This is a genomic window from Nocardia sp. BMG51109 (assembly GCF_000526215.1).
Taxonomy (GTDB): domain Bacteria; phylum Actinomycetota; class Actinomycetes; order Mycobacteriales; family Mycobacteriaceae; genus Nocardia.
The window spans coordinates 5744512-5802182 of sequence record NZ_JAFQ01000004.1 but is presented as its reverse complement, the minus strand read 5'-3'; the positions used below and the strand labels follow the sequence as shown (position 1 = coordinate 5802182).

Here is a 57671-nt window from a genome sequence, read left to right as displayed (position 1 = left end):
CGGATGCCGCCCGGCGACATTCCGTAGCGGGTGCCGTCGGCGAGCACGACCTCTTGCCCACCATCGGCCAACTTCCAATACTCCGTACCATCCGCATCGATACGCAACCGGTCGCCATCCGGCGTGGAATGGTATTCGTGATCGGGAGCGCCCGGGTCGTACCGGTATTCGATGCCGTCGACGGGGTCGGGATACCTGCCGTTGCTGTTCCACGGATTCTCCAACAGCACCCGCACCGGATCACCGTGCGCGTCACGCTCGAGGCCCACGACCGAATACGAATGTCCGCCCACCAGGCCCGGCACCGCGGTCGTATTTTCCCGTCCCACGCCGAATCGGTTCGTCGACAACGTAACCACGGTGTCGTGCCGCATCGCGTAGTCGATGCGATGCGCGAGCCAGCGTGCGACGTGCTCGTACCGCTGCGGCATCACCCGCTGCTCGACCTCGCCCTCCTCCAGGCTCCGGAAGTAGTCGGTCAGATGCTGCTTCTCGGTATCCCAGCGCCCGGGGAAACGCTGGTCGAGGTAACCCCGGAACCCGTCGGGAGAACCGAAGTCCCGGTGCTGCTTGAAGTGGTCCCAGGCCCTGTCCCGGGTCGATCGATCCGTCGCGTACCGCCGCTCCAGATGCTGCCGGGTGGACGTGCGCAGCTGATCTCGCTGCTCCCGCCAATGGTCGTAGGTATCGGCCACGGCGCGAGCGAATTCCGGGTCACCACCGACCAATTCATGCATTGTGTCGGCATCGAACCGGAGCGGATGCAACCAGCCGGTATCCCCGACGGCGCGGACCGGCTGCTGGAACCAGCCGTCGCCGGACTGCTGGAAACCCTTACCCAGGTGTTCCGCGGCGACGGACGCCTTGCCCCCACGGATTCGGTGGTACCCGTCGCCCTCGCCGAAACGCTGGGCGTAGGCCTTCTCGATCATCGAGGCCCACAACGGCTCTCCGGGGTTGTGGCGCACGAAATGCCCGGTCTCGCTGCCCGGCGACACATAGATCTGTTTTTCGACGCGGACCCACTCGGGCTTGCCGTCGACGAAGAACCGGACAGCGGCAGTACCGTCACCGTGGTCGTGCACGATCTCGCGAAGCGCATCCGGATCGTGCGCCGCGAGATTCTTCAGGTTGACGAGCAGATAGCAGTCGCCCGCCTTGCCCTGGCGAACGTCCTGCGGTGCCGGGCCGTCCGGACCGAACAGCGGATCCCGGTGCCTGTCGGCAAGATCGAGCGGGCGCGACAAGACGTCATCCGGATCGGCGACCCGAACCCAGTCGAAGTCCAGACCGCCCAGACGCGGGTGCTTGATCCACTTCGACCCCCCGCCCGCGCTCGTCGCGATCATCGTGGATCCGCCCCGCATCCGCATCGGGACGGTGTTGTTCTGGTTGTCGATGCCGAGAATCCGGACCTCGCCGTGCGGCACGTCCCAGCTCAGCCTGCCGGTACCGCCGGTGTTGCCCGGCGGGTGATAGGTGAAGTCACGGACCAGATCGGCCGCCACGTACCTGCTCTGACCGGACCCCTGCGGGATCTCGTAGTAGTCGCGCCCGTCGTTCCCCGCGACCAATGTCGCGGGCACCGGGCTGCCCGGGTCGGTCGGCAGCCGAACCGGCTCATCGTTGCGGTCGTAGAGGATGAGCGTATCGACGCCGCCGTCCCGAGTGCGCGGCACCTGGACCGACACCGGCACCACCGGCACCCGCCGCGCCCGCTCGTCCGGCGAAAGATTGTGCAGCAGTTCGCTGTCCGGCAGGGTCGGCCGCTCCAGCCCGGGCTGGTCGAAACGAGGACGAGCGACAACCGTCGTCCCCTCGAGATCGGTACCCAGCTTCTCCAGCAGATCGGCACCGAAATACGTGTCACCGTCCTCCGGCTCGAACCACCGGTTCCCGTCCCCGGCGTCACCGGTGGAACGGTCGGGCCGCGGGCCGCCCACCGGCGGATCCGAGGATGTCGGCTGCGTCGACGCGGGCGGATCGGCCGACGCCGGGCCGTACAGTCCGTGCGCACCGGCACCGGTCACATGGAGTCCACCGCGCACGAACTTCGGTAGATGACGCAGGTCCACCGCGAGGAGTCCGCCGCGCGGTGGCACGGTCGCGTCGCGTCCGTCGTCGACCCGCTGCGGATCCGGGACCCAACCGGGACCGCCGGGACCCTTCCGCAGCTTGGCGCCATCGGCCATCGTCCAATACTCGGTACCACCGGAATCCCTGCGATACCGCGAGCCGTCCGGGGATGTCCGGACCTCGGTGCCGTCCGGGTCCTTCCGATAACGGGTGCCGTCGGGAAGCATCCCGTACCGAGTGCCGTCCGGAAGCTGTACCCCCTGCTTCCCCTCCGCGGACCACCAGTACCGGTTGCCGTCCTCATCGACACGGAACCGGCCACCATCCCGCGACGGCCGGTACTCGTCACGGGAAACCGCATCGTAGCGGTACTCGATACCGTCGACGGGCCGAGGGTACGCACCGTTGTGATTCCACGGATTGTCCAGCACCATCGCCACCGGATCACCCGAGCTGTCCCGCTCGATACCCACGACGGAATATCCGTGCCCGCCCACCAGGCCCGGAACGGCCTTCACATTCTCCCGGCCACTGCCGAACGGGCTCGTCCCCAGCGAGACCGAACTGCCGTGCCGCAGAGCGTAATCGATGCGATTACCGACCCAGCGCGAGACGGTGTCGTATCTCTGCCCGAGCACTCGCTGCTCGATCGGACCGGCCCAGGTGCTCGAATAATATTCGGCCAGCCGATCCTTCTCGTCCTTCCAGAAGTTGTTCTCCGGTGTGCCGGGTAGCTTCGCGTCGAGATACCGGATGAAACCGGATTTCGAGGTGACGTTCTTGTACTGCTTCGACGACGCGATGAAGTCATCGGCGGTTTCGGACGCCGCGCGAGCGAACTCGATGTCCCCACCGACCAATTCATGCAGTGTATCGGTATCGAACCGGAGCGGATGTATGAAGTAGGAGTCCCCGACGGCACGCACCGGCTGCTGAAACCAGCCCTCGTCGGATTCGTAGAATCCCTTACCCACGCGCTCCCCGGCGATGTACGAGAGACCGCCCCGGATTCGCGTATACCCTTCGTCGCCGCCGAAACGCTGCGCGTACGCCTTCTCCACCATCGTCGGCCACAACGGCTGCCCCGGCTCGTGGTGCACGAAGAACCCGGTTTCACTGTCCGGCGGCACATAGACCTGCTTCTCGACACGCTCCCAGGTGTACCGACCGTCGGCGAAGAACCGCACGCCGACCGTACCGTCCCCGTAATCGTGCAGGATCTCATCGAGCGCATCCGGGTTGTGCTCCGCGAGATTCCTCAGCTCGGTCAGCAGATAACAGTCGCCCGCCTTGCCCTGACGAACGTCCTGCGGCTCGGGGCCATGCGGGCCGAACAACGGATCGCCATGCCTGTCGGCGAGAACCGGTCCGGCCAGCACGTCGTTCGGGTCCGGAATCCGATACCATTCGGCGTTCTCGTGCTTGATCCATTTCTCCCCCTTCCCCGCGGCCATCCCGACCATCGTCGCCCCCCGGTTCAGGTGCAGGACGGTCGGGTTCTTCCGGCTGTCGAAGCCGGTGAACCGAACCTGGCCGCGGGGCACGTCCCAGCTCAGCCTCCCGAAACTACTCATCGGGGCCAGCGGTTGAAAGGTGAAATCCCCGACCAGCTCGGTCGGGAAGTATTGTTTCGGGTCGGACCCGCGGATCTCGTAGCAGTCGCGCCCATCCCTCGTGACGTGCCGCACGGTCATCGACCCCGCGGTCGGCAGTTGATGACCCGCGCCCTTGTGGTCGACCAGGATGACCGTATCGCCGCCGGCGGTCCGAGTGTCCGGCACGCCCATCGCCACCGGGACGGCCGGCAACTGCCGCGTCTTGTCCTCTTCCGAAAGGTTGTGCCGCAATTCGGCTTCCGAAAGCGGCGCTACTTCCGGGGGCTCCGCGAAACGGGTCCGGACAGGAGGGACCGTACCGTCGAGATCGGTACCCAGCTTCTCCAGTAGATCGGCACCGAAATACGTGTCGCCGTCCTCGGGCTCGAATACCGAATCCCGCCGGGACTCCCCCGGGTCGAACGGCTTGTCCGGTGCCGGGGCCTCCGAGTCCTGTTGCCGCGGACCGACATTCGATGTGCGCGGGAGGTTCGCCTCGGGCGCGTGGGGAGTCGGCGGGGTCGGACCGGGCGGCTGGAGCGCCGGACCGTAGAGCCCGCGCCCACCGGGGCCGCCCACCTTGATGACGCCGAATTTCGGGAGATGGCGCAGGTCCACGGCGACGACTCCACCGCGCGGCGGAATGGTCATATCCCTCGGATCATCGACTCGCTGAGGGTCCGGGACGACGTTCGGATCGTGGGGATCCTTGCGCCATCTGCTGCCGTCCGCCGCCGTCCGGTACTCGGTACCGTCGGGACCTATCCGGAGACGACGGCCGTCCGGGTAGGCCCGGAACTCGGTGCCGTCGGGGTCGTTCCGATACCGGGTGCCGCTCGGGAACATGCGGTAGCGCGTACCGTCCGGCAGTCGGAGATCTTCCATACCATCGCGGTACCGCCGATACCGGGTGCCGTCCGCCTCGGTCCGGGACCGGCCGCCCTGCCGGTACTCGTATTCGTGGGCGGGAGCACCCGGGTCGTAACGGTATTCGATGCCCGGGACGGGCGTCGGATACTTGCCGTTCTCGTTCCACGGGTTCTCCAGCAGGACCCGCACCGGATTGCCGTCGGTGTCACGCTCGACGCCCACGACCGAATACTCGTGCGTGCCCACCAGGCCCGGCACCGCGAACGGATCCTCCGCTCCCCGGCCGAACAGGCGCGTCGACATCGTGAACACGCTGCCGCGCCGCAGCGCGTAGTCGATACGATCCGCGAACCAGCGCGAGGCGTGCTCGTACTGCCGTGGCAGCACCCGGTTCTCGGCCGGGCCGTCCGACAGACTCCGGAAATAGTCGGTCAGGTTCTGCTTCTCGGTATCCCAGCGCCCGGGGAAGCGGTCGTCGAGATAGCTGCGGAATCCAGTGGGCGTCAGGAGATCCTGACTCTGCATGAAGTGGTTGAATGCCTGGTTCCAGGCCACCGGATCGTTCGGGTGCTGCTGACTCAACTGCTGCGCGATGGCTTGTCGCACCCGATTCACCTGCTGCAACCAATGGTCGTAGGTGTCGGCCGCTTGCCGGGCGAAATCGAGGTCGCCACCGATCAATTCGTGCATCGTATCGGCATCGAACCGGAGCGGATGCAGGAAATCGAGGTCGGCGACGGTGCGAACCGGCTGCTGAAACCCGCCGTCGCCGGACTGGTGGAAATCCTTACCCAGGTACTCCGTGGCGACCCAGGAACGACCGCCGATTCCGATTTTGTAGTACCCCTCGCCCGCACCGAAGCGCTGCGCATAGGCCTTCTCGATCATCGACGCCCACAACGGCTCCCCCGGCTCGTGACGCACGTAGTGACCGGTCCGGCTGCCCGGCGACACATAGATCTGCTTCTCGACGCGCACCCACTCGTACCTGGGGCGGACATCGGGATCAGCCTCGCGGTCGACCATGAACCGGACACTCACGGTGCCGTCCCGATGGTCGTGCACGATCTCGCGGATCGCGTCCGGATTGTGGGTCGCGAGACTCTTCAGATCGGCGAGCAGATAGCAGTCACCCGCCTTGCCCTGGCGAACCTCCTCCGGCCGCGGCCCCGCGGGACCGAACAACGGATCCTGATGCCTGTCGGCGAGATCGGGCAGGCGCGGTAGCACGTCGCCGGGATCGGCGACCCAGACCCAGGCCGGAGGCTGACCCCCCACATACGGGTACTTGATCCACTTCCCTCCACTCGTCTTCCCCGCGACGATCGTGGACCCGCCCAACAGGTGTATCGCGGTGGGAACGTTGTTCATGTCGACGCCGAGGAAACCGATCCTGCCGTTCGGGACGTTCCAGCTCAGCGTGCCGGTGTTGGGGTTCGGACTTCCGGGGTTCGGATGATAGGTGAAGTCGGGGACCAGATCGGCGGACACGGTGACGTACTGCCCGGACGGCTGCTGGATCGCGTAGTGGGCGCGGCCGTCGTATCCGGTGAACAGCATCGCGGGACTGCCGTTCGATGTGCTCGGCAGCTGCACCGCCAGGCCGCTGTGATCGACCAGGATCAGCGTATCGCCGCCGGGCTGCCGAGTCGGCGGCACCTCGACCGACACCGGCAGCACCGGCAGCTGCTGCGCCCGATCCTGCGGCGAAAGATTGTGCAGCAGTTGGTTTTCCTGCAGATTCGGCGGGGCCAGCCCCCGCTCGTCGAAGTGGGGGCGGCCGACGGTCGTGCTGCCACCGAGGTCGGTCCCCAGCTGTTCGAGCAGATCGGCGCCGAAATACGTGTCGCCATCCATCGGTTCGAAGGGCGAATCCCGCTGCGGCCCTTCCGGTTCGAAGAGCCCGCCCAGTACTCGATCCTCCGGGCCGTCGAGCAACGGCTGATTCCGGTCGGTGCCTCGCGGGTCGCCGGAACCGTCGAACCGCGATGTGCGCGGGAGGTCCGCCGGCGGGTGCGGGGCCGGCGGTGCCGACGCGGCCGGGGTGGTCGCCGGGCCGTAGAGTCCGTGCGCACCGGCGCCGCTCACATCGAAGCCGCGGAACTTCGGCAGGTGGCGCAGATCCACCGCGACGACTCCGCCGCGCGGCGGAATGGTCATATCCTTCGGATCGTCGACTCGCTGAGGGTCCGGGACGAGGGTGGTATCGGTGCGGCCCTTGATCCATTGGCTACCGTCGGCCAGCGTCCAGTACTCGGTGCCACCGGAATCCCGGTGCAGGCGACGGCCGTCCGGGAAGGCCCGGTACTCGCTGCCGTCGGGGTTCCTCCGGTACCGAGTGCCGTTCGGGTCCATGCGGTAGCGGGTACCGTCCGGCAGCCCCACCTGTTGCAGGCCGTCGGGAGACCGGAAATACCGGGTTCCGTCCGGATCGACGCGGTACCGGCCGCCGCGCTCCGGCGTCCGGTACTCGTGCTCGGGACCGCCCGGGTCGTAACGGTATTCGATACCGGAGATGGGATCGGGATAGGTGCCGTTGTCGCTCCACGGATTTTCCAGCAGCACCCGCACCGGATCGCCGTGGCCGTCGCGCTCGATGCCCACGACCGAATACGCGTGCGTGCCCACCAGACCCGGAACCGCGAACGGGTCTTCCCGCCCCCGGCCGAATCGGTTCGTCCACAGGGAGACCACGGTGCCGCGCCGCAGCGCGTAGTCGATGCGGTCCGCGACCCAGTGCGAGATGTGCTCGTATTGCCGCGGCAGCACCCGGTTCTCGACCGGGCCGCTCGACAGGGTTCGGACGTAGTCGGTCAGGTGCTGTTTCTCGGCGTCCCAGCGCCCGGGGAAGCGCTGGTCGAGATAGCCGCGGAACCCGTCGGGCGAGGCGAGGTCCCGGTTCCGCATGAAGTGGTCCCAGGCCCGGTCGTGGGCCTGGAGATCCCACGGGTGCTGCTGGTCGATGTGCTGCTTGGTGGTCGTCCGCAGCTGATCTCGCTGCTGCTCCCAGTGGTCGTAGCTATCGGCCACAGCGCGGGCGAATTCGCCGTCACCACCGGTCAGTTCGTGCATCATATCGGCATCCAGCCGCAGCGGATGCAAGAACTCCCGGTCCGAGACGGCGCGAACCGGCTGCTGAATCCCGTCGTCGCCCGACTGGTAGAAACCCTTACCCAGGCGCTCCGCGGCCACCGACGGATCGCCGCCCAGGCCGATCAGGTGGTAGCCGTCACCCTTACCGAAATGCTGTGCGTAGGCCTTCTCGATCATCGACGCCCACAACGGATCTCCGGGCTTGTGTAGCACGAAGTGACCGGTATCGCTGTCCGGCGACACATAGATCTGCTTCTCGACGCGCACCCACTCGGGCTTGCCGTCGGCGAAGAACCGGACACTCACGGTGCCGTCACCGTGGTCGTGCACGATCTCCCGGATCGCGTCCGGGTTGTGGGTGGCGAGATTCTGCATGTCGGTGAGCAGATAACAATCGCCCGCCCTGCCCTGGCGAACCTCCCCCGGCTTCGGGCCGCCGGGACCGAACAGCAGATCCTGGTGTCTGCCGACGAGATCGGGCAGCCGCGTCAGCACATTCTCCGGATCGGCGACCCGGACCCACTCGAAGGTGCGATTGTTCACATGCGGGTACTTGATCCACTTCGCTCCCCCGCCCGCGCCCTTCGCGACCATCACCGACCCGCCCTGCAGGTCCATGACCTTGGGATTGTTCTGCTCGTCGAGGCCGAGGAACCGGACCTTGCCGCGCGTCAGGTCCCAGCTCAGCCTTCCGACGCCGCCGTGGGGGTCCGAGTTGTTGGGGTCCGGGTGATACGTGAAATCGTGGACCAGATCGGCCGGCACGTAGGCGTACTGCCCGTAGGACTGCTCGATCGCGTAGTGGTCGCGCCCGTCGTGGCCCGGGACGAATATCGCGCGCCTGCTCGACACGAGCGGCAGGGGCACCGGCTGACCGTTGCGGTCGACCAGGATCAGCGTATCGCCGCCGCCGGCGTCCCGCGTGTCCGGCACCTGCACCGACACCGGCACAACCGGCAGGTGCTGCGCCCGGTCCTGCTGCGAAAGATTGTGCAGCAGTTGACTTTCCGTCAGACTCGGCCGTTCCAGCCCGGGCTGGTCGAAATGCGTCCGGCCGACGGTGGTGCTGCCGTCGAGATCGGTAGCCAACTTCTCCAGCAGATCGGCACCGAAATACGTGTCGCCGTCCTCGGGCTCGAGCACCGAATCCTGCCGCGGGCTTCCCAGGTCCGCCGGGCCGTCTACCGGAGTTCGCGGAACGCCGGCAACGTCCTGCGCGGGCGGAGCCGACGAGATCGGCGGTGCCGAGGTGGCCGGATCGCCCACCGACGGCCCGTACAGGCCGTGCGCGGCCGCGCCGAACACGCTGATCTGGCGGAATTTCGGCAGGTGCCTGAGTTCCACCGCCAGGACTCCGCCGCGCGGCGGAACCGTCCTGTCCCGCGGATCGTCGACTCGCCCGGGGTCGGGGACCCGATCGGCATCGGCCGGGCCCTTGCGCCAGGTGCTGCCGTCGTCCATCGTCCAGTACTCGGTGCCCTCGCGATCCACGCGGACGCGCCCGCCGTCCGGGAACGCCCGGAACTCGGTGCCGTCCGGATCCGTCCGGTACCGCACGCCGTCCGGACCCATTCCGTAGCGCGTGCCGTCGGGCAGCCGGAGCTGTTGCCCGCCGTCGGCGAACCTCCGGTATTCGGTACCGTCCGCGTCGGTACGAAACCGGCTGCCGTCCCCGTCGACTCGGTATTCGTGGTCGGAACCGCCCGGGTCGTACCGGTATTCGATGCCGTCGACAGGCCGGGGATACTTTCCGTTGTCGTTCCACGGGTTCTCCAGCACGACACGTACCGGATCGCCGTGGCTGTCACGCTCCACGCCCACGACCGAATACCCGTGTCCCCCCACCAAACCCGGCACGGCGGTCGTGTTCTCCGGCCCACCGAAAAGGTCCCCGAATCGGTTCGTCGACAACGTGATCGAGCCGCCGCGCTGCAGCGCATAGTCGATACGATCGGTGAGCCAGCGCGAGACGTGCTCGTATCGGGGCGGCATCACCCGCTGCTCGACCTCACCCGCCTGGAGGCTACGGAAATAATCGACCAGATTATCCTTCTCGGATTCCCAGCGACCGGGAAAACGCTGATCGAGATAGCCGCGGAACCCCTCGGGCGAGGCGAGATCCTCATGCTCGCCGAGACGCCTTCGTTCCTGGAAGCTGTTCTCTCGCAGCTGATCTCGCTGCTGCTCCCAGTGAGCGTAGGTATCGGCCACGCTGCGCGCGAAATCGGGGTCACCACCGGTCAACTCGTGCACTGTGTCGGCATCGAACCGGAGCGGATGCAACCAGCCGGTATCCCCGACGGCGCGGACCGGCTGCTGATACCAACCGTCGCCGGGCTGTTGAAATCCTCTGCCCAGGTGTTCCGCGGTGGTGGCCGGCCAGCCGCCCCCGGAAATCGAGACATACCCGTCGCCCGCACCGAAGCGCTGGGCGTAGGCCTTCTCGATCATCGACGGCCACAACGGCTCTCCCGATTCGTGGCGCACGAAATACCCGGTCCGGCTGCCCGGGGAAACATAGATCTGTTTCTCGACACGAACCCACTCGGGTTTACCATCGGCGAAAAACCGCACGCTGACGGTACCGTCACCGTGGTCGTGCACGATCTCCCGGATCGCACCGGGATTATGAGTCGCGAGATTCTTCAACTCCACGAGCAGATAACAATCGCCTGCCTGGCCCTGGCGAACCTCCTCCGGCTTCGGGCCGGCCGGGCCGAACAACGGGTCCCGATGCCTGTCGGCGAGATCGAGCATGCCGAATACGTTGTTCGGATCGGCGATCCGAACCCACTCGGAGTTCAGGCCGCCCCGGAGAGAGGGCTTGAACCACATCTCCCCTTGTCCCCCGCTCCTCGCGACCAGCGTGGACAGGTTCAATATCGGCACGGACTTGCGATAGTTCCGGTCGTCGATGGTGAGAACCCGAGTCTCGCCGAGCATCCTGTTCCAGCGCAGGGTCCCGAGACCACCGCTGTGGGCCGGCGGTTGATAGGTGAAATCCCAGGCCAGTTCGGTCGGCACGTAGCTGTACCGACCGTACGACTGCGGGATCATGTAGTACTCGTGCCCGTCGTCACCGGTCACGAGCATCGTCGGGGTCTGCGAGACAACCGGCAGTCGGAGCAGATGGCCGTCGCGGTCGAGGAGGACGAGCGTCTGTCGCCCGTCATTCTGCAGTGTTTGCGGCGCCCGCACCGCAACCGGGACAACCGGTACCCGCTGTGCCCGCTCCTCCGGCGAAAGATTGTGCAGCAGCTCGCTTTCCGGCAGAGTGGGCCGCTCCAGCCCGGGCTGGTCGAAACGAGGACGAGCGACAACCGTCGTCCCCTCGAGATCGGTGCCCAGCTTCTCGAGCAGATCGGCGCCGAAATAGGTATCGCCGTCGGCGGGCTCGAACCACGAATTCTCCCGGGACCGTTCCGAGCCGAACGGCTTGTCCGGCGCAGCGTCGGTCACGTCCGGCAGGCGCGGAGCCGACGGTGCCGGCAGCGCCGGCGCGGCCAGGCCGTCCGGCCCGTAAAGGCCGTGCGCGCCGGGACCGGTCACGCCGAAGCCGTTGAACTTCGGGAGATGACGCAGATCCACCGCGATGATCCCGCCGCGCGGCGGTACGGTCATATCTCTCGGGCCCTCGACCCGATCGGGATCCGGGACGAGATCGACATCGTTGGGGCCCTTGCGGAATTTGCTCCCGTCGGCCATCTTCCAGAACTGCGTGCCGTCGGGGTTGATCCGATAGCGGGCGCCGTCCGGCATGATGTTGTAGCTGGTGCCGTCGGGAAGCCGGACCTGCTGCCGGCCGCCGCGGAACTGCCGGTATTCGATGCCGTCCGCATCGACACGGAGCCGGGCACCGCCCAGCAGGGTCGTCCGGTACTCGTGTTCCGGACCGCCCGGGTCGTAACGATATTCGATGCCGGGGATGGGCTCGGGAAAGTTGCCGTTGTCGTCCCACGGGTTCTCCAGCAGCATCCGCGCCGGATTGCCGTCGGCGTCACGCTCGATCCCCACGACCGAATACGCGTGCTTACCCAGCAGACCCGGCACCGCGAGCGGATCCACCCGGCCCTGGCCGAAGCCGTGGGTCCCCATCGTGACCACACTGCCGCGCTGCAGCGCATAGTCGACACGTTCACCGAACCACCGCGAAATATGCTCATACCCCTGCGGCACCACCCGGTTCTCGACTCGGCCGGCCGACAGATCCCGGAAATAGTCGACCAAACGCTGCTTCTCGGCATACCAGTTCCCGGGGAGACGCCGATCGAGATAATCACGGAAACCGGCGGGCGACCTCAGGTCCTGATTCCGCAAGAAGTGAGCCCACGCCTGACTCCGGGCCGCTCGATCCGTCGGATACTGCTGCTTCAACTGCCGCCAGGTGGACTCGTTCAGCTGTTTTCCCTGCTGCCACCAGTCGTCGTAGGTATCGGCCACCCGGCGCGCGAAATCGGCATCGCCACCGGTCAATTCGTGCATCGTCTCGGCATCCAGCCGCAGCGGATGCAGGAACTCACCGTCCGAGACGGCGCGAACCGGCTGACGTATCCCGCCCTCGCCCGATTGATGGAAGCCCTTGCCCAGGTGTTCCGCGGCGAAGACCGGATTCGAGAGCGACGGATCGCCGCTGTCGATCCTGTGGTATCCGTCGCCTCCGCCGAAACGGTGCGCGTAGGCCTTCTCGATCATCGACGCCCACAACGGCCCGCCGGGTTCGTGGTGCACGAAGTGCCCGGTATCGCTGTCCGGCGACACATAGATCTGCTTCTCGACACGCACCCACTCGGGCTTCTTGGCACCCGCCGGACCGCTCTCGTCATCGACGTAGAACCGCACACTCACGGTCCCGTCACCGTGATCGTGCACGATCTCCCGAATCGCGTCCGGATTATGCGTCGCGAGATTCTTCAGATCGGCCAGCAGATAACAATCACCCACCCGGCCCTGAACGACGTCTTCCGGCCTCGGACCCGCGGGGCCGAACAACGGATCCCGATGCCGATCGGCCAGATCGGGCAGCCGCGACAGCACATTCCCCGGATCGGCGACCCGAACCCATTCGGAGGCCCGGTTGTTCGCCTGCGGACGCTTGATCCATGTCGACCCCCCCTCGGCGCTCTTGGCGACCGCCGTGGATTCGCTCTCCAGATGAATTCCGGCCCGGGCGTCGACGCCGAGAAACCGCACGCCACCGCGCGGCACGTTCCAGCTCAGCCTGCCGACACCGGTGTCGGGATTCGGTTGAAAGGTGAAATCATCGACCAGGTCGGCAGGTACGTAGTCGTATTCGCCATACGGCTGCTCGATCGCGTAGTGGTCACGCCCGTTGTGCCCGGGCACGAAGATCGCGCGGATGCTCGAGGTGGCCGGCAGCCGGAGCACCTGACCGGTGTGGTCGACGAGGACGAGCGTGTCGCCGCCGGCGTCGCGGGTGCTCGGCACCCGAACCGGAACCGGGACCACCGGCATCCGCTGGTCCCGGTCCTGCGGTGAAAGATTGTGCAGCAACTCCTCTTCCGGCAGGGTCGGCCGCTCCAGCCCCGGCTGGTCGAGAGGCGCACGCGCGGGGACGGTGCTGCCGCCGAGATCGGTGTCCAGCTTCTCGAGCAGATCGGCGCCGAAATAGGTGTCGCCGTCGTCCGGCTCGAACCACGGATCCCGCCGGGACTCCTCCGGCTCGACGGGCCCGTCCGATCCGCGGTCGCCCGGATCGCCGGAGGTTCCGAGCACACCCGGCACGGGCGGAGCCGAGGAGGTCGGCGCGGTCGCCCCGGCCGGCTCGGGAGCCGGGCCGTAGAGTCCGTGCCCGCCGGGACCGCTCACGGCGAAGCCTGCGAATTTCGGCAGATGGCGCAGATCCACCGCCACGACCCCGCCGCGCGGCGGAATGGTCATATCCTTCGGATCGTCCACTCTCCCGGGATCTTCGGTGAGCCCGGTGTCGGCCGGCCCCTTGATCCAGGTGCTGCCGTCGGGCTTCGTCCAGTACTCGGTGCCGTCGGGATCCTTGCGCAGACGACCGCCGTCCTGGAAGACCCGGAACTCCGTGCCGTCGGGGTCGTTCCGGTACCGGGTGCCACTCGGGAACATGCGGTAGCGCGTCCCGTCCGGCAACCGAAGGTCCTCCATGCCGTCGCGGTATCGCCGAAAGCGGGTGCCGTCGGGTTCGGTACGGGACCGGCCGCCCTGCCGGTACTGGTACTCGTGTTCGGGAGCGCCCGGGTCGTACCGATATTCGATGCCGTCGACGGGTTGGGGATAGCGGCCGTTGCTGTTCCACGGGTTCTCCAACAGGATCCGCACGGGATTGCCGTCGGTGTCCCGCTCGATACCCAGGATCGAATACTCGTGCCCGCCCACCAGGCCCGGCACCGCGGACGTGCTCTCGACCGTGTCACCGAAATGCTCCGTGCCCATCGTCACCAGGCTGCCCCGCTGCAGCGCATAATCGACACGATCGCCGAACCAGCGCGAAATATGCTCGTACTGCTGTGGCAGCACCCGGTTCTCGACCGGACCGTCCGCGAAATTTCGGAAATAGTCGATCAGGTTCTGCTTTTCGGCATCCCAGCGCCCGGGGAAACGAAAATCCAGATACTCGCGCAGGCCGTTCGACGATTCGAGATCATGAAACTGCTGGAACTCCGCCCACTGCTGATCCCACGCCGCCTGATCGGTCGGATGATCGGTATCCAATTTCTGCCGGACCAGCGTTCGCAGCACATCTCGGTGGCGCCGCCAGTCGTCGTAGGAATCGGCCACGGTGCGCGCGAACTCGAAGTCACCACCGGCCAATTCGTGCAGCGTGTCGGTGTCGAACCGGAGCGGATGGACCGGGTTGACACCGGACATGGCGCGCACCGGCTGCTGGAACCAGCCGTCTCCGGACTGCTGGAAACCCTTACCCAGAAATCTCGCGGCATCGGTCGCGCTGCCGCCCTTGCCGATCCCGAGGTAACCGTCGCCCTCGCCGAACCGCTGCGCGTACGCCTTCTCGATCATCGACGCCCACAGCGGGTCGCCCGGTTCGTGATGCACGAAATGCCCGGTCTCACTGCCCGGCGTCACATAGATCTGCTTTTCGACACGCACCCATTCGAGCTTCTTGGCGCCGGCCGGCCCGTTCTCGTCGTCGACGTGGAACCGGACACTCACGGTACCGTCGCCGTGGTCGTGCACGATCTCGCGAATCGCCTCCGGATTGTGCGCGGCGAGATTCTTCAGATCGGCCAGCAGATAACAGTCGCCCGCCCGCCCCTGCCGAACCTCCTCCGGCTTCGGCCCCGCGGGACCGAACAGCGGGTCCTGATGCCTGTCGGCCACAGTGGGCAACGGCGCCAGCACGTCACCCGGATCGGCGACCCGGACCCACTCGAAGCTCCGATTGTTCACATGCGGATGCTTGACCCACTTCGATCCCCCACCCGCGGTCTTCGCGACCATCGTGGACTCGCCCCGCAGATGCAGTGTGGTGGAGTTGTTCTGGGCGTCGACACCGAGAAACCGAGCCCCGCCGCGCGGCACGTCCCAGCTCAGCCTGCCGACACCGCCATTGTTGGCCGGCGGGTGAAAGGTGAAGTCGTGGGCCAGATCGGTCGGCACGTAGCTGTACCGACCATACGAGTGGTCGATCACGTAATAGTCGCGCCCGTCATTCTCCGAAACGAGAATCGCGGGGCTTTGTGAGACGGCCGGCAACCGGACCACCTGACCGTTGTGGTCGACCAGCAGGAGCGTATCCCCGTCGGCAGCACGAGTCTGCGCCACCTCGACCGAAACCGGGACCATCGGCATTTCCCGTTCCCGATCCTGCGGTGACAGGTTGTGCAGCAGTTCGCTTTCCCGCAGCGGCGAGGGAGTCGAGCCGGGCCGGTCGAAGTTCGGCCGGCGGATCGGGGTGGTTTGGTCGAGTTCGGTCCCCAGCTTCTCGAGCAGGTCGGCACCGAAAACGGTGTCATCGTCGGCGGGTTCGTCCTCCGGATCCTGCCGGGACTCGCCCGGTTCCCGCTGCGGACCACCGGCCGGTGGGTTGTCGCCCGAGGCATGGTTGCCGGAGGCGGTCGGCACATGCTCCGGTGGGTAGGGGGTCGGGGGGGTGGGAGCCGGTGGGTTCGGCAGGGGCGACGCGGCCGGCTGGGTCGACGGGCCGTACAGTCCGTGCCCGCCGGCGCCGCTCAGGCCGAGACTGTTGAATTTCGGGAGATGGCTGAGATCCACCGCGACGATGCCACCGCGGTGCGGAATGGTCGTGGTGAAGGGGGTGTCGACACGATGGGGATCCGGGACATATTTCGAATCGGTGGGGTCCCAGCGCCATTTGCGGCCGTCGGGGGCCGTCCTGTACTCGGTGCCGTCGGGGTTCACCCGGTAGCGGGTGCCGTCCGGCATCATTCCGATGCGCGTACCGAGCGGGAGTTTGATCCCTTGCCCGCCGTCGTCGAACCGCCAGTATTCGATGCCGTCCGCACCGGCGCGGAACCGGGCGCCGTTCCCGGCCGGCTGGTATTCATGGTCGAAACCGCCCGGGTCGTAACGGTATTCGATGCCGGGGACGGGTTTCGGATAGCTGCCGTTGGTGTTCCACGGGTTCTCCAGCAGCACTCGCACCGGATTGCCGTCGGCGTCGCGCTCGACGCCCAAGACCGAATACGCGTGCGTACCCACGAGACCCGGAACCGCGGTCGTATTTTCCCGTCCGTCGCCGAATTTGTCCGTCCCCAGCGAGAGCACGGTGCCGCGCTGCAGCGCGTAGTCGAGGCGCTCTCCCAGCCAGCGCGAGATGTGCTCGTACCGCTGCGGCAGCACCCGCTGCTCGACCGGGCCGTCCGACAGGCTGCGGACGTAGTCGGTCAACTCCTGCTTCTCGGCATCCCAGCGACCGGGGAACTCCTGGTCGAGATATCTGCGGAACCCGTCGGGCGAGCCGAGGTCCTCGGTCTTCAGATACTGTTGCCAGGCCCGATCCGCCGCCATCGGGTCGGTCGGGTTCATCATCCGAATCAGCTGCCAGTTGGCCGTTCGCTGCGCATCGCGTAGCTGCGCCCACTTGTCGTAGGTATCGGCCACGGTGCGCGCGAATTCGAAGTCGCCACCGGCCAATTCGTGCAGCGTATCGACATCGAGCCGCAGCGGGTGCACCATGTCGGTGTCCTGGAGGACACGCACCGGCTGCCGGAACCCGCCGTCGCCGGACTCGTAGAAGCCCTTACCGAGATGCCCCGCGGCGTCGGCCGCGAAGCCACCCTCGCCGATTCCGTGGTAGCCGTCGCCTTTGCCGAACCGCTGCGCGTACGCCTTCTCGATCATCGACGCCCACAACGGCCCACCGGGCTGATGAAACACGAAATGCCCGGTCGCGCTGCCCGGAGACACGTATATCTGTTTCTCGACACGCACCCATTCGAGCTTCTTGGCGCCCGCCGGCCCGTTCTCGTCGTCGACCTGGAACCGGACACTCACGGTACCGTCGCCGTGGTCGTGCACGATCTCGCGAATCGCCTCCGGATTATGCGTGGCGAGATCCTTCAGGTCGGCGAGCAGATAGCAGTCGCCCGCCTTGCCTTGGACAACGTCCTCCGGCTTCGGGCCGGCGGGACCGAACAACGGATCCTGTTGCCTGTCCGCGAGTTCGGGCAACCGCGGCAGCACATCACCCGGATCGGCGACCCGGACCCATTCGGCGTTATGCCCCTCCACGTGCGGGAATTTGATCCACTTCGATCCCCCGCCCGCGCTTTTCGCGACCACGGGCGACTCGCCCGGAAACTGGAGTACGGCGGATTTGTTCTGGGCGTCGGTGCCGGCGAACCGGATGTTGCCGCCCGGCATATTCCAGCTCAGCTTGCCGCCGCTCTTGAACAGATGCGGCTTGTAGGTGAAACCGGAGGTCAATTCGGTGGGCACAGTGGTGTACTGCCCCTTCGACTGCTCGATCGCGAAGTAGTTCCGTCCGTCCTTCCCCTTGAATGTCTTCGCGTGGCTGTTCGAGCTGCTGCTCGGCAGGCGATATACCCGGCCGGTGCGGTCGACGAAGATGAGCTCCTCGGCTCCGGACTGCTGCTTGGTCGGCGGCGTCTTGACCGAGACCGGGAGGATCGGCATCCGCTGTTCCCGATCCTGCGGCGAAAGGTTGTGCAGCCGTTCGCTGTCCGGCAGCGGGGACGGTGTCAACCCGGGCTGGTCGAAGTTCGGGCGGCCGACAACGGTGGTTCCGCCGAGATCGACCCCCAGCTTGTCGAGCAGATCGGCGCCGAAATACGTGTCACCGTCGGCGGGTTCGATGTCCGGATCCTGCCGGGACTCGCTCGGCTCGAAAAGCCCGCCCAGAACGTGATCCTCGGGACCGTCCAGCAACGGCCCGTTGTCGAGCCCCGAGTCCTCGCGGGAGCCTTCCGGCTCGAAAAGCTTGTCCAGGACATAATCCTCGGGACCCTCGAGCGGCGGGCGATTCTGGTCCCCCTGGCCGGCGGTGGAGTCGGGCACCGGCCGACTGTGACCGGCGCTCACCGGATTCGATGCCACCTCGTGCGAGGCGTCCGGGTTCGGACGGCTGCGCGTGGATTGGCCGGTGGAGCCCGGGTTCGGGCGTCCGTCGCCGTCCGTCTCGGGCGAGCGGACCGGTCCGATGGTCGACGCGCGGCCGGTATTCGGCGAGTGGGAGGGGGAACCCGGGCCCTGCTGTGTTCCCGCCGCGGGGGATACCGGCGGTCCCGATCGGCCGGAACCCTCCGGGAGCCCGGCCGGGCCCTGTGGTGTCGTGTTCGGCGGCCGATCGTGCGAGCCGTTCCGGCCGTCGTTCGTATAGGACTGCGCCCCAGGGAAGTTCGCCGTCCTATCCGATCTCGACGAGTTCGGATCGAAGTCCGACGAGGCCGTGCGCAGGCCGGCGCCGCCCTCCTGTGCCGGCGGCGGCGCGCCGCGATAGTTCGACGAACCGTTCGTGCCCTGCGGTGTCGTGCTCGCCGCCTGCACCGGCGGCTGCTCGTGGAAACCGTTCCGGCCGTAGGTGTTGTCGGACTGCGCCGCGGGGACGTCGGCCTGGCTCTCGGGCTCTCCCTCCGATACCGGCGGCGGAACCGACTTCTCGCCGGAACCCCCGTCGAGCGCGGGCGGCCGCATGGCGAGGCTGCTGTAGTACCCCGCGACCCCGTGCACGCCACCGGTCAGACCACCACCCAGACCGCCGAGAATCATGGCCGGGGTGAACTCCCAGTCGCCGGTGATGACGCCGTTGGCCACGAAGCCGACGCCCGCGCCCACCACACCCGCGGCGATACCGGAGCCGATGCCGATGGTGCTGGCCTTCCACACCGACATCCCGTTCTTGCCGAACCACTTGGCCAGGTTGTTGCTGAGCACCGAAGCCACCGGCGCCGCAACGAGTCCCGAGACACCGGAGACGGTCCCGGCGATCGCGATCTGCTTCAGGTCGAAGTCGTCCTTGTGCCCCTCGGCGACCTGGATGCCCTGCACGCCCAGCTCGACCGCGGCGCCGATCCCGGCCTCCTGCAAGCCTTGCACCAGTGCCAGCCGCCACATCGGTATGGTCGACAGCTTCTGGGCGCGCGCCGCCAGATGCCGCAGCAGCGCCTGCCCGATGCTCCGCGTGATGCCCGCGGAGGCGGCCTCGATCGCCGGAATCGCCGCGGCGCCGAACAATGTCGACAGCGCATAGGCGATCTCGGCGGCCGTGATGGCCAGCGTGATGATGATCTGCAGCTTCGCCGCTTCCACCTGGGCGCCACAGTTTTTCACCATGTCGCCGAGGCTCGCGATGTTGTCGGCGAGCTTATCGATCGACTGATCCCCGGTGAAGAACTTGTCGAACTGCGTCCGCATCTCCTGCGCGCCGTCGCTGGAGAAGTTGTCGACCGCGGTGTTGCAGGCGGTGTGCAAATCTTCGACGATGCCGTGCAGGTCCTCGGCAGCGCGCTGCCAGTCCTCGGCGAGGGCGAACAGGAGGTCCTCGTCGCCCTCGGGCCATTCCGAACCGGCCAGATACGACAGCCAGCGCAGTCCCTCGGGCATCTCCAGGGTCATGGTCTAAACTCCACGGGCCGACGACGGTTCGCGGTAGCGAACGGATGTCATTCTTCGTCGGAGAGGACGGACCGCCGGGGTCCGTCGCCGGCGTCCCGCTTGCGGTCCGCGGGCGGATCGAACGAGGCCCGTTGCGGCTCGGGGACTTTCGCGTGGAGATCGGGCAGGTCCGGTACGAGGTCGGACAGGTTCGGCAGCCCCTTGCGGGTGGCCTGAATCGGCTCGAACAGCTTGGCGGCCTTCCGGGCGACCTCCTCGGCGGCCCCCTGCGCGGCCGCCGTGACCGCCACGGCGATCTCGTCGTAGTCCAAATCGTCGATGTCGTCGGAGAATACGGTCTCGATCAGCACGCCGTCGGCGTTCACCGTGGCCCGCACCCGGCCGTCCTCCGTGGCGGCGGTGGCGGTGAGTTCCGTACGCCGCCGGTGCGCCTGGGCGATCGCCCGGATATGCGTGTCCACAGTGTCCAGCAACTCGGCCATATCAGCCTTGGCACGGTCGTTGTTCACCTGGAATTCTCCTGAGGAAACCACACATTCACACCTTGATACCCGAATCCGACGGCTACCCGAATCGACTCTACCGGATCAATGTGGCAAGGGCAGGGCAAACTTCCGGCGCCTCGGCGACGTCATGTTTTCTTCATTGTTCCGAGACTGCCACTCCGGAATGGGCGACTCACTCCCCCTGCTCGTAGCGCTGGGCGAGCACCCGGCGGAGCGCCTTGCCGGAGGGCAGCCGCGGAATCTCCGGGACGAACATCACCCGGCGCGGCCGCTTGTAGGTTGCCAGCCGCTCGGCGACCAGCGCGATCAACTCGTCGGCGGTGACCGATGCGCCCGCCACCACGGCGGCGACGATCGCTTCCCCGTCGGCCGGGTCGGCAACCCCGAACACGGCACAGTCGACCACGTCCGGGTGCCCGTGCAGCACGCCCTCGATCTCCGCCGGAGCCACCGGGAATCCCCGGACCTTGATCATCTCCTTGGCCCGGTCGGTCAGCCGGATCCAGCCGTCGTCGTCGATGCTGCCGACGTCGCCGGTGCGGAACCAGCCGTCGTCGAACGCCGCGGCGGTCGCGTCCTCCGGAATGTACCCGGCCAGCAGCGAGTCCGACCGCGCCTCGATCTCCCCGATCTCGCTGGGCCCCAGCGGTTCTCCGGTCTGTAGCGAGACCACCCGCAGCGTCACGCCGGGTGCCGCCCGGCCCACGCTGTCCAGCCGCGCCCCGTCGAGGGGGTTGCAGGCGATGACGGGAAGTTCGGTGGCGCCGTAGGCGGGCAGCCACCCGACACCGGTGCGGCGCGTGACGGTCTCGGCCACGCTGGGTGTCACCGGGGTCGCGCCCCACATGATGTAGCGCAGCGAGGACAGGTCGTAGCTCTCCAGCTCCGGATGCGAGGCGATGGCCAGCGCGATCGGCGCGACCGCCATCTCGACGGTGATCCCGTCCCGCTCGATGCAGCCCAGCATGCGCTCGAGATCGAACCGGCGATGCAGCCGCATCCAGGCGCCGGTGTCCAGCACGGTGACGATGTTGAGCAGGCCGAGGATGTGCGACGGCGGCGTGACGATCTGCAACCGGTCGTAGGAGGTCAGCGCCAGCACCTGCCGCCACTGCCGCACCGCCGTGCGGAACGAGGCATGCGTGTGCCGGACCGCTTTCGGTAAACCTGTCGTGCCCGAACTGAAGACGAGCACGGCGTCGGAATCCGGGTCGGGCGAGGGTGGTTCCGGTCGCCGCATCGGGGTGATCGGCTCGTCCAGATGGCGCATCGGCAGCAGCTCGGCCAGGACCGAATGGTCGCCGACGCCGATCACCGGCCGTGCCAGCCGCAGCGCCGGTTCCACCTCGGCCCGCTTCCACGCCGGGCTGATCAGCACCACCGCGGCGCCCAGCCGCCACACCGCCAGCACCGCGACCACGAACTCCGGCCGGTTCGACGACATCAGCGCCACCCGATCCCCCACCCGCACACCGCGTCCGGCCAGTTCCTCGGCCAGACCGCAGGCGAGCTCCCCGAGATCGCCCGGCGTGTACCGGGTGTCTTCGAAGGCGAGCACGACGGGCTCGGTCCGCGCGGTGGTCACACTGAGAATATAGTTCTCCAAATACCAGAATGCCAGTTCACAACCGAGGGTCCGGAGCACCCGTTCGGCGCGTGCACAGATCAGGAGATAATTCTCGCGGAGTTCGAACCGCCGTACCGAAAGGTGAACTCCGCCATCGTCTTCTCGACCTCGCGGCGTACCGGTTCGTGCAGCAGATCGTGTCCGGCGTCCTCGAACACCCGCAGCTCGACGCCGGGGTTGCGCGACGCCCACTCGCGGACCGGATCGATCGGCGTGAGCCGATCGTCCTCGCCGTGCAGCAGCAGCGTGGGCACCGGCGGTGCGGGCGCCCGCAGCAACGAATCCCGGGACGGGGTTCCGGTCAGCGCGACCGCGCACACCGGGCCGTCGCCTTGTCCGGATGTGCGCATCATCAGCAGTGCCACCGCGGCCCCCAGCGAATGGCCGGCCAGGACCAGGGGAACGCCCGGCCTGCTCGCGTGCGCCAGCCCGATCAGGATTTCCGCGTTGGCGGCGAGGTCCGGGAGCGGCGGCGAGGAATCCGGCTCCCCCTCGCTCAGTCCGTGGCCGAGGTGATCGAGCGCCCACACCTCGATGCCGTGCAGGCCCATGGCCCGGCCGAACCGGTGGTAGTCGGCGCTGCTCTGCCCGCGTCCGTGCAGAAACACCAGGACGGCGCGAATCCCGCCGTCCACCCGCCACATTCGATAGTTGACACGGCCGCCGACGCCGTCGTAGAACACCCGCACCTCCTTCCCCGGCACGCTACCGATCGGCTCGCAGCCGGGGACGGCCCGGTCGAACGCGCCGATATCGAGGCCGCGATCGCCGCGCTTGCGCTCGAAACACCAGGCGAGGACGATATCGCACGGGCGGCCGCGCGCCTGGCGGCCGGCCGCTCGCGCACCCCTCCGACGCCTGATCACCCCGATCCACAGAACCGGAGACCGATGGCCCTACCCGCCCTGCTCGCCAGAATCGTCGACTGGCTGCGCGCCGGATATCCGCACGGCGTGCCCGATACCGACTACATCCCCCTCGTGGCGCTGCTGGCCCGGCGCCTCACCGAGGAGGAGGTCCGCGATATCGCCGAGGCGCTGGTCCAGCAGGGCACCCTGCCCGCCGACAAGGCCGATGTGGGTGTGATCATCACCAGACTCACCGACGCCATGCCCCGCGAGTCCGATCTCGCCCGGGTCCGGGAGCACCTCGTGGCGGGCGGCTGGCCGGTAGACGACGCCTGGCCCGGCCTCGGCGAGCAGCCGTGAGCGGCACGGCACCCGGCGTTGCGACCGAAACGCCCCCGGCATCATGGGCTCGAGGCGCATAATGGCATGTGGAAAGCGGGGCTCGAACCGCGTGTGGGAGGACAGTCGGAGCATGGTGGCGCATCACCGCGCCGGGCCATCGCCGAGCTGACCCGAGGGGGCTGCGAAGGCTCACTCCGGCAGCTGGGCCGGCGGGAGGGATGGGCCTGGTGAGTCACGACGTGAACCGTCTCGGTGGGCCGCGACATCGCAACGCGGCGCTCCGTTCCGAGCTGACCCCCACCACCTCGCGCGGCCGGCTGACCGACCTCCTCCGGTCCGCCGTCGCCGAGATCGACGGTCTCGTCATCTTTGTCTCCGCCGCCGGGATCGCGATGGCGGCGTTGTTGAAAAAGGAGGCCGCATTTCAGATCCCCGCTCTGGTGGCGATCAGTGTGGCGGTCGGTATCCGTGTCTTCAGGATCAAGTATCAAGCCAACGACATCGCCGATGCGGTCGTGGCCGAATCACGCCTGACCCACCAACGACTCGACGCCGTAGAGACCGCGTTGCGGTCGAACAACCTGCATGAGGCAGAAATATGCGACCGCACCGGGTTCTACCGGCACATGCTGTCCGCGCTCAGAGCGACATCGCGGAGCGCCGACCTGACGCAACTCGATTCTCAGCCACCCCAGCATTACGGAACGCCGGAGATGGTCGAATATTTCGACACGCAGACGGCGTTGGCTCGGGCAAATACCGGCATCAAGTTCCGCAGGATAGTGGCGATACCTACGCTGGAGAAGCTGGAGTGGGTGGTGAGCTTCCTGGATCAGGTCCGGTACTGCACGAACTTCCAGGTCGGTGTCGTCGATCTCGTGGAAACGGAGAAGCTCCCGCCTCCACTCAGCCTGCAGATATTCGACCGTCAGGAAATCTGTCTCGTCGATCCCACGTTCGGATACATGCTCCCCGAGGATCAGCGCCACATGCTCTGGATGAAGGGAAATGCCGCGGCCGAGGTGTTCTCCACCTACTATGACACCCTGTGGTACTCGAGTTCCAGGCTCAAGGAAGGAAATATCATCCACTGGGACGAACTGGAGAAGCGAGCGCAGGAGCTCACGACCCGGTTCCCGGAGAAGAAGTCGTACGGAAAGAATATCCAGGCAAAAATAAAGCGACTGTCCGGAAAGGCCAAGTGACGGACATGAACGTCGCCACCGCGCTACTACGCCGACTCCGGGCGATCGGAATCGAACATATATTCGGAATAGTCGGCCGCGAGGCCAGCGCGATCTCGTTCAACGAGATACCTGATATACATTTCGTTCTCACCCGGCACGAATTCACCGCCGGCGTCGCGGCATGTTCGATGTCGAGGTTCACCGGAACTCCGCAGGTGAGCTTTGCGACAATCGGCCCGGGAGCGGCAAACCTCATGACCGCCGTCGCCACGGCAACCCTGGATCGATATCCTCTCATCGCGATTGTGGCACACCATGAAACATATGAAATAGCGCACAACAATGCCCATCAATGTATCGACTCCGTATCGATGGCGAAGCCGATTTCGAAGTACGCTCATCTGGTCACCGGCCCGGACGACTTGTTCACAAGTCTCGACCGTGCCCTGAACATAGCGCAGACCCCGCCCGCGGGCCCGGCATTTCTCGCCGTACCGATCGATATACTGGCGGCACCGGCTCGCGCCCGGATGGCCTACGAGAAACCGAGTTCCGCACCTGTCGCACCGTCATCCGCGACCGTCGACGGTCCACCGTCTCCGGACCTGAGAAAAATCGTCGCCGCACTTCGGAGCTGTAGCAACCCGATTATTGCCGTCGGAGATGCCGCTCTGAAGTCGGGCCTCACGCCGGACATCGTTCGCATGGCGGAGCGTTCGAACATCCCGGTCGTGACTACATACGCCGCCAAAGGGGCCCTACCGGGAGAACATCCTCTCGACTACGGCGCGATCACTCCCTATATGGACTCGATCCTGGAGTTCCCGGCTCTGGACACCCTCTTCGAACCCATCGACTTCGTGCTGCTGATCTGTTATGACCCGGCCGAGCACCTCTATCCGCGGCTGTGGACGAGAGGCAGGCAGAAGACTGTCGCCCGACTGTCCGACCACAAGGACGACTCCGGCCTCTCGGTCTTCGACATCGATGCCGTCCATCCCTTGCGAGAGGCGATCGACTTCATCGCCGGGAATTCGGCCGGGACCAGGCGCGAGCCCCACTCCATCGACAAACTCCGCGACCGAATCGACGAGCTTTTCAACGACTCCGAAGAATTGCCGATCGGTGTCAAGCCGACCCAGGTGCTGCGAACCCTTCACGAGCATCTGGAAGGATTCATCCTGGCCAGCGACGTCGGATTACACCGGCACGTCTCCGCGCTCTTCTTCAAGGCGAGCAGGCCACTCGACTTCGTCACCTCGGCCGGGCTCTCGTCGTTCGGCACGGGCATGGGCCTCGGCATCGGCGCCAAACTGGCCAACCCGGACAGGCCGGTCGTGATAATCGCAGGCGACGGTGGCTTCCATTCGGTCTCGGGAGATCTCGAAACGGTCGTGCGGCTCGGCCTCGACGTGCTGATCATCATCATGAACAACTCCGCGAGCAGCCTGATCCAACGCTACGAATCGCTCGGAAACCGGCCGGAAAACCCGGGAATCACCACATTCGGTACCGTCGACTTCGCGGCCCTGGCGCAGGCCAACGGATGCCGGGGATTACGTGCGGAATCTCTCGCAGAACTGCGCGAATCGATCGCCATCGGCACACGTTCACCGGGGCCTACATTGGTGGACGTCAGAATAGAATACCCGGATCTCTATATGAACGGGTACTCGACCAACTATCATACCCGGCAGGCGCAATGAAGATAGTCGAGCGCTCCTCCGGCAGTGTCGAGAAACTTGTCGAGTGCTTGCTCTCATCGGGGCTCGTGTACGGCGATTCACCGGTATTCTCATCGCTCGTCTCGCCCTGCTCTGTCATCCTCACGGAGCACGAGTTGAGCGATATCGACCGTGACCTGCATGCGATGTGGCAGCTCTATACGACGTGTACATACCTGTACCGGGCCGCACTCGCCGGAGAGGCGCCGGCGTGGGTCGCGCAACTTGCGGAACAAGGTCTGTCGAACGCAGAGGTCTCGGCACACCGGATAACCGCTGCCGCCGGTCTCGAACCGCGGATGTGCAGGCTCGATTACATTGCCATGGACGGTCGGCGTCAGATCGCCGAGATTCAATGGAAATCAGGAGGCCCCGGGTTGTTCCTGGGGTTCTCCGACGTGTGCCGGAAGACGGTGCCGATAGCCGGAACCGCCCCCACCAGCAGCCCGATCGACGACTTCGCCGAGGTCATCCGTGACCGACACCGATCCCGGCAGGGCGTCCTCGCCTTGAATGCGGTACGAGGCACGTGGATGCGGAGCGAAAAATACCTGGAGCGAGAGCTGGCCCGCCGAAACGTAGACTATCGCGCAGTCGATCGTTCGGATATCGGGAGTCGAATAGAATCGAAGACGGGAAGGCTGAGCTATCGAGACTCATCCGGCAACCGGCCGGTCGACTTCATTCACGGCCAGGGATTCAGCAGTATGATTTCCGACGAGCTGCTACTCGCCGCCGCCCGAGCGGGCACCGGGGACGACATGTGGATCGAGACGCCGTTGAACTACATATATCGGCAGAAATGGGTACTCGCGCTGCCGTTCATGGACTCTTTCCGAGGACACTTCGACGACCGCATTCGGCAGATTGTCGTTCCTACCGCGCTGATCGCCGGCCCGATTCTCCGACTGGAGACGCTCGTCCCGCACCTGGAACATCCGTTACGTGAGGTGTTGCTCGATCCCGTCGAACCGGAGGCGTTTATTTCGCTTCCCGAGTCGCTGCGCAGGAGTATCGTCTTCAAATGCGGCTCCGGGGTAGGGCCCTATTACAGCGACAGCAAGGGAGTCTTCCGGCTCGGGGGATCGAGGTCCTCGGCAAGGAAAGTTCTCACTTTCATCATCGATAGAATAATGACGTCCGGTGAGCCATGGATTGCCCAGGTCTTCGTCAACGAGAAACACCGGGTTCCGATGTGTACGCCGACCAGGATCGGCGACATATCCCAGTACGCCGCCCACGGCCGGTTCATGGTATACGGAATGCGGCTTCACAACAATAACCCGAGAGTGATGTGCACGCTCGCGAATTTCAGCACGAATTGGAAGGTGACCGGACGTTCCACCACGACCGGTCGGCAGGGCCGTATCGACGGCGCGTCGTTCACGGATATCAGGGTCGATGCCGGCCGCGGGCCGGGGAGTCGAGCTGCCGCTTCGGTCGGCGACGATGTGTGGCCGGGGCTCGGCCGGGAGCCGTAAGACGGTCTATTCCGGACGCAAGCCGGCCAGAACGATCGGGAGCAGATAATTCGGCGCGCCGCGCAGCCGTGCCCGTCGTTCCGCAGCCGCGGCACCGACGAGGAGATCCTGCACATCGGCGGCATCGAGATCAGACCGCACGGCCCCCGCGCTCTGCGCGCGTCGTAGCAGCGTGCCGAACTCCCGCCGGAACGAGTCCCGGATCTTCTCGGTCGCAACCATATCCGAGCCCTGATCCGACTCCAGCGCTTCGCACAGCGCCTGGTTGAGTGCGACCTCGCCGACCAACCGGGCGAAGTAGTCCAGGAACGCCGCACCCGGTTCGGCATCGGCCGACGCCAGTGTCCGAGCCTGCTCGACGAACTGCTCGAGCCGCCCGAGCAGCACCGCCTCCAGCAGCGCGTCCCGGGTGGGGAAATGCCGGTAGACGGTGCCGACCCCCACCCCGGCGCGCCGCGCGATCTCGTCGAACGACACCGCCATCCCCTCGGCGGACAGCATCTCCCCGGCCGTGGCCAGGACCAGCTCACGATTGCGGCGCGCATCCGCACGCAGGGGTTTGACCGCCTTGTCGACCACGGCACGATGCTACCGCCCACGGTTGCCAAACGGAGAATTCTCTCCGTATAGTCACAAACGGAGACAGTTCTCCGCTTAAATTCGAGGCCCGGCGTCGGGCCCGATCGAGGAGGTATCGCGGTGGATCAGGTGGTTTTCGTCGTCGGCGCGACCGGACAGCAGGGTGGGGCGGTCGCGGCCCGGCTACTCGCGGACGGCCAGCGCGTGCGCGCGCTGACCCGCGACCCGGACAGCCCCCAGTCTCGGGCACTGGCGGCAGCGGGCGCGGAGGTCGTCGCCGGATCGCTGGAGGACGCCGCGGCGATCGACCGGTACGTGGCCGGTGCCTACGGGGTGTTCCATGTCCATCCGGGGCCGCTGGCACCCGGCCGGGACGAAGCGCACGCCGGCCGGACCGTCACCGATTCCGCGGTGAAACACGGTGTGGCGCATCTGGTCTACAGCTCGGGCCTCGGCGCCGATCGGGGCGGGCAGGAAGCCAAGTGGGAGGTCGAGCAGTACATCGCCGCCTCGGGCATCTCGGCCACGATCCTGCGGCCGAGCTCGTTCATGGAGAACCTCGTCACCCAGTCGGCCACGGTCGGAGTCCGCGACGGCGCGCTGCGCACCGCCGCCGCCCCGCACGTGCGCCAGCAGTTCATCGCGCTGGACGACATCGCCGCCTTCGCGGCGCTGGCCCTGGCCGACCCCGACGAATATCGCGGCAGGACACTCGAACTCGCCGGCGAAGCCCTCACCCCACCCGAGGTCGCCGCCGAGATCACCGCCGCCGTCGGTCACCCGGTCCCCTACCTCCAACGCCCGATCGAGGAACTGCGCCGCATCAGCGAACGCTTCGCCCAGGGCTACGAGCGGATCAACAGCGGCGACGGCAGCATCCCCGAGGTCGACATCACCGAACTCCGCGCCCTGCACCCGGGGCTGATGAACTTTCGCACCTGGCTCGAAAGGACAGGGGCACAGCAACTTCAACCGCTGTTGGAGCAGAGTGCTCGATTGCCGTGACGGCACTCGTCACCTATCCGATGCAGTATCGGGCTGCACGGACAGGGTCGGTCAGGTTCCACAGAAATGCGAAGCCCTCCAGGAACGCGAAATATCTTGGGGCTTCGGGTAGAACCGACCGAAAGCCGACTCGCCCGTCCCGAAATAACGGCACACCTGATAACTACCGAGATATGCCCGGAGACTCGAGTATTGAATGGGGTGGGCGGCGATGTCAATGACGTTTGCATCGATACGATGCCGGACGTCGTGGATGTCGTCGCCGACCCGAACCTATCGCCACATCGGAGATTCCAGGTAGCTCGGCTCCCCCGTCCGTGGTAGTATCGAATGCATGTTCGGGGGGACGGAAGTTATTGGTACACATCAGGACTCACGCGATCCTGATGGTTCCGAGCACCGTCTCGATGCTCTCGAATTCGCGCGCCGGGCCGAGAATGTTGCTTGTTATCACAAGATTCTGGCGGCGCTGGATCTTTGGGAATCCCGGATGGTCGCCGCGGCGGATGCGGGGGCCGATGCCGTCTTGGCGGGAAATGATGCACTATCGGAGATTTCCGCTCGGCTGCGTTGCACTCATACGGCCGCGCGGGGCTTGGTGGAGGCCGGTTCACTGCTGTTGCGGATGCCGGCCCTCGCCGACAGTGTCGCCCACGGGGCTGTCGATTACGGCAACCTGCGCATGCTCACCGCGGTTATCGGGGATGACGCCTCCATCGCTACCCTGGCCGTTCTCGACGAGCAGATTGCCCGTGCCGCCATCGAACTCACGCCCGCGAAACTGCGCGCACAGATCCGACGTGCACACCGCCGGAGCTGACCCTGCCGGTGTACCGACATTTTCGACCGTCGATGCCGTATCCCGGCTCCTGGGTTGGGGCGAGCGCATCGTTCACGAGCAAGTTTCCGGCGCCGGAGCGCACGCTACCGGTGCAGATCCCACTGACCTCGCCGGTGTTCGATCGGTTTCGACCGTAGCTGCGGCGCCGTTCGGCGGCCGGGTCAGGGCCGAATCGGTCGGCGGCTCGGTGCTGCCCGTTCACGCGGAACGGGTGGTGGTCATTCGCGGCACGGTGGACTCACCGATCCGCCACCGGGGGCACTGACATACCGTCCGAGCGCCGATGTCGCGGCACACGTGCGTGCCCAGCATCCGACCTGCACGTTCCCCGGGTGCTCGGTCGCCTCACGACGATGCGAACTCGACCATGTGGTCGCCTTCGACCACGAGAATCCCGCTCGCGGCGGCTGGACGATACCGGGCAACCTGCACCCGCTGTGCAAACGTCACCACGACCTCAAATCACACCGCTACTGGAACTGCACGGCGCTGCCCGGCGGCGCGCAGCACTGGCGGCACCACACCGGCATCGAGCGAATAACCGTGTCCGACACCGGTCTTCCGGTCATAGCCGAGCCGCCGATGCCCGAGCAACCGACGACCGGCATACAGCCGCCCTCGGATGCGCCCACCGCCGAGGAGAGCGTCAACCTGCTCTACGAGGAAACCTGGTGGGAGCGCCACATGTCCACGACCGACCGTCCCGGCAACGACCCGTACCTGCTGGCGCACTATCGCCGGCACCAAGCCATCACCCGCTGCCGCATCGCACGGCAACCAGCACCGTTCTGAGCCCCGCCGACATTGCGTCCCATGTGCCAACATGCACGGCTACACCCACAGCCTCCCCCGCCGACCGCGTGACGACGACGCCAACCGACCGGGCACACCGTCGAACGGTCCGGCATCAACCTCGCTCACCCGCCGTTCATTGCCGCACGAGCCGAACCAGCGGGTACACCCGGTCGGACTTGTTCTGGTACTTGGCGTAGCGGGGCTGGGCCTTGGTGATACGGCTCCAGGCCGCCGTGCGGTCGGGTCCCTCGAGAAGGCGGGGGGTTACCGGAACCGCGTCGTGACCGTGGAGTTCGATCTGTGCCCGGTCGGGGTGGGCCATCAGGTTGGTGTACCAGTCGGGGTTCCGGGGGCCGCCGCCCGAGGCTATGACCAGCCAGGCGTCGGGGTCGTCGGGGAACCAGGTCAGCGGGGTTCGGCGGGGCTCGCCGGTGCGGCGGCCGGTCGTGTGCAGGATCAGGAGGTCCATGCCCATGGATTTGCCGGTCTTGCGGCGGATTCGGTTTACCGTGCGGGCATTCATCTTTCGTTGGAACCATAGGGAAAGTGAACCGCTTCGCCCCTTGCCCGTTCGCCCGGTCTGCGTGGTGTCCGATTTCGTCATGGCATCGACGCTACTGGCGAGCCGTTGACCAGCGCTTCTCGATTCCTGATCGGTTCGGCCGCATACCCGGGCGCCGGTGCCGGTCAGCCTCGTCCCAGCACTCGCCGGTCCGGTGCGGTCGCACCGTATCGGTCGCGAACCTCGGTGCACGCCAGGATGATCCGGTCGATATCGGCATCGCTCAACGCCGCGTGTAAGGAGAACCTGATCAGCGATCGGTTCGGTGGCGTGGCGGGCGGGCAGAACGGCGCACCGAGCACCCCGTGCCGCTCCAGGACCGACCGGATCGCGAGACCCCTCGACTCCGGTCCGGTCGGCACCGACACGATCTGGCTGTCGGAGCCCTCCAGATCGAAACCCAAGGAGCCCAGTTCCTTTCGTACGACATCCGCGACCCCTCGCAGGCGTGCCCGCCGATCCTCCGCCGCGCGGATCACCTCCACCGTCGCGGCCAGGCCCGCGATGTCGTGCGGGCGCAGCGCCGAGGAGAACACGGCCGGATACGACGCCTGTTCGAAATAGCCGACGAAATCGGGACTGCGCACGGCGATGAATCCGGCGCGGCCCGCGAACGCCTTGGCCAGGCTCGCCGTCCGGAACGGCACCCGGTCCGCGAGACCGAGCGCCGCCACCGCGCCCTCGCCGTGCGGGCCGTCGATGCCGAGCGAATGGGATTCGTCGACGACCAGCACGCTGCCGGTCTCGTCGGCGACATCGCACAGCTCGGGCAGCGGGCTGCGGCCGCCGCTGGTGCTGTAGATCGCGTCGACCGCGACGATGCCGGGACCGTGCCGGTGCAGCTGATCGCGCAGGTGGTCGGGGCGGTTGTGCCGGAACGTGTGCACGGACGCTCCCGCCCCGACGGCACCGTGCCGCAGCGACATGTGCGCCTGCTCGTCGATGTGGACGGGGGTCTCGGTGTCGGCGATCGCCTGCAGCAGACCGGTATTCGCGGCCCAGCCCGATTGGCAGACGATGCCCGACCCGGCATGCATGTGCTCGGACAGCATGTGCGCCAACGGCTTTCGATGAACGTCGGCGGGCGACCGCTCCCCGTCCCGGCCCAGTGCCGTGGCCGTCGCGCGGGTAATGCGGCCCTCGCTCGCCAGCGCCAGGTAGTCGTTGCTGGTGAGCACGATGTCACCGGGCCGGGCGGGACGTCCGTGCAGGAATCGGCCCGCTCCCCCGGCATCGGTCACCCGGTCGCTGCGGAAACGCTCGATCCGGGCCTGAACCCGCTCGGCGACGGTCGCCACCTTCACTCCTCCTGACGCGCACGGTATCGGCGCCCGGATTCGGCGCAGGCGCGCACCGACACCGCGTCGGCGAGATTCGCCAGCGGCAACACCGGGCCCCACGATCATGACCCACGATGCCGCGCGGGAAGCCTCCCGAAACGGTGACGAAACTCTGACGTCCGGGCGGACGCGTCACCCGGCCACGGTCGCGGCGCGGTCGAGTTCGGCCTTACCGAACGCGCCGCGGTAGGCCGCCGCCGGATGACTGTCCGGGAGCCGGTCACGGCCGGTGACCTTGCGCCGCACCGTGCCCTCGGCATACTCGTGCTGCGCCAGCCCGCGCCGCCGCAGCACCGGCAGCACCTCGTCGATGAATTCCTCGTAGCTGCCGGGAATGGTCGCGTTGACGACGTTCACCCCGCCGATGCCCGCCGCGCGCCACCGCTCCAGCGCGTCGGCGATCCCCTCCGGGGTGCCGACGATGCGCCCGTTGCGGCTGCGCAGCTTCGCCAGATCCCGCACCGTCGGCTCCCGGTCCGGCACCGCCTCCCGCAGCCAGGCGAGAGTGCTTCGGGTGCCTTCGGTTTCGATCTCGCCGATCGGTGTGTCGAGGTCGTAGAAGCCGAGATCGTGGCCGAGCCCGCCGGCCGCGTGGGCGACCATCGTGGTGGGGTCGATCACCTCGTCCAGCTCCTCGGCCTTGCGCCGCGCCTCCTCCTCGGTGCTGCCGACCACGAACGACAGTCCCTGGAAGAACTGGAGATCCTCCGGCCGCCGCCCCGCCTCCGCGACCAGCCTGCGGGTGTCGTCGATCAGCGCCTTCGCGGCCGCCGGGCTCGGCGACTGGATGAACTGTGCCTCGGCATTGCGGGCCGCGAAACGCCTTCCCGCCCAGGATGACCCGGCCTGGAACAGCACCGGTGTGCGCTGCGGTGACGGCGCCACCAGATGCGGCCCCTCCACCCGGTACCGCTTACCGTCGTGGTGGATCTTGTGCACCTTCGAGAAATCGGCGTGCACGCCCGACGCCTTGTCCTGCACCAGTGGGTCGTCGTCCCAGGAGCCCTCCCACAGCTTGTAGACGACGTCGACGTATTCCTGCGCCCACTCGTAGCGCTCGTCGTGCGGGGTGATGGTGTCGTATCCGAAGTTGCGCCAGGCATTCCCCGACAGGCTGGTGACGATGTTCCAGGCGATCCGCCCCTTCGAGGCGTGGTCGAGCGTGGAAATCTTGCGCGCGAAATCGAACGGGTGCTCCTGCAGGATGGAGCTGGTGATCGCGATGCCGAGATGCTCGGTGTTGTAGGCGAGCGCCGAGGCCAGCACCAGCGGGTCGTTACTGGGTATCTGCAACCCGCTGTCGACGAATTTCTGCCACGAGCCGCGATAGTCGTCGTAGAGCCCGACGACATCGGCGAAGAATATGTAGTCGAACCGCCCGCGCTCCAGCGTCTTCGCCAGCGACACCCAGTGTTCCAGCGAATGGAAATCCGTCTGCCGCGCGTCCGGCAGCCGCCAGGCGCCGTGCAGGATATGCGACGTGGTATTCATCACAAACGCGGAAAACCTCAGGGGCACACTCATGGACGGAAGGTTACGACGCGACCCACTGAACGATCACCGGATAAAACCTGCATGATCGAAACAGCTGAGCTACGGATATCGGCCGGGCACACTCGGGCCCGATGCGAGTGATGAGGGTGCGGGGTCGGGTCGTGCTGGCTGTGGCGGCGATAGGTGTACTGGTCGCGAGTTCGGCCTGTGCCGCGCCGCGCACCGGCGACGGGCGGGCCACCGGCGTGCCTGCGGCAACCGGCCGTCCGGTCGACGGCGGCGTGATCGAGTACGGGCACGAACAGGAACCGCCGTGTGCCCATGCGGGCTGGGTCCAGAACGCCTATCTGGCACGGCAATACCTCGACAACCTGGTGTCGCTCACCGACGAGGGCACGGTCGTGCCCTGGCTGGCCACCGGTTGGGACGTCTCCCCCGATCGTCTCGCCTACACCTTTCACCTGCGCCGCGATGTGCGGTTCACCGACGGCACCCGACTCGACGCCGCCGCGGTGAAAACCAACTTCGACACCTACCTCGATACCAAGACCCAGAATTCCACGGTGACCGCCTATCTGGGTCCGTATTTCTCCGCCGGCCGGGTTCTCGACGACTTCACCTATCGGCTGGAGTTGAAGTCGCCCTACGAGCCGCTGCTGACCGTCCTCAGCCAGGGCTATTTCGGAATCCAGTCGCCCACGGCGCTGGCCCGTGGTCCGGAGGCGAATTGCACGGCGCCGGTCGGGTCGGGGCCGTTCGTTCTGGAGAAATGGGAAAGGAACCGGGCGATCACCTTCGTCCGCAATCCGAACTACAATTCCGCGCCCGCGAACGCACGGCACCAGGGGCCACCGTATGTCGAGAAGGTGATCTGGAAATTCCTGAAGGATCCGGTACTCCGGTACGGCTCGCTGACCAGCGGATCCTCCGATGTCATCTACAACGTCCCGGTGGTCGACTGGGCGGATGCGAGCACCAGGTTCCAGCTGCGCCAGTACATTACGGGCGGACGCCCGAACGCCGTGAGCCTCAACGTCACCCGCGCGCCGTTCGACGACGTGCGGGTGCGGAGGGCCTTCGCCTGGTCGGCCGACCGCCGCGCCGCGGTGCGCGGAGCGTTCCTCGGCGTGGTGCCCTACAACGGCAACGGGTCGCTCAGCCGGAGCACCCCCGACTACGACCCGGCCCTCGACGACGCCTACCGCTACGATCCCGCCCGGGCGAACCGGTTGCTCGACGACGCCGGGTGGACCCGGCGCGACGATCGAGGAATCCGGCTGAAAGACGGTAAGCCGCTGGAGATCTCGCTGATCTACGCGGCCGGCGCGATCGTGGGCCCGGAGGGCGCGGCGGTCCTGCAGGATATGGCGCAACAGGCGCGGGAGGTCGGTTTCGACGTGCGCCTGGTCCCCGCCACCCAGAGCGAGCATTTCGGCGGCAAGTACGCTCCCGCCGACACCTACCACGGCTACGTCGGCTACTGGACCAGCCCGACCCCGGGCCTGCTCCACATCAACTGGCGGCAGCGCCTCCCGAACAGCCCGAACCCCAACAACACCGCATACTACAATGATCCGGAACTCCAGCGGACGATCGAACAGGGCAACGCCGCAACGGATCCGGCGCAGCGGCAGCGCTATTACTCGGCGGCCCAACGGATCATCTCCGACCAGGCAGCCGCCATCGGCCTCTACACCCAGACCACGTCGATCGCGGTGGCGCCCCGGCTGCGGGACGTGTGGATCGAGAAGTCCCAGGGCGAGCCGGTCTTCTCCGATGCGAGGTTCGTCGAATGACCACCACTGCCGACATTTCCAGCGATGGAGACATTTCCAGCGAGTTCGGACAACCCGCGCGACGGCGGCCGGGCCGGCGCACCGCGACAGCGTGGGCCGGCAGGATCGCCGGGGCCGCGCTGGTGCTGTGGGCGGCGGCCACCACCACCTTCCTGCTCCAGGCCCTGGCGCCCGGCGACCGCGCGACGCTGCTGCTGAACCTCGCCGCCGGACAGAGCCGCGACCGCACGCCCGACGAGCTCGCGCCGGTCAACGCGAAATACGGCTTCACCGATCCGCTCGGTCAGCAGTATCTCGACTATCTCGGCGGGCTGCTGCGCGGCGACCTGGGCACGTCCTACCAACTCCAGGAGCCGGTGCTGTCGGTGATCCTCGACCAGATCGCGCCCACCCTCGTGCTCACCGCCACCGCGCTGGCGCTGGCCTGGCTCATCGTGATCACCGCGACCATGCTCGGCGCCGGCCGCCGGGGTCCCCTCGCCGGGCCGGCCAACCTGCTGGAGACCGTCGCGGCCGGGCTGCCGCACTACTGGCTCGGCGTCATCCTGCTGGTGGTGTTCGCGATCGAGCTGAGCTGGTTCCCGGTGGAGAGCGGCTCCGGCCCGCGCGGTCTGGTGCTGCCCGCGCTCACCCTCGCCGTCCCGCTGTCCGGATTCCTCGGACAGGTCACGCGGGCCGAGTTCGCCCGCGCGCTGGACCAGCCGCACGTGCTGTCGGCGCGGGCACGCGGGCTCGGCGACACCGCGACCCGGTTCCGGCATGTGTTGCGCCACTCCCTGATTCCCGCGCTCAGCATCTCCGGATGGGCGATGGGCGCGCTGTTCGGCGGCGCCGTCATCGCCGAGACGGTATTCGCGCGGGCCGGTATCGGGCAGACTCTCGTCGCCGCCGCGGAGTCGCGGGACGTGCCGCTCGTCAGCGGCATAGTCGTCGCGATCGCCACGGTGTACGTGCTGGCGAACCTGGTGGTGGACTTCCTGTATACCGTTGTCGACCCGAGGATTTCGGCCGCATGAGTACCGCCGCGACACGTCCGGATGTCACGAACGCACCTGGTGCGAAGGGCCCTGCCACGCGGACCCGCCGGCTTCCGCCGCCGACGGTCGTGGCGGCCTCCGCGGTCCTGTTCGTGGCGGCCGTCGCCGCGATCGCGCCCGGCGTGCTGGCGAGCGACCCGTTCACCGTCGATCTCGGCAATGTGCTGTCGCCACCGTCGTGGTCGCACCCGTTCGGCACCGACCTGTCCGGCCGCGACCTCTACGCGCGGATCGTGCACGGCACCCGGGAGTCGCTGCTGATCGGGCTCGGCGCCACCGCCGTGGCACTCGCCCTCGCCTCGCTCCTCGGGTTCACCGCCGGACTCTCGCCGAAACCCGTTGCCGCCGTCGTGAACCGGGTCGTCGAGGTGCTGTTCGCCTTCCCCGCGATTCTGTTGGCGCTGCTGCTGGTCAGCGTGTTCGGCCCCGGTCGAACCACCCTGATCGTGGCCGTCGGGATCGGTGTCTCGCCGGGGTACGCGCGCATCATCCGCGGGCAGGTGCTCACCGTGCGCGGCTCGCCGTACGTCGAGGCGGCCGGTGCGCTCGGGCATTCCCGGTTCCGGGTGTTCCGCCGGCACATCGTCCCGAACGCGTTGCGGCCCATGGCGATCATCGCGACGCTGGGCGTCGGCCAGACCATCGTGTGGGCGTCGGGGCTGGCGTTTCTGGGGCTCGGCGTGCCACCGCCCGCACCGGAATGGGGCGCGCTGCTCGACGCCGGTCGCACGTACCTCACCCGCGCCCCGTGGCTCGAGGTGTTCCCCGGCCTGGTGATCGTGGTGATCGCCCTGGCGGCCACGACCCTGGGCCGCCACGCCGAACGACGAGGAGAAGGACGAGCATGACCGAACCGCTGCTGCGCGCACGGGATCTCCGCATCGGATTCGGGGATCGGCAGGTGGTACACGGGATCTCGTTCACCGTCGATCCCGGCGAGTGCCTGGCGATCGTCGGCGAATCCGGGTCCGGGAAGTCGGTGACCGCACGCACGCTCATCGGCCTCACCGGCCCCGGCTCCACCGTGCGCGCCGAGGCGCTGGAGTTCCGCGGCACCGCGTTGCCGAGCCGCGAGAGCGAGTGGAAACGACTGCGCGGCAAGAATATCGGGTTCATTCTCCAGGACGCCCTGGTATCCCTGGACCCGCTGCGGCCGGTCGGCCGGGAGATCGAGGAGGCGCTGTCGGCACACGGCTACGGCACCCGCGCCACCCGCCGGGCCCGGGTGATCGAGCTGCTGCGGCTGGCCGGCGTGCCGCAGCCCGAGCTGCGGGCCCGGCAGCGGGCGGACGAACTGTCCGGCGGGCTGCGCCAGCGCGCACTCATCGCCGCGGCGCTGGCCATGGATCCGCCGCTGCTGATCGCCGACGAGCCGACCACCGCGCTGGACGCGACCGTGGCCGCCCGCATCCTCGATGTGCTCGCCGACGCCAAGCGGCGCGGCAAGGCCATCGTCCTGATCAGCCACGATCTGTCGGTGGTCGCCCGGCTCGCCGACCGGGTCGCGGTGATGCGGGGCGGCGAGTTCGTCGAAACGGGCAGTGCCGCCGAGGTTCTGGACCGGCCGCGGCACGAGTACACCCGGTCGCTGCTGGATGCGATCCCGTCCGGGATCTCCAAAGGCACACTGCTGGTGGATCGTTCACGCCCGGCCCCCGCGGCTGCCCCGGCCCCCGGCGCCCCGCCCGCGCTCGTGGCCCGCGGCCTGCGCAAGATCTTCCCCGCTCACGGCCACGAACAGCCCACGGGCGTGCAGGATGTCGGCTTCGAACTCGCCGCCGGATCCACCCTGGGCATCGTGGGCGAATCCGGCTCGGGCAAGACCACCACGGCCCGCATGGTGCTCGGCCTGCTGCGCCCCGACTCCGGGACGGTGGAACTGAACGGCTCGCCGTGGTCGGAGCTGCCGGACAGGGCCAAACGGGCGCGCCGACACGAGATCTCGGTGATCTACCAGGACGCGCTCAGCTCGTTCGATCCCCGCTGGACCGTGTGGCGCATCCTCCGCGACGCCGTCGAGGCGGCCGGGGTGCCCCGCGCCGAACGCGACGAACGCATCGACGAACTGCTCGCCCAGGTGCAGCTGGACCCCTCGGTCCGCGACCGCAGGCCGCTGCGACTGTCCGGCGGCCAGCGCCAGCGCGTCGCCATCGCCCGCGCCCTCGCGGGCCGCCCCTCGGTGATCGTCTGCGACGAACCGGTCTCGGCCCTCGACGTCTCCGTCCAGGCCCGCGTCCTGGACCTGCTGACCACCCTGCAGGCCCGGACGGGCGTCGCCCTGGTCTTCATCTCCCACGACCTCGGCGTCATCCACCACATGAGCGACCAGATCCTGGTCATGAAGGACGGTGTCGTCGTCGAGCGCGGCGACGCCGACCGGGTCTTCGACCGCCCGGAGCACCCCTACACCCGCACCCTGCTCGATGCCATCCCCCGCACGGCGGCCCGGGCGCCCGCCGCGTAGATCAGCGGAGCGGCGCCGGACGAACCTCGCGCACTGCGGCGGTGAACGAGTACTCCGCCTCCGAACGCGCGGGTTGCCCACCGAGGCCGCCGGCGCGGCGGACCGGATACGCGGACGTGCCGCATACTTCCGGTTCGGGAGCGCTCGTGCCAGCCCCTCGACGATTCCACGATTCGCGCCGCACCTACGGGTCGGCGGCCGCTGAGGCACCGCCGTGCGGCAGTTCCCGAACTTCCCGTGCCGAGTCGTTGCCGGGTAGCGTTCCTCGGGACCGGCACGCACGCGGGCCATGCCCGAATACCGACCGGGCGCACCGGCCGGGATGACCACGCCGGCAGGCGAGCCGGTCGAGAGCGGATGGCCGACAGGTGAATTCGAAGGAGACGGCATGGATCACCGGTATGAGCTGGACGAGACCATCGACATGGAGACGCCCAGCATCGCCCGGATGTACGACTATGTGCTGGGCGGCGGCGCCAATTTCGAGATCGACCGCAACGCCGCGGAGGCGATCCCGGACGGCATGCCCGGCAGCCGCGCCTGGGCGCGCGCCAACCGCGGGTTCATCGGACGTGCCGTAACAGTCCTGTGCGAGAGGGGCATCGACCAGTTCCTCGATCTGGGATCCGGAGCACCGACGGTGGGCAACCCGCACGAGATCGCGTTGCGCCACTACCCCGAAGCCCGGATCGCGTACGTGGAGCGGGAGCCCGTCGCCGTCGAGTACGCCAACAAGATGCTCGCGGATCTGCCGGGAGTGACGATGACCTGGGCGGACTTCCGTGACGTCGGCAGCGTGCTGGAGGCTCCGGGCGTGGCGGACCTGCTGGATTTCTCCCGGCCGGTCGGCATTCTCGCCATGGCCGTACTGGACCTGCTGGAAGACGTCGACCCGGTCGAGCTGACGGCCGCCTACCGCGACGCCTGCTGTCCGGGCAGCGCACTGGGCATCTCGCACGCGGTCGGTCTGACGCTGAGCCTGGCGGAGCAGGAGCGGGTCCTGTCGGTGATGCGGACGACCAACACTCCCGGAGCGGGTTTCGGCACGATCGACGACGTGGCCGCCCTGATGGCGGGCTACACGCTGCTGGAGCCGGGGATCGTGCCGGTCGGGGCGTGGCGGCCGATCGACCCCGTCGACGAGGACGCGGCGAAGCGGGCCAATTACGTTGGCGCCGTGGGAATAAAGGAATCCTGATCCGCGGCGGGCGCCGGCAACCGTCACCGGGGCCGGCACACCGCCGATCGGCGGCGGCTGCACCACCGGCAACGGCGCGAAGGCCGGCGCCACAGCATCAGCCACAGCGGCCGGCGCACGAGCCGCACCACGGACGCCGAGAACGCGTCACCATGGAACCGACACCGGCGGTTGCGAGGAGACGATCACCATGCCCGATCTCGCTGTCCTGATGATCGATATGCAAAACGGCTACATCGCCGACGACGGGCTCCGCGATGCGCTCGGCTGGCCGCCGATCTGGCGGCTCGACGAGGTGGTCGTCGAATGCGCCGGCCTGCTCGCCACCGCACGCACGGCGCGAATTCCCGTCTTGTATTCGCGTCAAACCTCCAGTCCCGCCCGCGAATTGGCCACCAATCCGCGCGCCGCCCGCCACCTGCACGCCCGCCGCGACCGGCTGCCCGCGCTGTCGCCGGAGCAGCGGCAATGGCGCACCGAGATCATGGACGCCGTCGCGCCCCGCCCCGGCGACCTCGTGCTGGACAAGACGCGGCACAGCTTCTTCGCCTACACCGAACTCGATCCCGTACTGAGATCCCTCGGCGCCCAACGGCTGCTGGTGGCCGGTCTGCAGACCAACGTGTGTGTCGAGGCCACCGTCCGCGGCGCCCTGGAACGCAACTACGAGGTCGCCGTCGCCGAGGACGCCGTCACCACCGACGGCCCGGACCTGCACCACGGCGCCCTGAACTCGATGCGCGTCCTCTACGTCGAGGTGGCGGGCTGGCGAGAACTCCTGTCCGGCAACGCATCCTGGGACCGCGCCTACACCACCCCCGACTACGGCCGAAACCCCGACTACTGGACCGAACGGCCCGGCCCGCCCGCACCCCACTGAATCCCCCCGGGTACACGGCGGATGACAGCGGCGTCAGAGGCGCACGGCCACCTGAACGCCGTCCCCCACCGGCAGCTTCATCGACTGGTAGCCGTTCGCCGGATCGGCCAGATAGGCCAGGACCGCACCGTGCATGTCGCGGCCGAAGTCCACGTCCACGTCGTCCACCAGGATCAGCGTGCCGGGACGCAGCGCCGGCTCGAGCACGCGCAGGACGGGGAGGGCCAGGTCGGGCCAGCCGTCGAGCAGCACGAGATCCACCGGGCCGGCCACATCCGCCAGGGTCGAGAGCGCGTCACCCTCCCGCAGCTCGATCAGGTCGGCCACACCGGCCGCGGCGAAGTTCTCCCGCGCCGCGGACGCCTTGTCCGCCTGTAGTTCGGTGCCGATCACCAGCCCGCCACCGTTGTCCCGGACCGCACTCGCCAGGTAGATCGCGGACACCCCGAACGAGGTGCCGTACTCGACCACCGTGCGCGCGCCGGTCGCCCGGGCCAGCAGATACAGCAGTTCGCCACCGGTCTCGGACACCGACATGTAGACGTCCCGGAACGTCTCCGCCCGCGCGGCGATGTCCAGATCGAAGATGTCCGCGGCCGGTCCCAGGGGGGCGGCCACGCGCCCGTCCTGCTCCCGCTCGGCGGCCAGCAACCGTTGCAGCACACCGGAAATCGGTTCGGAGCGCAGGGTCGATGTCATGGTTGTTCCTTCCGTCGATTCGCTGACGAGTTCACCGTATGCTCGAACCGAATTGCACTCCAGTGCATGTTCGGTAAGGAAGAGTTATCAGAAGTGGAATCCAGCCTCGACCTCAATCTGCTGCTAGCCCTCGACGCACTGCTCGACGAGCGCAGCGTCGGCGGTGCGGCCCTCCGGCTGCACACCTCGCCGCCCGCGATGAGCCGCACGCTCGCCAGGCTGCGGCGCCTCCTGGACGACCCGATCCTGGTGCGGGCGGGCCGCACCATGGTGCCGACGCCGCGGGCGCTCACCATGCAGAGCCAGGTGCACGACCTCGTCGAGCAGGCGCGCCGGCTGTTCACGCCGCCCGAGCAGCCCGACCCGGCGACGCTGCGCCGCACGTTCTCGGTGCAGATCGGCGACCTGATGTTCGGCGGCGTCGGGCACCGGTTGCTGCATCGGGTCCATGCGGAGGCGCCGGCCGTCACACTGCATTTCGCCGCGGAAAGTCACGAGGACACCCATTCGCTGCGGGACGGCGGCGTCGACCTCGAGCTGGGCAGCATCCGGCGGGCCGAACCGGAGACCCATATCGAGCCGTTGCTGCGCGAGCGGATGGTCGGCGTGGCGCGTGCCGGTCATCCGCTGCTGAGCGCGCCGGTCACCCCGGCCCGGTACGCCGCCACCGAGCATGTGGTGTTCTCCCGCCGCGGCCTCCTGACCGGACCGATCGACAACTTGCTCGCCGAGCACGGGCTGACCCGCCGGGTCGTCTCGTGCGCGCCGAGTCCGGCGAGTGCGCTGTTCCTGCTGCGGGACAGCGACCTCGTCGGCACGATCGCCGGCCGGTTCGGCCGCGGTACGATCGAGTCGCTGGGGTTGCGCGCGTTCGAGATTCCGCTGCCCCTGCCCACCGTGGACCTGAGCATGGCGTGGCACCCGCGCCACGATGCGGACGGCGCGCACCGGTGGCTACGACAGCACGTCCGCGCTGCCGTCCTCGACGGAGTCGACGGCTGACAAGGCCGGAACGGCCGATAAGACAAGACGGCGACGATGGTCTACCTTCGTCGTCCGTGACAAATGCAATACCGCGCACCACCGCCCCGTGGCGGAGTGTGCGGCGAACCCGGGCGGTGCCACCGACACCGGGACGAGGAGTTACCGGATGAGTGCCACGACAGCGCAGTCCCCGCACGCCGCTTCCGACGGGCGGGACGCGGAGCCGCAGCCCCCGACTCGCCGGTGGTCCTTACTGGCCTGGGCCCGGCCGCGGGTCGGCACGGTCGTGGCGGTCACCGCGGCCGTCGTGATCTCGTTGCTGCCGTTCGCGCTGTCGCGCACCTCCGCCTCGCAGGCCATTCTGACCGGCGTCCTCGCGGCGTTCGCCATCGGCGTCGGCGGGATGCTGCGCAGCCTGCTCGGGCGCTGGCGGATCGATGTCGACCAGCGGTTCGGACATCACCGCAGGCCGCTGGTGCTGCTGGGCGGGCTCGCCGTCACCGCCGCGGTCACCAACGCCACGCACCGGCAGGACAGCCTGCACGCGGCGATGGGCGCGGCCCCGGCGGGCCCGGAGCACTGGTTCCGGTGGTTCCTCGGCGCCGCCGTGATCGCCGCGGTGCTGGTCGGCGTCGGGCGCGCGGCACGCGGGATCGCACGGAAGCTCGGCCGGTTCGGGACGACGGTGTCCGCCGTCCTGCTGGTGACGACGATCGTCGGCGTCCTCGGGCTCATCGCCGTCCGGTGAGCCCGCGCGGCAACCCCTGAGCGCGCACTGCCGAGCATCCACAGGCTTCCGTTCTTACGGTAGCTGGGTGATCGCGGTCCGCCACCACGGCATTATCCGGTCGATCCGCGGTTCGACTCGGAAGAGGCGTTCTTCCAGCCCTTTTCACAGCGAATTCATTCGCCGTAGGTCGGCATCTCCCGTCCGAAGACGGACACGCCGGGCGACTCGCCAGTGATTTGCTGTATGGGACCGCAGTGGCTTTAGAGTGCCTGTGCGCCACCGGGCACGAATGGTCCCGGAACCGGAGCCGCAGTGTCCGCCCGGGACGGTGGCGGCGGATACGAGTGGGAGGGCCGCCCGAGGAAGGTGGCTCTCCCACCGGCGCCGCGGCGCTTGTGGGTGCGGAAGTCGTTGTGTGCGGGCGGAATCGGATGAGGGAGTTGTGGTGCGGGGTTCACGATCGGATGCGCTGGGTTTCATGGACGAGGTGACCGCCCGCTACGGGTCGCTGGACGCGTTCTTCGCGCACCTGCGCGCCGACCTGGATCGCACCGACGACGAACCGACCCTCCGGTTACCGATCGTCACCGAGCACCGCTCGGGCCAGGCGGCGTGGCCGGCGGTCGCCGCCCCGGGCCGCGCCGAAATGAGACGCCCCGATACCCGGCCATCGGCGAACACCATGATCACCGACCCAGAATCCACGAAATCCGCTGGCAGACAACGCAAGACCGCCGCAGCGGTGTGGGACCGCCTGATCGGGCGAGGGTAGCCGAACGCCAGCAACTCCACCGCCGCGGCGACCTCCTCGGACGCCCGAAGCGCAGCATCGAGTGCGGCGCCGGCCGGGCTCCGATCGATGTATAGTTCGTTCAGTTCATACTGAACGTTCTATACGGAGGTGCCGGTGTCGCCGGAGGAGTCCGAGTTCGTCGACCGTCTCGGCCTGTTCTTCCAGATGACGGGCGGGTCGCGGACGATGGGCCGGGTCTACGGATGGCTGCTGATCTGCGATCCGCCGCAGCAGTCGCTGACCGAGCTGGCCGACGCACTGTCGGTGAGCAAGGCCTCGGTCAGCACCGTGGCGCGCCAGCTGCACGACGGCGGCCTGGTCGAGCGGCTGCCGAGCACGAACCGTCAGCACACCTATCGGGTCGCACCGGGCGGGTTCACCAGCGTGATGAATGCCCAGCTGGCCCGGATGCAGATCGGTATCGACGCCGCGGAGTTCGGGCTGTCCGTGCTGGGCGAGGAGCGCCCGGAACAGCGCGAACGACTCCGGGATCTGCGCGACTTCTACCAGTTCCTCGTACAGGACTTTCAGGACGAGTTCATGCGGCGGTGGACGACCTACCGCGAGTCCAGGAGGCAGACATGACGCAGACGAACACGGTCGATTTCAGCGACGTGCGGTGGGGTTCGGTGGAGTGGACGAACCTCGGCACGCTGTACCTGCGGGCCTGCGAAAGCCGTTCGCCGCAACCGGTTCTCGGCGACCACGCGGCGGCGGACGCGGTGGACCGGATCGACTACGACTGGCGCCGGATGCACCGCTACATGCAGCCGGCGGCGAACCAGTGGCTGGTCGCCCTGCGGGCCGCACGCCTCGACGAGTGGAGCGCCGAATTCCTGAGCCGCCATCCGAATGCCGTTGTGCTGCATCTCGGATGCGGCATGGACACCCGGGCCTTCCGGCTGGCTCCACCACCCGGTGTGCAGTGGTTCGACGTGGACCAGCCGAACGTGATCGAGCTGCGCCGCAAGCTGTACAGCGATCGCGACGGCTACCGCATGATCGGCTCGTCGGTGACCGACCCGGCCTGGCTGGACCGGACCCCGACCGACCGGCCCACGCTGATCGTCGCCGAGGGCCTGCTCATGTACCTCCCCGAGCCGGAGGTCCGCGCACTGCTGCACCGCCTGACGGAACGATTCCCACACGGAGAACTTCTGTTCGACACGTTGTCGCCGGTGGGGCCGCGCCTGTCGAAGGTCTTCAGCAAGGGCATCGTCAAGTGGGGCCCCCGCGACGCACGCGAGCTGGAGCGCTGGGACGCGCGGCTGCGCTTCCTCGAACGGGCCTCGGCGCTGGCCGGCTACGAGAAAATTCCCGCCACCCCGCTGCGCTGGATGTATCGGCTGATGCATGCGACACCGGCCGGAAACTACGACGTCCTGAACCGCTTCGAATTCTGAGCGGGGACGACCTCACGGGCGGGACTTCAGCCCGTCCAGGGTGAGGTCGAGCAGTCGTTCGGCCCGTTCCCTGTGTTCGGCCCCGGCCGAGGTGAGGGCGATGCCTTCGAGGGCGGCGCCCAGGTCGGCGGGGCCGATGTCGGCACGGATCGCCCCGGCGGCCGCGCACGCGTCCATCAGGGTGGTGATGGCGGCCTGGATCATCTCCCGGCTGTGGCCGTAGGGGTTGTTCCCCGCGGCGGCGATGGCCCGCAAGGCGTCGGCCATGCCGAATTTGGCGGTCACGTAGTCCAGGAAGAGTCGCGTCCACGCGCGCAGGGCCTCGAAGGGCGGCTTCGACTCGAGCAGGCCGGCGACGGCGTCGCACAGCTGGGCCACCTCGTTGCGGTAGACCGCCTCGATCAGATCCTCCCGGGTGGGGAAGTTCCGGTACAGGGTGGCGCTGCCCACGCCCGCCTCCTTGGCGATGCGTTCCAGGTGCGCGTCCAGCCCCGCGTCGGCGAACACGCGCACCGCGGCCGCGAGGATGTTGTCTCTGTTGCGCCGTGCGTCAGCCCGCAACGGGCGCTGTGTACTGCCGGCCATCGGCGGTCGCCATTCCCCTCTCCGGTCCCTCGACTTGCTAAACGGAGGCACCCCCACTTAGCCTGAGGTAAGTGGTGGCGCCCCCACTTTACTGTAGGCCGGGGACCGACCTGCGCATATCCACTCCGGAAAGGACATCGATCATGTCAGGTATCGCGGGCATGTCAGGTATCGAGGGCATCGAGGGCAAGGTCGTGGCGATCACCGGCGCCAGCAGCGGAATCGGTGCGGCGACGGCTCGCCACCTCGCCGCGCTCGGTGCGGCCGTCGTGCTCGGCGCGCGCCGCGCCGACCGGCTGGACCGGCTGGTCGCCGAGATCGAGGCCGCCGGTGGGCGAGCCGCCGCCGTGCGCGTGGACGTCACCGACCCCGGCGACCTCCGGTCGCTCGTCGACGTCGCGGTCGAGCGGTTCGGCCGGCTGGACGTCCTGGTCGGCAACGCCGGATTCACCAGGATCAGCACCGTGGCCGACCTGGACGTCGAGGGCTGGTCGGCCATGGTCGACGTGAACGTCAAGGGGATCCTGCACGGTATCGCCGCCGCCCTGCCGGTGTTCCGCCGCCAGGGCAGCGGCCATCTCGTCACCGTCGTCTCGACCGCCGGCCTGAAAATCGTTCCCACCCAAGCGGTCTACGCCGGGACGAAGAACGCGGTGCGCACCCTCCTGGAGGGCCTGCGACAGGAGAGCACCGACGGTGTCCTGCGGACGACATCGATCTCCCCCGGCTACGTCCGCACCGAACTCATCGATAACGCCGTCGACGATCCCGCCGTGCGCGAACAGACCCAGCGCACCATGGCCGAACTCGGTATCGACCCCGCCGCGGTGGCGCGGGCGATCGCCTTCGCGATCGACCAGCCCGACGGCGTCGAAATCGGGGACCTGACCATCCGGCCGACCCGTCAGAACTGACGCGTCATGGGGAAATTCTCGCATCCATACCGGGCGGAATCTGTCCGGTATCGGCTCTACCGTGGCGGGAGCCGACGGAACGTGTCCGTCGCATACGACAGAAGGAGCAGCCGTATGAACCTCGTATCGATCCGCCTCATCACCGGCGACATCCAGCGCCTGGTCGGCTTCTACGAGCAGGTGACGGAGATCGAAGCAGACTGGGCGACACCGGATTTCGCCGAAGTCTCCACCCCGGCCGGCACGCTCGCGATCGGCAGCACCCGGACGGTGGCACTGTTCGCGGAGGGCAGTGCGCGTCCGGCCGACAACCACACCGCCATCCTCGAGTTCCTGGTCCCCGACGTGGACGCCGAATACCGGCGGCTGCGGACCGTGGTCGACGGCTTCGTCAACGAGCCCACCACCATGCCCTGGGGCAACCGGTCGCTGCTGCTGCGCGATCCCGACGGCAACCTGGTCAACCTCTTCACGCCCGTCACCGCGCAGGCCATCGAGAAGTTCGCCGACCGGACGCCGCGCTCCGGGACCAGCGCGTGAGTTCCGTAGCCTGAACGGGTGGGACCTGTGGACGTCAGCGGTGACACCGCGTGGGATTTCGCGGGGCCGGCCGATGCCGCGCCGCCGGGCACCGCGATGATCGGATACCGCGGCGGCGGGCTGGACCTCCGGGTTGCGGGGGCGCCGGCGGTCACCGTGCTGATCGGGTTCGGGGATCGTGAGCTGATCATCGACGATGCCACCGGCCGGCGGGCGCTGGGCGGATTCGTCGTCGGGCTTCCCCTCGAGGCCATGCGCATCCGCAGCGAGCGGACCGAATGCATCGAGGTGCGCTTGTCACCGCTCCGGGCGTATTCACTGCTGGGCGTTCCCCCAACGGATCTGGGCCGGGGCGCCGTCGCCCTGGAGGACCTGTGGGGCTCGCGGGCCCGGCGGCTGCGTGAGCGACTCGCCGCCGCGGGCACCTGGGACGAACGCTTCGCAGTGACGACATCGTTTCTGGCGCAGTGCGACAGGGTGATGCGGTCCCCGGACCCGGAGGTGCTCGCCGGCTGGGACCGCATACTCGGTTCCCGCGGCCGAGTCCGGATCGGCGAGGTCGCCGAATCCGTCGGATGGAGCCGTAAACGGCTGGGGGCGCGGTTCGAATCGCAGATCGGCCTGACGCCCAAGCGCACGGCGATGCTGGTGCGGTTCCGGCACGCGGTCGACGGCCTGCTCGCGGGCCGGCCCGCCGCCGATGTCGCGGCGGACTGCGGGTACGCCGATCAGGCGCACCTGTGCCGGGACGTGTCGATCTTCACCGACCACACGCCGGGCGCGCTCGCGGGCCACTACCGGCCCGCCATCGCCCGGCAGCGGTACGGGGCCTGGGGAAAATTCTTCCAATACCGCGCCTGACCTGCCCGTCGATAGTGGTGTTCAGCGCGGGGCAGCCGAGGCCCGCACCCTATCGACGAGAGGACACGCGCCGTGACCGACACCCTCGACCGCGCAGCGCTACAGACCGCCTTGGCGGCCGTACATCACGCGGGCATGCCCGGCCTCTTCGCCGAGGTGCGCGACAAGGGCGAAGTCTGGCGCGGCGCCGCCGGATTCGCCGATGTCGCCACCGGCCGCCCCGTCACGGCCGATATGCGCCACCGGGTCGGCAGCATCACCAAGACGTTCACCGCCGCCGCCGTCCTGCAACTGGTCGACGCCGGGGAAATCGAGCTCGACACACCGATCGGCCGCTACCTGCCCCGGCTGGTTCCCGGCGAACGCGGCGCGGCGATCACCGTCCGGATGCTCATCAACCACACCAGCGGCCTCGCCGAATACCTTCCGCACGCCTACCCGTCGCTCGCGGCCTTCCCCGCCCTGGCGGATACGACACCGGAAAGCCTGGACGCCCACCGATTCACCCGATTCCACCCGACCGAGCTGATCGAGATGGGCGTCTCGGCGCCGGCCTCCGGTAAACCGGGCGGCACGCCGGGGATCTACTCGAACACCAATTATCTTCTCCTGTGCCAGCTCCTGGAGTCGGTGACCGGCACCTCGGCGGAGAAATACGTCACCCGCAACGTCATCGAGCGAATCGGGCTGCGGGACACCGAACTTCCGGCCGGACCGCATGTCGACGGACCGCACGCACTGCACTACGAGGCGTGGTTCGGCATGATCGACCCGCCGCGCGACTACAGCGTCTACGACATGTCGTGGGTGGGGCCGGCGGCGTCGCTGATATCGACCGTCGCGGACCTGAACCGCTTCTACGGCCTGCTGCTCGCGGGCGAGGTCGTCAGCCGGTCCTCGCTGGCACAGATGCAGCGCACCGTTCCGGTCATCTCGTTCGAGGGGAAGACACTCGACTACGGCCTCGGCCTGCACCGGACGGAGGTGCCCGGGCACGGCACCTACTGGGGCCACGACGGTTCCGTGTGGGGCGGCGGAGCGGTGTCCATGACGAGGGCCGACGGCACACGACAGATGTCCGTCGCGGTGAACCTCCAGCGCTGGAACAAACTCGACTCCGCGGGGAAGCCGCAGCCCCACCCCATCGACGGCGCGCTCCAGGCGCTCACCCGGCTGGTGTGGTGCGGGTGATCCGGCATCGGCCGGCGCCCAAACGCTCGACGACCGGCCGGTTGCGCCGGCCCGGCCGCGTTACCGCGTCTCCGGCTCCGGGGCCGGTTCCGGTACATGGAAATGCTCGTCGCGCAGCCGGAATGCTTCCTTGGTGCCGTGTTCGGCGCGGGTCTTGACGAAGTTGAACTCGCCCGGCGCGAACTGCAGGTTCGTCCCGAACGCGTGGAACAGGTAGCTCGCCACCTCCTCGCCCTGGTACGCCTGGCTCTGCTCGACGAGCCGGAACGCCTCCTTCGCGATGACGACGCCGTCGGCCGGCATCTTCGCGGCCTTCTCCGCCCAGTACCGCGCCCGCGCGGATACCGCGGCGGCCGCGCAGGTCTCGGTGAAGACGCCGAGCTGTTCCACGGCGCCCGCCTCGATGATGTCGCCGGTCAGCAGCAGCCGGCGCGCGAGCACCGGGCCGAGGCGGTGGAAGAACATGTGCAGGCTGCCGAGTGCCGGGCCGAGGAAACGCGTGGCGGGCATGCCGATCCGGGTGTCGCGGGCGATCACCGAGATATCGGTCATCAACGCCATCTCGAACCCGCCGCCCAGCGCGTAACCACTGATCTCGCCGACCGTGACCTTGGGGAAGCCGAGCAGATCGTGGTAGAAGCCGAACGACTTGCGGTCCACCGTCAGCCGCCTCCGCTGGCTCGGACGGCTTTTCGCGGGCCGGTCGCCGTTCGCGCGCTCGCCGTACCAGCCGTACGCGTTGTTCATGTCCGCACCGGTGCTGAATACGCCCTCGGCGCCGCGCAACAGCACGACCGTGATGTCGTCGTCCTCGGCGATGCGATCGAGGTAGCGGGCCAGGCCGTCGCGCATCTCGGCGTCGTAGGAATTGCGCTGCCGGGGGTTGTTCAGGGTGAGGGTGACGATCCGGCGACCCGGATCCTCGTCGTAGCGAACGCGTCCGTCGGCGGCACTGGAGCTGGTCATCGGCGTGACCTTTCTTCGTTCGAACTAACGGTACTCTATACTGTATCTATATCAGTATAGTGTTCACAGCGGCACGCCTCGGCCGGTGCGAGGCCCGGCCCCTGCCATTCCGACGACCGCCCCCGAAGGAAACCCCATGCCGTTCGACTCCATCTCCTACCGCGTCGACGGGCACACGGCCACGATCACGCTGAACCGCCCCGACGCGCTGAATGCGCTGAGCCCGCACATGATCACCGAACTGCGGGCCGCCTACACCGAGGCCGAGAACGACGACGAGGTCTGGACCCTCGTCGTCACCGGCACCGGCCGCGCCTTCTGCACCGGCGCCGACGTCAAGGCCATCCCCGGCGACGGCAAGGTACTCAACGAACGGCCCTACCTGTCCACCTACGAACAGTGGGAGGCACCCCAGGAAGGCACCCCACCGTTCCGCAGCATGGCCAAGCCCGTCCTCACCGCGGTCAACGGACTGTGCTGCGGCGCAGGACTCGACTGGGTCACCACCGGAGACATCGTCATCGCCTCCGACCGCGCCACGTTCTTCGACCCGCACGTCAGCATCGGCCTGGTGGCCGGCCGCGAGGTGGTCCGCCTGGCCCGGGTGCTGCCGCGGCCGGTGGCGCTGCGCATGGCACTACTGGGCAAACACGAGCGGATGAGCGCGCAACGCGCCTACGACCTGGGCATGATCACCGAGATCGTCGAGCACGACCGGCTGCTCGAGCGCGCACACGAAATCGCCGACACCGTCAACTCCAATGCGCCCCTGGCCGTGCGCGGCACCCGGCTGGCCATCCTCAAGGGCCTCGACCTGCCGCTCCATGAGGCCGAAATGCTCGCCGAATCCTTCCGCGAACGCGTCACCCGCACCGAGGACGCACTGGAAGGACCGCGCGCCTTCGTCGAGAAGAGGACACCACAATGGCAGTGCCGATGAGCCGCACCGCCCGTGCACCGAGCCTACGAGTCACCGATACGCTTGCCCTGCAACCGGATTCCCGGGCGACCGAGTTCGACGAGCGCCGGCACACGTGGCATGAGCTGAGCGATCTCGCCCGGCGCGGCCGGTAAGCTGCATTCGCCGTGCCGTGAATCGTCCAGGACGATCTTCGCGGCCGACGGTCGCGGCTCGCCGGAAGGACGGGATGCTGGTGAAGGTGCATTTGCAGGTGGAGGGTTCGCCGAGCCGCGTCCACGACAGCGTGCGAGAGATCGCGGCCGCCGGGGCGGACGGCATGTTCTCGTTCGAGGGGCCGCACGACGTATTCTTTCCGCTCGTCGCCGCCGCCGGTGCCTGCGACCTCGAGCTGATGACCAACGTCGCGATCGCGGGCCCCAGAAGCCCGGTGCACCTGGCACATTCGGCCTACGACCTGCAGATGTACAGCGGCGGGCGGTTCCGGCTCGGACTCGGCTCGCAGATCCGGCCGCATATCGAGAAGCGCTACGGCAGCCGGTGGGGCAAGCCCGCCGCGCGGACGGCGGAATCGGTGGCCGCCGTCAAGGCCGTCTTCGCGGCGTGGGAGGGCCGGGCGCCGTTGAACTTTCGCGGCGACTACTACACCCACACGCTGATGCCGCCCACCTTCAGCCCCGGGCCCAATCCGTTCGGCCCGCCGCCGGTGCTGATGGGCGCGCTGGGCCCGGTCATGACGCGCAAGGCCGCCGAAGTCGCCGACGGCCTGCTTGCCATGCCGTTCAACAGCACTCGCCACTTCGCGGAACGCACCGTGCCCGCCATCGATGAGGGCCTGCGACGGTCGAATCGGCAGCGGAGCGAGTTCCGGGTCGTCGCGCAAGCCATGGTGGCGGTCGGGCGCACCCGGGCCGATCTCGCCGCGGCCATCGACGGTGTCGCCACCCTGATCGCCTTCTACGGATCCACCCCGGCGTACCGCCCCGTCCTCGACGCCGAGGGCTGGGGCGACCTACAGCCCGAACTCAACGACCTGTCCAAGCGGGGGAAGTACGCCGAAATGCGCGCCCTGATCACCGAACCGATGGTCCGCACCTGCGCCGTGGCCGGAACCCCGGACGAATGCGCCGCCGGTATCCGGGAACGCTACGGCGCGCACGCATCCGAGATCTGCTGCTACTTCCCCGGCTACACCCCCGCCCCCGCCGACGTCACCGCCCTGGTCTCAGCCCTGCGGTCCACCCCTCCCCCACCCGCCTGACCCGCCCGCACAGCCCCGAACGCGCACAAGTTGCGGGCGACACGCGGATCCCCGTCACTCCTGCACACTCGAGGTGACACGGGAATCGTTCTCTCGAACGGACGCGAGTCTCACTGCTGGGGCGTTCGGGTGGGCGGCCCGGTCGCAAGGCGGCGGCGGGTGCGGCGGTGGGCGGTGCGCAGGGCGATCGCGATGAGGCGCTGGAGCAGCGGGCCGAACGGTGGGGCGGCGCGGGCGGTGATGACGAAGGGGAGGTCGGTGGCTACGACCGTGCGGTAGTGGGTGAAGGTGTCGAAGCCCGCCTTGCCGCGGTAGGCGCCCATGCCGCTGTGGCCTACGCCGCCGAAGGGGGCGGCCTCGGGGAACATGGTGAGGGCGAAGTCGTTTCGGGAGACGCCACCGCTGCGGGTGTTCCGGATGAAGGCGCGGAAGTCGGGGCCGCCGGGGCCGTACCAGTAGGCGACCAGCGGGGACGGTTGGTCGCCGAGGTGGTCGATGACGTCGGCGAGGGATGTGTACGGGCGCAGGACCAGGACCGGGCCGAAGATCTCCTCGGTGGCGATCCGCATGCCGGGAGTGACGTCACGGACGATGGTCGGCGGGATCTTCCGCGAAACCGGGTCGGGCAGTGCCTCGCCGGGCGGGGCGATGTGGTCCACCCGCGCGCCCAGGCGCCGCGCTTCGTCGAGGAGGGACAGCACGCGGTCGTAGTTCGCGGCATCGACGCAGGCCGTGTAGTCGTCGTTGGCGGCGATGACCGGGAAGGTGTCGCGGAACGCCGAGCGCACCACAGTGGCGAAGGCGTCCATGCGGCTCTCGGGAACGAAGACACAGTCGGGGCTCACGCAGACCTGCCCGCCGTTGACCATCCGGGCCCGCGCGATCCGGGCGCCCGCCCGGGCGATATCGGCATCGGGCGCGACGACCACCGGATTCTTCCCGCCGAGTTCCAGTGTCACGGGGACCAGATTCGCCGCGGCGGCCCGCTGCACCAGCCGGCCGACCCGCGTCGACCCGGTGAAGAACAGATGGTCGAACGGCAGCTCGGCGAAGGCGGCGGCCACGTCCGGGCCGCCGGTCACCACCGCGAGCTCCGCCGGATCGAAATATTCGGGAACCAGCGATCGGGTGAGTTCCGCTGTGTGCGCGGTGATCTCGGACATCTTGATCATGACCCGATTCCCCGCGGCGAACGCGGCCGCCGCCGGCACGACGACCAGCTGCAGGGGAAAGTTCCAGGGCCCGATGATGCCGACCGCGCCGAGCGGCGTGGGCTGCACCCGGGCACGAATCCCGTACAGCCGGGCCACCGGCTTGGGATTGCGGGGCCGCATCCACGCGCCGATATGCGAGCGGGTGTGCTCGATGGTCGAGAGCATGCCCATGATCTCCGCGAACAGGATTCCGGTGCGGGACCTGGTGCCGAAATCGCGGGACAGCGCATCGACATACGCGTCGAGGTTGTCCAGAACCAGGGCGAGCAGGCGGTCGATCCGGTGCCGGCGGACGGCGGCCGAGGGCGGGCCCTCCTGCCGGTAGGCCCGTCGTTGCAGCGCCAGGATCTCGGCCGGTTCCGCGAGTTCCTCTGCCGAACAGTTCTTTTCGTGGCCATCGCGCCGTTGCCCGGTATTCGTGGTCATGCGGGAAATCTTTCGATCGAGAAACTCAGGTCGGCCGGCCCGTGCGCCACAGCGGGTGAGGACCCCCAGACAGTTGATACTCCAGTAATGGAAACTGTAACAGCAGTCGCGCTCCGCCGAATCGGAATGCGCGGCGCCCCCTTCTCCGGTCGCGGATCGCCCCGGACAGCGAGGCAACCACCGGCACACCGCCGCCGGGAGACGCGATCACCGCCTCCGATCCACCCGTTTCCTTGCGAACAAGATACTGAATGCCTTACAGTCCAAGGTGGCACAGTGGCCGAGCCGGTAGCCGCGCGATGACGCGGTTCCGGTGCGCACCGGGTGCGGTGTGGCGTTGCGAGGAGAGACGATGAGCGACAACACTATTCCCGGTCTCACACCGCGCACCGTCCGGATACTGCTCGGCGCCGGCGACGCGCTGGCCGAGCAGGTGCGGGCGAAGCTGCTGCACAGCCCGCGGCCGGTCTTCCTGTACTACATCGAGCAGACCTTCGACACCCTGCACCAGAGGTTGTCGCTCGGGCTCGATCCGCATCCCGGCACCCCTGCCGAACAGTTGTGCCTGCATCTGATGATCAGCTATGCGCAGCAGCGGGCGGGTTCGCTGGACGCCGACCTCATCCGGCTGCACCGGGTACTGCTTCCCGGCCGCCGGCACCAGACGCTCGCCGAGGTCGGCCGGATCGCGTGGAGTCCGCGGCTGTCCTACGACTTCGTCGCGCTCGGCGACGCACTGACGCCGGGCGGCATGAACGCGTTCTTCGCCCCCGTCGAACCGGACGACCTGGTGGCCTGACGGTCCTTCCGCTCCCCCCGAACCCTTCTGGCGCCCCGTGCGCCACACGGGTTCGGTGCTGAATGCCGTTCTCCCGGAATACATCCCTCTCTCGGGGAAGATTTCCCGATTCCATTGACGCGATTCAGTGACATCTGTCAGTATTAACGACACCGAGACGCGAGCTACGTCCCGGGAAGTCGAAATCATCTGCCGGAGAGATCATCTCGGCATCGTCAGCGCCGCGTGCGACTCCACCCCCGCGCACGTCGGCAGCGGAAATGTGGAATCGCCCATGAGCGAAGTGCAGGACAAGCCCGGCGGGCGGGAGGCCCAGCGGCTGCGGACGCGGCAGCGGGTCCTCGACGCGGCCATCGCCGAGTTCATGAACGTCGGCATGGCCGATGCCGATATCGGCACGATCGCCGAGGCCGCGGGCGTGGCGCGGGGCACCTTCTACTTCCACTTCCCCTCGAAAGAGCATGCGCTGCTGGAGCTGGAGACCCGCGAGGAGGCCCGGATAGCCAAGGAGCTGTCCCGGTTCCTCGACAAACCCCATGATCTGCCGTCCGCATTGCGCAAGACCATCCGGCTGGTGGCCAATCTGGAAGGACGGCTGGGCAACCTCCTGTTCAAGGAGATGCTCGCCATTCACTTCTCGCCGGCCCGCCCGCTGGACGACGAGTGGCGGGAACATCCCGTGATCGTGCTGGTGGTCGACGAGATCCGGCGCGCCCGCGAGAACGGCGAGGCCGAGATCGCCGTGGATCCCTACCACAGCGCGGTGTTCTTCCTGATCGGGCTCTACGCGCTGCTGACCACGACGTCGGGGTCGAAAGCGCTGCGCGACAGCGTCCTCGACAACTACCTCGTCACCATCCTGCGCAGCCTGGAGCCGCGATGAACGGCGCACCACGAACCACGTTCGACACGCATCCCGCCGACTCGAACCCGCACGGACGGAGAGAAGACAATGCTGCTGGACCTCGTACGGATCGCCCTCGCCTGGGGAGCGGTACTGCTGATCATCGCCTTCTGGTACTGGATCATGAAGAACATCGGCACCTTCTGAGGCGCCCCGGCACGGCAAGTCTCGCGCTGCGAGGTTCGCCGTGAACGCCCGCGGTGCGCCCGGCCTGTTCGTCGAGCGCAGTTGTGCGGTCACGGCTGTCGCCTTCTCCGGTCGCCGCCGCGACGGGGTCCGGCTGGTGACCGGTGAACGCCGCGGCTTCGGCCTGAACGCCGCCCGCGATGTGGTGCACGTCCCGTACCCGCCGCTGTCCCCGGAGTGGACCCGCAGGACGCTGACATGCGGTGTGGCGCTGCAATGTTCGCCCTCGAAAGACCGTATGGCGGGATACCCGCTGCACGAGTTGTCCCCGCGCGAGCTGGGTGCCCTGTCGCTCGTCGAGGGCGGCGTGGCCGCGGGATGGATCGCCGAACAGCTGCCCGGCCTGCTGCCCGAACTGCGGCGGCTGCTGCCCGAGCTGGAACTCACCGATCCCGCTCTCGACGGAGACGAGATGCTGGACCGCGCACTGGTTTTGGCACGGTCCAGACGGGAGTTCTCCGGCCATCCGCTGCTGGGCACGCTGCCGCTCGCGGCACCCGCGCGAGGCAGCCTGGCCGTGGCCGCGCGCCGGGCGTACGCCCGGATGCCCTGGACGTCGAAGCGCAGCGACAGCTATCGCGTGTGGTCGGTCCCCATCGGCGGGGACGGCGGCAACCGGACGACGAACCTGCCCCCGCCGAGCCGGCCGGAGAACGAGGAGCCCGAGATTCGGGCCGATCGGCGGGCGGGACTGCCCTATCCGGAGTGGAACCTCTGGACGAAAGGCTTTCTGCGCGACCACGTCGCGGTGCTGGAGCTGGGCCACCCGACACGGCCGCGCCCGGTCGCCCCGGTCTCCCCCGACATCCGGCGGTGGTTCGAGGCACACACGCATCGCGCCCTCCGCGGCGGCCTGGAGGACGGGTCGGATCTCGACATCGACCGGTACGTCGGTCATTACGTGGACGCGCTGT

General features: G+C 68.0%; 40 protein-coding genes (2 of these 40 only partly in view). 28 read left to right on the top strand and 12 right to left on the bottom strand.

The window, feature by feature from the left end:
* The 4 genes from D892_RS0127530 to D892_RS42240 all read right to left on the bottom strand — a co-directional run.
* Window positions 1–19676: the 5' portion of a C2 family cysteine protease gene (locus tag D892_RS0127530; protein ID WP_024804325.1), read on the bottom strand. It extends 3193 nt beyond the left edge of the window; only the first 19676 of its 22869 coding nucleotides appear in the window; the start codon lies at window positions 19674–19676; the stop codon falls past the left edge of the window.
* A gap of 47 nt (window positions 19677–19723) precedes the next feature.
* On the bottom strand, window positions 19724–20209 hold the full coding sequence (locus D892_RS0127525) for a YbaB/EbfC family nucleoid-associated protein (RefSeq protein ID WP_232236187.1): 486 nt from the start codon (window positions 20207–20209) through the stop codon (window positions 19724–19726).
* Between the two features lie 145 nt (window positions 20210–20354).
* Window positions 20355–21767 (bottom strand): class I adenylate-forming enzyme family protein, encoded by a 1413-nt coding sequence (locus D892_RS0127520; protein ID WP_051499917.1) that lies wholly within the window; start codon window positions 21765–21767, stop codon window positions 20355–20357.
* Window positions 21768–21847: 80 nt separating this feature from the next.
* Complete coding sequence (locus tag D892_RS42240) at window positions 21848–22675, bottom strand: alpha/beta fold hydrolase (RefSeq protein WP_024804322.1); 828 nt, start codon at window positions 22673–22675, stop codon at window positions 21848–21850.
* Window positions 22676–22699: 24 nt separating this feature from the next.
* On the opposite strand from D892_RS42240, the gene D892_RS0127510 reads away from it, so the two are divergent.
* From D892_RS0127510 to D892_RS0127495, 4 genes are all read left to right on the top strand, one after another.
* Window positions 22700–23017: a DUF3349 domain-containing protein gene (locus D892_RS0127510; RefSeq protein ID WP_024804321.1), complete on the top strand. Its 318-nt coding sequence runs from the start codon at window positions 22700–22702 to the stop codon at window positions 23015–23017.
* Window positions 23018–23226: 209 nt separating this feature from the next.
* Entirely contained in the window at window positions 23227–24204 is a 978-nt protein-coding gene (locus D892_RS48815) for a hypothetical protein (protein ID WP_232236186.1), read from the top strand.
* A gap of 5 nt (window positions 24205–24209) precedes the next feature.
* Window positions 24210–25892 (top strand): thiamine pyrophosphate-binding protein, encoded by a 1683-nt coding sequence (locus D892_RS0127500; protein ID WP_024804319.1) that lies wholly within the window; start codon window positions 24210–24212, stop codon window positions 25890–25892.
* The gene (locus D892_RS0127495; protein ID WP_024804318.1) at window positions 25889–27391 is read left to right on the top strand and encodes a hypothetical protein; all 1503 of its coding nucleotides are present in this window, start codon (window positions 25889–25891) and stop codon (window positions 27389–27391) included. The genes D892_RS0127500 and D892_RS0127495 overlap by 4 nt, the downstream gene beginning before the upstream one ends.
* A 6-nt stretch (window positions 27392–27397) precedes the next feature.
* On the opposite strand, the gene D892_RS0127490 is transcribed toward D892_RS0127495, so the two are convergent.
* Window positions 27398–27970 carry a TetR/AcrR family transcriptional regulator gene (locus D892_RS0127490; RefSeq protein WP_024804317.1) on the bottom strand — a complete coding sequence of 191 codons (573 nt, stop codon included), beginning with the start codon at window positions 27968–27970 and terminating at the stop codon, window positions 27398–27400.
* A 120-nt stretch (window positions 27971–28090) separates the two neighbouring features.
* On the opposite strand from D892_RS0127490, the gene D892_RS0127485 reads away from it, so the two are divergent.
* From D892_RS0127485 to D892_RS0127465, 3 genes are all read left to right on the top strand, one after another.
* Window positions 28091–28975 (top strand): NmrA family NAD(P)-binding protein, encoded by an 885-nt coding sequence (locus D892_RS0127485; protein WP_024804316.1) that lies wholly within the window; start codon window positions 28091–28093, stop codon window positions 28973–28975.
* 334 nt (window positions 28976–29309) lie between these two features.
* The gene (locus tag D892_RS47070; RefSeq protein WP_156959707.1) at window positions 29310–29795 is read left to right on the top strand and encodes a DUF222 domain-containing protein; all 486 of its coding nucleotides are present in this window, start codon (window positions 29310–29312) and stop codon (window positions 29793–29795) included.
* A gap of 390 nt (window positions 29796–30185) precedes the next feature.
* Entirely contained in the window at window positions 30186–30608 is a 423-nt protein-coding gene (locus D892_RS0127465) for a hypothetical protein (RefSeq protein ID WP_024804313.1), read from the top strand.
* Between the two features lie 136 nt (window positions 30609–30744).
* Here the strand turns inward: D892_RS0127465 and D892_RS0127460 are convergent, their stop codons facing one another.
* From D892_RS0127460 to D892_RS0127445, 3 genes are all read right to left on the bottom strand, one after another.
* The gene (locus D892_RS0127460) at window positions 30745–31215 is read right to left on the bottom strand and encodes a nitroreductase family deazaflavin-dependent oxidoreductase (RefSeq protein ID WP_024804312.1); all 471 of its coding nucleotides are present in this window, start codon (window positions 31213–31215) and stop codon (window positions 30745–30747) included.
* Between the two features lie 83 nt (window positions 31216–31298).
* Window positions 31299–32471 (bottom strand): aminotransferase class I/II-fold pyridoxal phosphate-dependent enzyme, encoded by a 1173-nt coding sequence (locus D892_RS0127455; protein WP_198037004.1) that lies wholly within the window; start codon window positions 32469–32471, stop codon window positions 31299–31301.
* Between the two features lie 174 nt (window positions 32472–32645).
* A complete protein-coding gene (locus D892_RS0127445) occupies window positions 32646–34037 on the bottom strand; it encodes an LLM class flavin-dependent oxidoreductase (protein ID WP_024804310.1) in 1392 nt (463 codons plus the stop codon).
* A 110-nt stretch (window positions 34038–34147) separates the two neighbouring features.
* Here D892_RS0127445 and D892_RS0127440 point away from each other — a divergent pair, with 110 nt between their 5' ends.
* The 6 genes from D892_RS0127440 (at window position 34148) to D892_RS0127415 (ending at window position 41382) form a co-directional block, all read left to right on the top strand.
* The gene (locus tag D892_RS0127440; protein ID WP_024804309.1) at window positions 34148–35803 is read left to right on the top strand and encodes an ABC transporter substrate-binding protein; all 1656 of its coding nucleotides are present in this window, start codon (window positions 34148–34150) and stop codon (window positions 35801–35803) included.
* Window positions 35800–36819: an ABC transporter permease gene (locus tag D892_RS0127435; protein ID WP_024804308.1), complete on the top strand. Its 1020-nt coding sequence runs from the start codon at window positions 35800–35802 to the stop codon at window positions 36817–36819. The genes D892_RS0127440 and D892_RS0127435 overlap by 4 nt, the downstream gene beginning before the upstream one ends.
* Complete coding sequence (locus tag D892_RS0127430; RefSeq protein ID WP_024804307.1) at window positions 36816–37688, top strand: ABC transporter permease; 873 nt, start codon at window positions 36816–36818, stop codon at window positions 37686–37688. The genes D892_RS0127435 and D892_RS0127430 overlap by 4 nt, the downstream gene beginning before the upstream one ends.
* Window positions 37685–39304 (top strand): ABC transporter ATP-binding protein, encoded by a 1620-nt coding sequence (locus D892_RS0127425; RefSeq protein ID WP_024804306.1) that lies wholly within the window; start codon window positions 37685–37687, stop codon window positions 39302–39304. The genes D892_RS0127430 and D892_RS0127425 overlap by 4 nt, the downstream gene beginning before the upstream one ends.
* Window positions 39305–39692: 388 nt before the next feature.
* Window positions 39693–40502 carry an SAM-dependent methyltransferase gene (locus D892_RS0127420; protein ID WP_024804305.1) on the top strand — a complete coding sequence of 270 codons (810 nt, stop codon included), beginning with the start codon at window positions 39693–39695 and terminating at the stop codon, window positions 40500–40502.
* Between the two features lie 190 nt (window positions 40503–40692).
* Window positions 40693–41382 carry a cysteine hydrolase family protein gene (locus tag D892_RS0127415; RefSeq protein WP_024804304.1) on the top strand — a complete coding sequence of 230 codons (690 nt, stop codon included), beginning with the start codon at window positions 40693–40695 and terminating at the stop codon, window positions 41380–41382.
* A 33-nt stretch (window positions 41383–41415) separates the two neighbouring features.
* Here the strand turns inward: D892_RS0127415 and D892_RS0127410 are convergent, their stop codons facing one another.
* Window positions 41416–42081, bottom strand: a complete 666-nt coding sequence (locus D892_RS0127410) for an O-methyltransferase (protein ID WP_024804303.1) — start codon at window positions 42079–42081, stop codon at window positions 41416–41418.
* 93 nt (window positions 42082–42174) lie between these two features.
* On the opposite strand from D892_RS0127410, the gene D892_RS0127405 reads away from it, so the two are divergent.
* The 5 genes from D892_RS0127405 (at window position 42175) to D892_RS0127385 (ending at window position 45991) form a co-directional block, all read left to right on the top strand.
* Window positions 42175–43083 (top strand): LysR substrate-binding domain-containing protein, encoded by a 909-nt coding sequence (locus D892_RS0127405; RefSeq protein WP_024804302.1) that lies wholly within the window; start codon window positions 42175–42177, stop codon window positions 43081–43083.
* Between the two features lie 148 nt (window positions 43084–43231).
* Complete coding sequence (locus D892_RS0127400; RefSeq protein ID WP_024804301.1) at window positions 43232–43813, top strand: alpha/beta-hydrolase N-terminal domain-containing protein; 582 nt, start codon at window positions 43232–43234, stop codon at window positions 43811–43813.
* A 427-nt stretch (window positions 43814–44240) separates the two neighbouring features.
* Window positions 44241–44567, top strand: coding sequence for a hypothetical protein (locus tag D892_RS0127395; RefSeq protein ID WP_156959706.1), 327 nt, complete (start codon window positions 44241–44243; stop codon window positions 44565–44567).
* Between the two features lie 135 nt (window positions 44568–44702).
* Window positions 44703–45173, top strand: coding sequence for a GbsR/MarR family transcriptional regulator (locus tag D892_RS0127390; protein ID WP_024804299.1), 471 nt, complete (start codon window positions 44703–44705; stop codon window positions 45171–45173).
* The gene (locus D892_RS0127385; RefSeq protein ID WP_024804298.1) at window positions 45170–45991 is read left to right on the top strand and encodes a class I SAM-dependent methyltransferase; all 822 of its coding nucleotides are present in this window, start codon (window positions 45170–45172) and stop codon (window positions 45989–45991) included. The genes D892_RS0127390 and D892_RS0127385 overlap by 4 nt, the downstream gene beginning before the upstream one ends.
* A 12-nt stretch (window positions 45992–46003) precedes the next feature.
* On the opposite strand, the gene D892_RS0127380 is transcribed toward D892_RS0127385, so the two are convergent.
* Window positions 46004–46552, bottom strand: a complete 549-nt coding sequence (locus tag D892_RS0127380) for a TetR/AcrR family transcriptional regulator (RefSeq protein ID WP_198037003.1) — start codon at window positions 46550–46552, stop codon at window positions 46004–46006.
* A gap of 167 nt (window positions 46553–46719) precedes the next feature.
* Between D892_RS0127380 and D892_RS0127375 the strand changes: the two genes are divergently transcribed.
* The 4 genes from D892_RS0127375 to D892_RS0127360 all read left to right on the top strand — a co-directional run bounded on the left by D892_RS0127375 (window position 46720) and on the right by D892_RS0127360 (window position 50082).
* Entirely contained in the window at window positions 46720–47490 is a 771-nt protein-coding gene (locus D892_RS0127375) for an SDR family oxidoreductase (RefSeq protein ID WP_232236185.1), read from the top strand.
* 114 nt (window positions 47491–47604) lie between these two features.
* Entirely contained in the window at window positions 47605–48030 is a 426-nt protein-coding gene (locus tag D892_RS0127370) for a VOC family protein (RefSeq protein WP_024804295.1), read from the top strand.
* A gap of 18 nt (window positions 48031–48048) precedes the next feature.
* The gene (locus D892_RS0127365) at window positions 48049–48891 is read left to right on the top strand and encodes an AraC family transcriptional regulator (RefSeq protein ID WP_036567518.1); all 843 of its coding nucleotides are present in this window, start codon (window positions 48049–48051) and stop codon (window positions 48889–48891) included.
* Window positions 48892–48963: 72 nt separating this feature from the next.
* Complete coding sequence (locus tag D892_RS0127360; RefSeq protein WP_024804293.1) at window positions 48964–50082, top strand: serine hydrolase; 1119 nt, start codon at window positions 48964–48966, stop codon at window positions 50080–50082.
* A gap of 60 nt (window positions 50083–50142) precedes the next feature.
* Here the strand turns inward: D892_RS0127360 and D892_RS0127355 are convergent, their stop codons facing one another.
* The gene (locus D892_RS0127355) at window positions 50143–51048 is read right to left on the bottom strand and encodes an enoyl-CoA hydratase/isomerase family protein (protein ID WP_024804292.1); all 906 of its coding nucleotides are present in this window, start codon (window positions 51046–51048) and stop codon (window positions 50143–50145) included.
* A 136-nt stretch (window positions 51049–51184) separates the two neighbouring features.
* Here D892_RS0127355 and D892_RS0127350 point away from each other — a divergent pair, with 136 nt between their 5' ends.
* From D892_RS0127350 to D892_RS0127340, 3 genes are all read left to right on the top strand, one after another.
* Complete coding sequence (locus D892_RS0127350) at window positions 51185–51988, top strand: enoyl-CoA hydratase/isomerase family protein (RefSeq protein ID WP_024804291.1); 804 nt, start codon at window positions 51185–51187, stop codon at window positions 51986–51988.
* A complete protein-coding gene (locus tag D892_RS47065; RefSeq protein ID WP_156959705.1) occupies window positions 51973–52122 on the top strand; it encodes a hypothetical protein in 150 nt (49 codons plus the stop codon). The genes D892_RS0127350 and D892_RS47065 overlap by 16 nt, the downstream gene beginning before the upstream one ends.
* Before the next feature lie 80 nt (window positions 52123–52202).
* The gene (locus tag D892_RS0127340) at window positions 52203–53228 is read left to right on the top strand and encodes a TIGR03617 family F420-dependent LLM class oxidoreductase (protein ID WP_024804290.1); all 1026 of its coding nucleotides are present in this window, start codon (window positions 52203–52205) and stop codon (window positions 53226–53228) included.
* Window positions 53229–53338: 110 nt separating this feature from the next.
* On the opposite strand, the gene D892_RS0127335 is transcribed toward D892_RS0127340, so the two are convergent.
* The gene (locus D892_RS0127335; protein ID WP_024804289.1) at window positions 53339–54790 is read right to left on the bottom strand and encodes an aldehyde dehydrogenase family protein; all 1452 of its coding nucleotides are present in this window, start codon (window positions 54788–54790) and stop codon (window positions 53339–53341) included.
* Window positions 54791–55220: 430 nt separating this feature from the next.
* Here D892_RS0127335 and D892_RS0127330 point away from each other — a divergent pair, with 430 nt between their 5' ends.
* From D892_RS0127330 to D892_RS0127315, 3 genes are all read left to right on the top strand, one after another.
* The gene (locus D892_RS0127330; protein ID WP_024804288.1) at window positions 55221–55667 is read left to right on the top strand and encodes a hypothetical protein; all 447 of its coding nucleotides are present in this window, start codon (window positions 55221–55223) and stop codon (window positions 55665–55667) included.
* A gap of 274 nt (window positions 55668–55941) precedes the next feature.
* Window positions 55942–56550: a TetR/AcrR family transcriptional regulator gene (locus D892_RS0127325; protein WP_024804287.1), complete on the top strand. Its 609-nt coding sequence runs from the start codon at window positions 55942–55944 to the stop codon at window positions 56548–56550.
* Between the two features lie 208 nt (window positions 56551–56758).
* A protein-coding gene (locus D892_RS0127315) for a nitric oxide reductase activation protein NorD (RefSeq protein WP_024804286.1) crosses the window boundary here: on the top strand, window positions 56759–57671 show its 5' portion. Its footprint extends 617 nt past the window's final position; 913 of the gene's 1530 nt are visible here — the first part of the coding sequence; the start codon lies at window positions 56759–56761; the stop codon falls past the right edge of the window.

Excerpts from the sequence above, each read along its gene's own strand:
- D892_RS0127510 (WP_024804321.1), top strand. The coding sequence starts at position 22,700 with ATGGCCCTACCCGCCCTGCTCGCCAGAATCGTCGACTGGCTGCGCGCC.
- D892_RS0127500 (WP_024804319.1), top strand. The coding sequence starts at position 24,210 with ATGAACGTCGCCACCGCGCTACTACGCCGACTCCGGGCGATCGGAATC.
- D892_RS0127495 (WP_024804318.1), top strand. The coding sequence starts at position 25,889 with ATGAAGATAGTCGAGCGCTCCTCCGGCAGTGTCGAGAAACTTGTCGAG.
- D892_RS47070 (WP_156959707.1), top strand. The coding sequence starts at position 29,310 with ATGTTCGGGGGGACGGAAGTTATTGGTACACATCAGGACTCACGCGAT.
- D892_RS0127460 (WP_024804312.1), bottom strand. The coding sequence starts at position 31,215 with ATGACGAAATCGGACACCACGCAGACCGGGCGAACGGGCAAGGGGCGA.
- D892_RS0127445 (WP_024804310.1), bottom strand. The coding sequence starts at position 34,037 with ATGAGTGTGCCCCTGAGGTTTTCCGCGTTTGTGATGAATACCACGTCG.
- D892_RS0127440 (WP_024804309.1), top strand. The coding sequence starts at position 34,148 with ATGAGGGTGCGGGGTCGGGTCGTGCTGGCTGTGGCGGCGATAGGTGTA.
- D892_RS0127435 (WP_024804308.1), top strand. The coding sequence starts at position 35,800 with ATGACCACCACTGCCGACATTTCCAGCGATGGAGACATTTCCAGCGAG.
- D892_RS0127430 (WP_024804307.1), top strand. The coding sequence starts at position 36,816 with ATGAGTACCGCCGCGACACGTCCGGATGTCACGAACGCACCTGGTGCG.
- D892_RS0127425 (WP_024804306.1), top strand. The coding sequence starts at position 37,685 with ATGACCGAACCGCTGCTGCGCGCACGGGATCTCCGCATCGGATTCGGG.
- D892_RS0127420 (WP_024804305.1), top strand. The coding sequence starts at position 39,693 with ATGGATCACCGGTATGAGCTGGACGAGACCATCGACATGGAGACGCCC.
- D892_RS0127415 (WP_024804304.1), top strand. The coding sequence starts at position 40,693 with ATGCCCGATCTCGCTGTCCTGATGATCGATATGCAAAACGGCTACATC.
- D892_RS0127410 (WP_024804303.1), bottom strand. The coding sequence starts at position 42,081 with ATGACATCGACCCTGCGCTCCGAACCGATTTCCGGTGTGCTGCAACGG.
- D892_RS0127400 (WP_024804301.1), top strand. The coding sequence starts at position 43,232 with ATGAGTGCCACGACAGCGCAGTCCCCGCACGCCGCTTCCGACGGGCGG.
- D892_RS0127385 (WP_024804298.1), top strand. The coding sequence starts at position 45,170 with ATGACGCAGACGAACACGGTCGATTTCAGCGACGTGCGGTGGGGTTCG.
- D892_RS0127375 (WP_232236185.1), top strand. The coding sequence starts at position 46,720 with ATGTCAGGTATCGCGGGCATGTCAGGTATCGAGGGCATCGAGGGCAAG.
- D892_RS0127370 (WP_024804295.1), top strand. The coding sequence starts at position 47,605 with ATGAACCTCGTATCGATCCGCCTCATCACCGGCGACATCCAGCGCCTG.
- D892_RS0127355 (WP_024804292.1), bottom strand. The coding sequence starts at position 51,048 with ATGACCAGCTCCAGTGCCGCCGACGGACGCGTTCGCTACGACGAGGAT.
- D892_RS0127350 (WP_024804291.1), top strand. The coding sequence starts at position 51,185 with ATGCCGTTCGACTCCATCTCCTACCGCGTCGACGGGCACACGGCCACG.
- D892_RS47065 (WP_156959705.1), top strand. The coding sequence starts at position 51,973 with ATGGCAGTGCCGATGAGCCGCACCGCCCGTGCACCGAGCCTACGAGTC.
- D892_RS0127330 (WP_024804288.1), top strand. The coding sequence starts at position 55,221 with ATGAGCGACAACACTATTCCCGGTCTCACACCGCGCACCGTCCGGATA.
- D892_RS0127325 (WP_024804287.1), top strand. The coding sequence starts at position 55,942 with ATGAGCGAAGTGCAGGACAAGCCCGGCGGGCGGGAGGCCCAGCGGCTG.